We start from the raw sequence: 57,671 nt of genomic DNA, 5'->3' as shown, positions 1-57,671 counted from the left end.
CAACGTTCACAAAAACCTGATCATGCTTTTTATCCAAAACAAAGTGGTTCACTCTCTCACCGGTTTTGGCAACATAGATGGACACATTCTCCTCTCCCTTTGCTATGATCTTATTGCCACAAGCCATCAAATCAACATGTTCATGAGGACCATCCCATCGTGCCTTTATGGAACCTGTTTTGATCTTGGAGCCTTTAAAAACATACTTGTTGAACCAAAAATCTTCATTCAACCTTCCCCCTATATAACCCAATATCTCCAGTACCATACTTTTGTCCTCGAAAGAGAGCATGTCACTTGAGGCACCATCAACCTGCATTTCCATGATTTCATAATCCTCCAATTCATCATCCCCGTCTAGCTTCAGGCCATAATGCCCCGATTGTTCATATCCCTCTTCCTTGAACAATTTTATATCTACCTCTATGATACCGCCCTGGCCCGAAGTAAAAACCACCCTTTGGTCATCCAACCAGCCCAGCACCGGACCACCGATGGTCAGATAGTAGAGCTCGCTCACCTCCCCACTTTCCAGGTTCCACAAAAACCCATTTGACGCTTCACAACCCAAAGCAATATGTTTTTTGTCGGGCGATAGGGCGCCATTCTTTATCGTCAAGTATTTTGAGCTGAAATGTTTTAAAGTTTCGCCAGTGTGAATATCAATCAAAAAACACTCTGACCCCGAATTGACCACCGCCCACTCATCACTTACCAAAAAAGCCTTTTTCATGTGTTGCGGTTGTTTTCCACCTTTATTGGATTGCTTTTGGTCACTTTCCAAATCTATCACCTTAAATGTATCGCCAAATTCAGGGCTGGCCCAATTGTTTGGTAGGCCAAAACCGATATAACTTCCCGATGGGCTCACTCCCAACACCTTAAAGGTTTGGTCCAGTTCAAACGCCTCATCCAAGCTGAATGTTTTTGGTTCTGGTGAATAGGCTGAAAAAACCATTCCCACATGTTTCTTCGCTTCAAGATCAAAACACAGGACACCTGGTTTGTGATATCTTGAGGCCAACCATACCCTCTTGCCGTTTTCTTCTATCTGTATGTTGGTAAGGCCTTTTGCAAAAGAGGCACGGGCCTTTTTATATTCCTCCGATTCTTGGCCACCATCGATAAGGACAGGGTCCACATGGTCTTTAGGTACGGCATCGCAGGGAATGCTATATTGCCGTTCCCCCGTACTCAATCGGAACACTTCTGCCGAAAGCTGATAGTCCCCATCTTCATTTTTCTGAAGGGGGTGGTAGTCCAACCGGACCCCAAGATCCAATGTAGTACTGATGTCTATGACCGGATCGGAGACCAAATTCTCAGGGATCAGTTGTTTGTATTTCAATGGAATGTTTTCAAAGCTCTGTTTTTCAAAATCCACAATGATCAATTGCTGTGTTGCCAACTGGATGTAGAACGCCGCCCTGTTTTCATCCAAAGCGATGGGTCTGCAGCCCCAATCCAACAACTCAGCCTCTATGTCATGCGTCGCCTCCTTTGGGGCATGGACCTTGTTCCCGGAACTGATATCGATTTTCACAAGCTCAACGCCATCATCAGTCACACTCCCCATATAAATGACCTTACCCTTTACATCCGAGTGGGCCAAAACGCAGGACATTTTTGTCTTTCCCTTTTGGACAAGTTCCCCGGTAACCTTATGATAGGCCCATTTACCATCTCCATCGACAGAAATGACATGGCTATCTGCGGTGATCCGCAAATGGACAATGTCCTCTTCGTGATGATGGATGGTACAGATTGATTTTTCCGGTTTGCCTTTGGACTTTTTGTTGACCGAGTACAGGTCAATTCGTCCTTGTTTGTGGCCCAGGGCCACGATGGTCTCGTCTGGCGAGTACGCAATTTGGATTGCATTCATTTGGTTAAGTTTTAAGGATTTAGGTGCTTCCAAAGTATTTAAGGGAGAAAAAAACTTAATGTTATTTAACAATTTTTTTGGTTTTTCGGTATAGATCAATTATTGGCACTTTTGTGGTTTTATTGATGTATTGTTAGACCATCTCCTTCTAAAAACCCTACTTTCGAATAATCCAAAGAGCTTTTCGTCCATCTAAATCCATATCTTTAGGCCATTCACCAAATTGAGGAATGGCCAAGACCAAAACCGCTTTTTTTTGCCAAAACTGTGGCACCCAATATGCCAAATGGATAGGCCAATGTTCCTCCTGCAAGGAATGGAACACCGTTGTGGAAGAGGTGGTCCAGAAGGAAGAAAAAAGGAGTTGGAAAACTGACACGACTTCGGTAAAACAGGCCAGTAAACCCCTTCGCGTTTCGGAAATCACCCATGAGAAGGAGCTTCGATTGGATACGTTGGACCAAGAGTTCAATCGGGTTTTGGGCGGTGGATTGGTTCCCGGATCCCTGACTTTGCTGGGAGGAGAACCTGGAATCGGAAAAAGCACCCTGTTGCTTCAGATTGCCTTAAAACTGCCCTATAAAACATTATATGTTTCGGGCGAGGAAAGCCAACGGCAGATCAAGATGCGAGCGGACCGCATCCTGCCCAATAGCGACAATTGCTACATCCTCACCGAGACCAAGACTCAGAACATCTTTCAACAGATTGCAGCCTTGGAACCTGATCTGGTGGTTATTGACTCTATCCAAACCTTGCACACCGATTATATTGAATCGGCTGCTGGAAGCATTTCACAGATTCGTGAATGCGCCGCCGAATTGATCAAATTTGCCAAAGAAAGCCACACGCCCGTTATTTTGGTGGGACACATTACCAAAGATGGCACCATTGCCGGGCCAAAGATTTTGGAGCATATGGTGGACACGGTACTTCAGTTTGAAGGTGACCGCAACTACGTTTACAGAATCCTTCGTTCGCTAAAAAACCGCTTTGGTTCCACTGCCGAACTGGGCATTTACGAAATGCAGGGCAGTGGGTTAAGGGAAGTGAACAATCCTTCCGAAGTATTAATCTCCAAAAATGAGGATGACCTCAGCGGTACTGCCATTGCGGCCACCGTCGAAGGCATGCGACCGTTGTTGATCGAAATCCAAGCCTTGGTAAGTACCGCGGTTTACGGAACACCGCAGCGCTCCGCAACAGGGTTCAATGCCAAACGCTTGAACATGCTCTTGGCCGTTCTTGAAAAACGGGCAGGATTTAAATTGGCCGCCAAGGATGTCTTTTTGAACATCACCGGGGGCATTTCAGTGGATGATCCTGCCATTGACCTTGCCGTTATGGCCGCCATCTTGTCCAGCAATGCGGACATCTCCATTGAAAAAGGCATCTGTTTTGCTGCGGAAGTGGGCCTTGCAGGGGAAATTCGTCCCGTGCAGCGGGTGGACCAACGCATTCTGGAAGCTGAAAAACTGGGCTTCTCCACCATTTTTGTTTCCAAAAACAACAAGATCGGCTTGAAAAATACAGGTATCCAAATCCGCAAGGTTTCCAAAATCGAGGATGTGGTCCATTTCCTTTTTTAGTCCATTTTTTATCTCCTTCCTTTTTTAAAGGTATATTTAGGAAACCTTCCAATGCGCATGAAACGAATTACACTTTTCCTATTGGTTGCCCTTTTGGCTTCCTGTTCCAATGAAAAAAACACATCTTCAACCAAAGACTACTTTACTACTTGGGAACATTATTTAGGAGATCCCGAGCGCACCCACTACTCCAATCTCGACCAAATCAATACGGCCAACGTTGGCCAATTAAAATTGGCTTGGAGCTATAAAAGTGGTGGGCTTCAAGAAGGAAGGACCACCCAAATCCAGACCAGTCCTTTAATGATCAATGGCGTTCTGTATGGAGTAAATGCCACCATTGAACTTTTTGCCATAGATGCCACTACCGGCAAGGAAATCTGGAAATTCAAACCCGTTACCAAAGACGAATCGGGATTGGGCCTGAACCGTGGACTGAACTATTGGAAATCCAACGGCAATCAGCCCAGCCGTATCTTTTTCAGTTCGGGACCACAACTTTTTGCCATCGATATATCAACTGGCCAACCGATTCCTTCCTTTGGAAATAATGGCAGTATCGACCTACGGGATGGTCTGGACCGGAATCTCAAAAAACAATCCGTGGTGTCCAATACCCCTGGGGCCATTTTTGAAAATATATTGATCCAGGGCACCCGTGTTGGCGAAGGGCCTGGCGCTTCCCCTGGGCATATTCGCGCCTACGATGTGCTCACGGGTAAGATTGTATGGACCTTCCACACCATTCCACAACCCGGCGAATTTGGGCACGATACTTGGCCTGCCGAAGCCTACAAAACGGTCGGGGGTGCCAATAATTGGCCCGGGATGGCCTTGGACAACGAAAGGGGCATCGTCTATATTCCTACGGGGTCGGCCGCCTTTGATTGGTATGGAGGAGATCGGGAAGGGGCCAATTTGTTTGCCAATTCCCTTTTGGCTCTCAATGCCAAAACCGGGGAGCGTATCTGGCATTTTCAAATGGTTCACCACGATATTTGGGACCGTGACCCACCAGCCCCGCCCAACTTATTGGAAATCAAAAGAGACGGAAAAACCATTCCTGCTGTGGCACAAGTGACCAAAAGCGGACACGTTTTTGTATTCAATCGGGAAACTGGGGAGCCCCTGTTTCCCATTGAGGAAAAAGCCTATCCAAGTTCCAAACTCATTGGTGAAAAAGCCTATCCCACACAACCGCTTCCCTTGAAACCCGAACCCTTCTCACGTCAAATTTTAACCGAAAATGAGTTGTATGCCCCCAACGAAAAAGCTTTTGTGGATGATTTGGTGAAGGGCAATACAAGTGATGACACGCCAACCGTTTTGGAAAAATTCAAATCCATCACTTCCAATGGGCAATTTGTTCCGATGGACACTACTGGGGTCCTCTTGTATCCGGGAGCAGACGGAGGTGCCGAATGGGGCGGTGCTGCCATCGACCCACGAAACGGCATCATGTATGTGAACGGCAATGAAATGGCCTGGATCATCAGAATGAAGGAAGTGGGCGGAGATGGTGGTTCGAGTATGGGACAGTCCTTGGCCCAGATCCATTGCGCGCGCTGCCATGGCGGAGCGCTGGAGGGGCTTGCCGGAATCCCCGAACTTCAAAAGGTGAAATTGCGTTTGCAGCCCGATTCCATCAAGACCATCATTCAAAAAGGAAGGGGTGCCATGCCCGGCATGCCCAATCTTTCCGAAGCTGAAATTGATGCGATTACCGAGTTTTTGACCGATATGGAAGAAGCAAAGGACCATCGGGTGGAAAAAATCAAAATCGATGTGCCCTATTCTGTGGCCAGTTTTGCCCGTTTCAAGGATGATAGAGGTTATCCTGTGGTCAAACCACCTTGGGGCACCTTGAACGCCATCGACCTGAACACAGGGGAATATCTTTGGAAAGTCCCTTTGGGCCATGAGGAAAGTCTGAACGACCCCAATGTGCCTGTTTCCGGCCTCGAAAATTACGGCGGACCCGTGGTCACCAAAGGTGGGGTGCTTTTTATTGCGGCCACCAAGGACGAAAAAATACGGGCATTCCATATGAAGACCGGTAAAATGCTTTGGGAAGACCTATTGCCCGCAGGAGGATACGCCACACCCATCACCTATGAAATTGATGGGAAGCAATACCTTGTCATTGCCTGCGGTGGTGGCAAAATGGGAACGGCTTCCGGTGATGAATACCGGGCCTATGCCTTAGATTAAGGTGCTGGGTTCGGAATGGCTTTATGGATGGCCTCGATACCTTCTAACACCTCATCCGAAAGGTCCACATCGATACTCTCGATGTTTTCCCGAAGCTGCTCCATGCTGGTGGCCCCGATAATGTTGCTCGTCAAAAAGGGCCTCGTGTTCACAAAGGCCAACGACATCTGTGCCAAGCTCAACCCATGTTCTTGGGCCAATTGGGCATATTTCTCCGTGGCTTGGGTGGCGGTTTCCCCACTGTACCTGTTGTAATTGGGAAATAGGGAGACCCTGGCCTTTCTTGGGGGAATCTCGGTCAAATATTTTCCACTGAGCACTCCAAATGCCATGGGAGAATAAGCCAACAATCCTATTTTTTCACGGGTCGATATTTCGGAAAGTCCTACCTCGAACAGACGGTTCAACAAGTTGTAGGGATTTTGGATGGTCAACATGCGCGGGAGGGTCCGGTGCACTTTGCTCTCCTCTAAAAATCGCATGGTCCCCCAAGGCGTTTCGTTGGAAAGCCCCACGTGCCTAATCTTTCCTTCGGCAATCAGGTCGCGAAGGGTCTCCAACACCTGATGGATATTGTCCTCCCAACCGTCAATGATATGGGCATTGAATCCCCTTTGCCCAAAATAATTGGTGTTCCGTTCGGGCCAGTGCAGTTGGTACAGGTCGATATAATCCGTCTGGAGCCGCTGTAGGCTCCCTTCCACCGCACTTACAATGGATTCCTTGCTGAACCCGGTATTCCTGATGTGCGTAGCGGCATGTCCTTTTCCAGCAATCTTGGATCCCAACACGATTTTATCCCTGTTCCCAGTCTTTTTGAGCCAGTTTCCGATAAATTCCTCGGTCACCGCATAGAGTTCCTTTTTTGCGGGAATGGGATAGAGCTCCGCAGTGTCAAAAAAATTCACGCCTTGGTCCAAGGCATAATCAATCTGTTCGTAGGCCTCTTCCTCGGTGTTCTGCCTGCCCCAGGTCATGGTACCGAGGCATATTTTGCTTACTCGGATGTCGGTATGCGGGATTCTGGTATATTTCATCGTATCAAATTTAGGACGGTCAAAGGTAACTAAACCAAAATATTGACCTTTACGTCAAGGTTATCTTTCCACTTCCAAAAGAATGGGACAATGATCACTGTGCACGGCCTCGGACAGGATCACCGAGCGTTTCAACCTCTTTTCCAAGGGCTCTGCCACCATGCCGTAATCCAACCGCCAACCTTTGTTGTTGGCCCGGGCATTGGCCCTGTAGCTCCACCACGTATAATTGTCGGGCTCTTTGTTGAAATGTCTGAAACTGTCAATAAACCCACTGTTGATAAAGCTCCCGATCCATTCCCGCTCCACGGGCAAAAAGCCGGAAACATTTTTGTTCCGCACGGGATCGTGGATGTCGATGGCCTCGTGACAGATGTTGTAGTCCCCACAAACAATCAGGTTGGGACATTCCTTCCGAAGTTCATCGGCATATTTTTGAAAATCGGCCATGTACATCAGCTTATGGTCCAATCGGTCCAAATTGGTGCCGGAGGGTAGGTACATGCTCATGATGGAAAGGTCTCCAAAATCGGCACGAAGGTTCCGTCCTTCAAAGTCCATATAATCGATTCCCGTACCATATTCCACATGGTCCGGCTGTTCCTTACAAAGTAAGGCCACGCCACTGTATCCCTTCTTTTGGGCACTGAACCAATAATGGTGGGCATATCCCGCTTCTTCAAAAAAAGCAGTGTCCACTTGGTCCACCATGGCCTTGGTTTCCTGTAGGCAGACCACATCCGGATCCACCGCTTGCAACCATTCCATAAAACCTTTGTTGAGTGCGGCCCTGATACCGTTCACGTTGTAGGAGACAATCTTCATCCTTTCAAATTTTTCCTAAAAATAGCCATTGTATGCCTCTTCTTAAAATTGAATTTGACAATGGCACCATTCCAAAAACAGATTACTGTTCCTTTTGTCGTAATTTTAAGTCCAAACACAACCGTATGACGGCACTTGTTCTGATCGACATTCAACTTGGGCTACAGGAAATGGCCTTTTATGGCACAGAGCGCAATAATCCCATGGCCGAGGAAAATTGCCGGAAAATCTTGTTGGCCTTTAGGGAAAAACAATGGCCCGTGTTCCATGTGAAGCACGATTCCACCAACCCCGCTTCCCCATTGCACCCCACCAAAAAGGGGAATACGATACACCCGTTGGTACAGCCCATCAACGGTGAGCCCATTTTTGCCAAAAATGTGAACAGTGCCTTTATCGGTACCAATCTTGAGGCCCAGCTCAGGGCCATGGGCATTTCCGAACTTGTGATGGTTGGGCTAACCGTGGAACACTGTATCTCCACTTCGGTACGGATGGCGGCCAATATGGGTTTTGCTGTTGTTTTGGTCTCGGATGCCACCGCGGCCTTTGACAAAGTGGGGGTGAACGGAAAAGTGTATGGTGCCGACCTCATCTACCACACCGAACTGGCCAACCTGAAGGATGAATTTGCCCAGATCATGGATACGGACACGTTCTTGAAGAGTCTGTAAAATTGATTACCTTTTCCTTTTTATCCATTTTAGAAAAACACATCAAATGAAAACTTGGATTGCGCTGTTAAGAGGCATCAATGTTGGTGGGAAACATAGTGTCCCCATGAAGGAACTTAAACTGTTGATGGAATCCAATGGATTCTCCAATGTCAGGACCTACATCCAAAGTGGGAATGTGGTTTTTGAAAGCGCACAAAGGCCCACACAGGAAATTGGGGAACTCATAGCACAGCAGTTTGGGTTTGTGCCCTACATTTTTGTGCTGGATAGGGACGAACTCATGGGTGCCGTGGCCAATTGCCCCTACGACAGCGACCAAGGGAAGACCATCCATTATTTTTTTCTGGACAAAGAACCCGAGATTTTTGATGAAGCGCTGTTGGATTCCTTAAAAGCTGACAGCGAGCGGTATATCCTAATCGAAAAGGTATTTTACCTCTACGCGCCAGAAGGCATCGGCCGTTCCAAATTGGTGGAAAAAATCGGCAAGGCTTTGCCAGGCGTGACCATGACGGCGAGAAACCTGAATACCATCAACAAGTTGGTGGAGATGGTGGGGGAAGGTTGATTTTAAAATTCTTTTGGTCAACCCTTTAAAAAAATTCAAGTTGTTTTGAAATCTCGTTTAATATTTAGATATTTATCTAAATAACTAATAAAATGAATTCCCTCTTCAAGGCCCTGAACGATGAAACCCGACGGCAGATCGTGGAACTGCTCAAGGAAAGGGACATGAACGCAGGGGAGATTGCCGAACGGTTCAATATTTCCAAGCCCAGCATTTCGCACCACTTGGACATTTTGCGCCAGGCCAACTTGGTGACCAGCGAAAAAAAGGGACAGTTTGTGGAATATTCCCTCAACACCACCATTTTGGAAGATTTGCTCAATTGGATACTAACTTTAAAGAAATGACCATGAAACTAACCAAAGAACTGCCCCTGATCGGCATTGTGTTGCTTCCCTTTCTGTACCTGGCCTATATATGGAACCAACTGCCCGAACAGGTGCCCTTGCACTACAACATCAAAGGAGAGGTGGACCGCTATGGCGACAAATCGGAACTCATCATGATCCCCATCATGATGCCCTTGCTGATCTATGTGATCTTCTTGGTTGTTCCCTACATCGACCCGAAAAAGCAATTGCACAAAATGGGCAACAAGTACTATACGCTAAAGCTTTTGCTGACCGTTTTCATGTCCATACTGGCGCTCATCGTCCTCTACACGGCCAAGAACCAAACTTGGTCCAATCCCAGCTATATCCTGCTGATGATGGGCGTGCTTTTTATCATTCTTGGCAATTATTTCAAGACCTTGAAGGCCAATTATTTTATCGGCATCCGAACTCCATGGACACTGGAGAGCGAGTACGTTTGGAAGGAAACCCACAAAACGGCGGGCAAAATCTGGTTTGTTGGGGGTATTGTGGTGGTACTTTTCAGTTTGATCTTAGATCAAAAAACCAACTTTATCGTGTTCATGTCCATTACCGGAGTCCTGGCATTGGTCCCCATTGTACATTCCTATCTCCTGTATAAAAAACAAAAGGAAAACCAACAATAGTCTCCCCGAGGAAACATTGCAGCTCATAACTTAAAAAGGTCAATTTGAAAAATCAGATTTTCTGCAACCAGTAGTGCATGTCAGTCTGTAAAACTATATTAATGTATTAAATGTACTTTGCAATAACATCATAAAACCTACTTTACAGATTTCAAATAAGACGTTAATCCAATTAATCGGTAAATCATAGATTATTAGTTATTGAAGATATATTTATAGGTTACCTTTCGAGCTAAAATCCAACCCCTATCTACATGAAAAACAGAATTAGTAACATTGATCCGTTACGTGGTTTTTTAGCGCTATGTGTTGTAATTGGTCATATTCCATTGATTTCCAACACCGTAGGGTTGCCAAACTTTTCAGACTCTCCCATCTTTCATAGAGGGTCTGCTGCTGTCCATGTTTTTTTTGCCTTAAGCGGGTATTTGATCATAGGGTTGATCTATGATGAGAAAAAGAAATTTGGCTCGATAAACATTAAGAATTTTTATACCCGAAGAATCCTAAGGTTATACCCTGTTTATTATTTGGTGCTCTTTTTTGGATTTTTCTTCTATCACTATTTGCTACCGGCCCTTAATGTTCCTTATGATACAAATTACAATGTGTTGGAGGGTATGGCATGGTGCATTGGGTTTTTACCGAATGTTTTCAAGTCGCTTTACGGCCCTGGAGCAATCCTCGATGTTCTTTGGTCAATTGGTATTGAGGAACAATTTTATTTGATGGTAGCCCCTTTGCTGAGCATACTACCTATCAAAAGGTATTATAAATATCTTTTGATTTTCACTTTCACCTATTTCATCTTGTTCCACACGCCTCTTTTCTCTTTCCTAAAGTCGTTTCGATTTTTCTATTTCTTTATGTCGGCAGGAGGGGTGGTCGCCATAATGCAAAGAATGAACATTCAAGTACATTTCTCTTCGGCATATTTAAGGTTATGCGTTTACCTTGTCTTTTTTTTATTTTTCACAACAGATCTGTTTTTCTTTCAAAATGACTTGGCTCGCAATGGTTTTGAACTTATCATATTCAACCTCTTCATTGTGAATATTGCCAATGATAGCGTATTTACCATCAAATCGAAAGCTCTAAATTATCTGGGACAGATTTCGTATGGCATTTATATGTACCACATGATCGTTGTTACTTTTGTCTTATTCGTTTTTCTAAGAATTCAAAACATAGTTTCACTAAAAGACTGGCAAACAATTGTTCTTATTAATATCTCCAGCGTTCTCCTGACGATATTGATTTCACACATATCTTTTAGATATTTTGAATCTCACTTTTTAAACCTCAAGGAAAAGTTTAGAGAGAAAAAATCAATCCAGATCAAAGCTTAATTTTGTACAGACTATGTGCCTGTTGTTGATTTAGATTTTCTGCAGCCAGTAGCGCATGTCCACCTCTTTGGAGATGATGTCCTTCACTTCGGACAATTTCACCCGACTTTGCTCCATGGTATCCCGATGGCGGATGGTAACCGTATCATCTTCCAAGGTTTGATGGTCCACAGTGACACAGAATGGCGTTCCTGCTGCATCTTGACGACGGTAACGACGGCCTACGGCGTCCTTTTCATCGTAATCCACATTGAAATCCCATTTCAAATCATCCACCAGTTTTTGGGCGACTTCAGGAAGTCCGTCACGTTTCAGCAAAGGAAGAACGGCCACTTTGTTGGGCGCCAACACGGCGGGAATTTTCAGAACGGTACGAGTGGTACCGTTCTCGAGTTCCTCTTCTTGCAATGAATTGGAGAAAACGGCCAAGAACATACGGTCCAAACCAATGGAGGTTTCAAGGACGTAGGGCACGTAGCTTTCGTTCAACTCTGGATCGAAGTACTGTAATTTTTTTCCGGAATATTTTTCGTGGGCGCCCAAATCGAAATCGGTTCGGGAGTGGATTCCTTCCAACTCCTTGAACCCGAATGGGAACTTGAATTCGATATCTGCAGCGGCATCGGCGTAGTGGGCCAATTTTTCATGGTCGTGGAAACGATAATTGTCGCCTCCCATCCCTAGCGAAAGGTGCCACTTCATCCGTTTTTCCTTCCAAGCCTCGTACCACTCCTTTTGGGTACCCGGTTTGATGAAGAATTGCATTTCCATCTGTTCAAACTCCCTCATCCGGAAAATGAACTGACGGGCCACGATTTCGTTACGGAAGGCTTTCCCCGTTTGGGCAATCCCAAAGGGAATCTTCATACGCCCACTTTTCTGAACGTTCAAAAAGTTGACAAAAATACCTTGTGCGGTCTCTGGCCTAAGGTAAAGGTCCATGGCACTGTCGGCAGAGGCTCCCAATTTGGTTCCGAACATCAGGTTGAACTGTTTTACATCCGTCCAGTTTTTGGAACCGGAAATGGGACAAACGATTTCCAACTCTTCGATCAGGGCCTTCACATCGGCAAGATCTTCTTTTTCCAAGGACCTTGCCATGCGCTTCAGAATGGTATCGGCCTGGGCCTGGTATTCCACGACACGTTGGTTGGTGGACAAAAATTGTTCTTTATCAAAACTGTCACCAAAACATTTTTCGGCCTTGGCCACTTCTTTGTCGATCTTCGCTTCGATCTTGGCCACATGGTCCTCGATCAAAACGTCGGCACGGTATCTTTTTTTGGAATCCTTGTTATCGATCAAGGGGTCGTTGAAGGCATCCACGTGGCCAGAGGCCTTCCAAGTGGTGGGGTGCATAAAAATGGCGGCATCGATGCCCACAATATTCTCGTTGAGCTGCACCATGGCCTTCCACCAATATTCGCGAATGTTTTTCTTTAGCTCGGCACCGTTCTGTCCATAGTCATACACTGCGCTGAGTCCATCATAAATCTCACTGGATTGGAACACGTAGCCGTATTCCTTCGCATGGGAGATTACCTTCTTAAAAATGTCTTCCTGATTTGCCATTGGGCAAAAATAGAATTTTACCCAAAAAGAAATACGCTATTTCAACTGAAATTCAGTGGAGGCAAGCAATCTTTCGTCCTCAAACACATTCAAGGTGTAGATTCCCTCCACCAATGATGCCTCGGGAACGGTTATGGCATCGCAAATACTGATTTCCTTTCCGGTGTACACGATCTCCACTTTCTTGCTGTAGGTGTTCCCGCTCACGGAAATGGTATTGGCATTGTCCTCGATAACGGCCATGCTCGGGTCCATAAATTGGAGATACAGGATCTTGATGTCCCCTTTTTCATTGGCGTCACTCAAAATGGTGACACAGCCCCGCAATTTTTCAATCGTGGAGGCCTTGTTCGTCTTGATGGGCCTACCTGCCCTTAACCTAAAGCCACTCCCTTCGGCGTCCTGCAGTTTCAGGTAGCTTTTGATCTTGAGCTCCCGGGTGAGCTCCTTGTTGGTTTCCCGAAGCAAGGATTCTGTGCGCTCCATGTTGCTGGCCCTTCCCCTCATATCCTCAAGCTGCTTGCGGGTCTCTTCGTAGCGATTGGCCAGAAGACTATTGTTGTACCTAAGAAAATTGTTCTTGAGTTTTAGGCTATCAAATCGGTTCTCCAGTTTGAGAAGTTCTTTTCGGGTTTCCTTCAATTTGGTGATGCTGAAGTTCAATCGGCCCACGGAATCCAACAATTGCTGCACCTTGAACCTTGAGGTCTGCAGTTCGATATCGTTCACCTCATTGAGCCCCGACAAGCGGTCCACTTCGGCCTTCATCAGGGTAAGGTCCTTCACCAAAAGGGATTTCTCCTGCTCCAAAAAGGACATTTGGTTCTTGGATTGTGCATAACTGTAATAGAAGGCTATCAAAATACCCACGATTACCGCAACAAGCGCAGCAAAGATAATCTTGTAGTTGAAATTGTTATCTTGGGGGTTCATGGGTTGACAGACTACTCTAACGCGTATAAGATTTGACACCAAAAAGGTTGGCTAAGATAATAAACGAGATTAACAACATCCTATTGCCGAGGGCATGTTTTGGATGTAATGCCCAATTATTTAGGGGAGAACACATTTTGTGTGCAGTTTGTCGACATGATGTGCCACTCACCGATCATAACTTTCTGGAAGAAAACGCAGTAGATCGTATATTTTATGGTAGAATACCGATAAAAAAGGCTGCTTCGTTCATTTTTTTTCCCAAAAATGGCTTGGTAAAAAACTTGATCCATTGGTTAAAATACAAAAATCAAGAAGAGATTGGAAGCTTTTTGGGGGATTGGTGCGGTTCGCACCTCCAAAATGATGCGGGGCTCGGAAAGATAGATGTGGTGGTCCCGGTTCCATTGCACCCCAAAAAACAAAAAAAGAGGGGCTACAACCAAGTGGCGCTCTTTGCCCAAAAAATAGCGGAGTATCTCCATGCCGAATATAGGGACGATATCCTCCTAAAGGGTGTGAACATAACATCGCAGACCAAAAAAGATAGGCATCTGCGTTGGGAAAGTTCCAAGGAGGCTTTTCAGTTGAACCCCGACTGCAATGCCAATTTCAGGCATGTGCTTCTGGTGGATGACGTAATCACCACGGGTTCTACCATGGAATCCTGCGCAAGGATCCTGCTCCAGATCGAAGAGATGGAAGTTTCCTTATTGAGCATGGCCGTGGTGCAGCAGGGTTAAAATTTGTGAATCCCTTGCCCCAGTTTTCAAATTAGTTGTTTCTTTGTCCCACATTGGTTTTAGGCATGGTGTACTTAAAAAAAGTGTTGGGATTTCTTTTCTTCGCCTTCATGGTTCTGGCGCTTTGGCAATGTGCCAAAAGAGGGTCCCCGAGTGGTGGGCCCAAGGACATAACTCCCCCAAAATTGTTGCGGACGGAGCCCGAAAATTTCAGCATCAATTTCAAGGCCCAGAAAATACGTCTCTATTTTGACGAGCTCATCAAACTGCAGGACGTGCAGAACCAATTGGTGGTCTCCCCTCCTTTTAAGAATCCCGCGGTGATCACCCCCCAAGGTACGCCAAGCAAGTACATTGAACTGACCATAAAGGATACCCTTCGGGAAAACACCACTTATACCATCAACTTTGGGCAGAGCATTGTGGACAACAATGAGGGCAACCCCAACCGATTTTTGACCTATGTTTTCTCCACAGGTGATTATATTGATTCCCTATCCGTTTCAGGTGCCGTAAAGGACGCCTATAACCGAAAGGCGGAAGAGTTCATCAGTGTGATGCTCTATGAAATGGACAGTACCTATACCGATTCCACTATATATAAAAGTCCACCGCTTTACATTTCCAATACCGGGGACAGTCTTCCGTTGTTCGAGCTCAAAAACCTCAAGGCAGGGAAATATGCCCTCATCGCGCTGAAAGATGTGAACAAGAACAACATGTTCGACCAAAAGCAGGACAAGATCGGATATGTCCAAGATACGATCACCTTACCTACGGACTCCACCTATGTGCTGAGCCTTTTTAAGGAAGTTCCGGATTATATCGCCTCCGTTCCCAGTTATGTGGCCAAGAACAAGATCATCTTTGGTTTTCAGGGCGACCACAGGGACATGAGGATAGCCCCTTTGACCGTTTTGCCCGATTCTGTGAGGACCACCATCCAAAAGGAGCGGGGCAAAGACACCCTGAACTATTGGTTGACCCCCACCGATCTGGATTCCATCCTCTTTACCGTGACCAACGATAAGATGAAAATGATCGACACTTTCACCGTAAAGACCAGAAAATTGCCTTTGGATTCCCTAAAAGTGTCCACCACTGCCAGTGGGAAGTTCAATCTGGAAGACACTTTTAGCCTGCTCGCCAATACGCCCATCACCGAAGTGGACACCAGCAAGGTTGGGCTGATGGTCAGTGATTCCATCCCGATTCCCTATACCCATGCCCTGGACACCTTGGAGAACAAAGTAGATTTTGATTTTGAGGTGGAACCCAACCAGAAGTACCGTTTCTCGTTTCTTCCGGGGGCCATAACCGATTTTTTCGGAATGCAGAACGATACGCTGGACTATAGTTTTTCCACCAGTAGCCTAACGGATTATGGTGTACTCCGTATGAACCTCGGCGGTAGCGTGACCTATCCTGTGATTGTACAATTGACCAATGAAAAAGGGGATGTGCTACGCGAGATCATTGCCACGGAACCCCAAGTTTTTGAGTTCAACAGCCTTGAACCGTCCAACTATGTGGCCCGTGTTATTTTTGACGAGAACGGAAACGGGAAATGGGACACGGGAAGTTTCCTCAACAAAATACAGCCCGAACGCATCAGCTACTATCCGGGTTTGATCGAAATTCGGGCCAATTGGGAAAAGGAGGAAAGTTTTATCCTTTCCAACTAAAATTGTCCCTATCCTCTAAAAAGCGAAGTTTTTTTCGGGTAGATTCCATTTGCTCTTTGTCCAATGTGGCATATAGGGTTTCCTCTTCGTGGGAATAGGCTATCTGTTTTCCCAACTCATTATAAACGGCCGAATGTCCGGGATATTCATGCTGTAAATGGTCTTGGCCGATTCGGTTCACCCCAACACAGTACGCCATGTTCTCAATGGCGCGGGCTTTGAGCAGTGTATCCCAAGCCTCTATTCTGGGTTTTGGCCAATTGGCCACATAGATCAGCACATCATACTCTTCCACATTTCTGGCCCAGACCGGAAAGCGAAGATCGTAACAGATCAACGGGCAAATCTTAAAACCTTTGTACTCCACAATCAGTTTTTGTTTCCCAGCCTCATATACCTTGTCCTCCCCTGCCAAGGTGAAGGTGTGTTTTTTATTATATGTACTGGCCTTTCCGTCAGGTTCCACAAAAAAGAGGCGATTGAATTGGTTTCCATTTTCCTGAAATACGATACTCCCCGTTATGGCCGTGTTCTTTTGTTGGGCCAATCGCTGCATCCATTCCACCGTTTTCTTTCCTTCGGAGGGGTCAATATGCACTGGCTGCATGGTAAACCCACTGGTGAACATTTCGGGCAGCACCACCAAATCGACATCCTCAGAAAGGGAATGGATTTTCTCCCCGAACATTTTTCTGTTTTGTTCCGGGTTCTCCCAATGAAGATGGGACTGTATGAGTGCTATACGTAGAATCTGGGTCATTACTTATTTTCCAAAAGTTTGACCAATGGCTGTATGTCCTGTTCCTTGGCATGGTCCAGAGCAGATTTTCCTTTGGCATCCTTGATGGACACATCGGCCCCATGTGCCAAAAGCAGTTCCGCTATATCTTCCCTGTTGAAGGTCACCGCATAGATCAAACAAGTGGCTCCCATGGCATTTTTGTGGTTCACATTCGCCCCTGCATGGATCAATTGCTTTGCAATGTCCACATAGCCCTTGAAACAGACACCCATCAGTGCCGTGTTACCGGACCCGTCCTTGGCATCTACCTTGGCCCCTTTTTTCAATAAGAGGTGTACCAAATCCTTGTGCCCGTAGTAGGCAGCCAACAAGAGCGGGGTAGAACCTCTTTGATCCTGGGTCTCCAAGAGCTTGGGAGTGGTCTCCAACTGGGATTTGATGGCCTCCAAATGGCCATTTCGGATATGGTTGAAAAAATCTTCGGTACTGCTCATAAGGTCTTGAAAGTTATAAAAAAACTGCCACAACCTAAATCGGTCATGGCAGTCTTTTGCAGTTTCTTTTCTTTTTCTATAGACTTAGATCATTTGCCAGAATTAGGCCAAATCGAAACGATCTAGGTTCATTACTTTGGTCCAAGCGGCCACAAAGTCCTTCACAAATTTCGCTTTGCCATCTTCTGAAGCATATACTTCGGCCAAGGCTCGCAAAATGGAGTTGGAACCAAACACCAGGTCCACTCGGGTACCGGTCCATTTAAAATCTCCTGTTTTGCGGTCACGACCTTCATAAAGTGATTTTTCATCACTGGTGGCTTTCCATTCGGTACCCATATCGAGCAAGTTCACAAAGAAATCGTTGCTCAACACCCCGATAGTATCGGTAAGGACACCATGTCTTGAACCATCAAAGTTGGCTCCCAACACACGCAAACCTCCTACCAAAGCAGTCATTTCTGGCGTGGTAAGGGTCAACAATTGGGCCTTGTCCACCAACAAATGCTCAGCAGGAACCTTCACGCCCTCCTTCACATAGTTTCGGAAACCGTCAAACGGAGTGTTCAAATAATCTACGGAATCAATCTCGGTTTGTTCTTGGCGTGCATCGTTTCGTCCTGGAGTAAAGGGTACTTCTGTAGCAACACCTGCGTCACCAGCAGCTTTTTCAACGGCCGCACTTCCAGCCAGAACAATCAAATCTGCCAAAGAGATTTTCTTGCCCCCACTTGCTTTGCTGTTGAATTCATCTTTGATTCCTTCAAGAACCTGAATGGTTTTATTCGTGCCTTTGTTCACTTCCCAACTCTTCATGGGCTCCAAGTTGATACGCGCCCCATTGGCACCTCCACGCTTGTCACCACCACGGAATGTGGCTGCGGACGACCATGCAGTATATACCAAATCAGAAACAGAAAGACCGGACTCCAATACTTTGGCTTTGAGGGCCTTTATGTCAGAAGCATCTACCAAGGTATAATCCACGGCTGGGATAGGATCTTGCCAAATCAATTCTTCTTTGGGCACTTCTGGACCCAAGTAACGGGAAATTGGTCCCATATCTCGGTGGGTCAGCTTGAACCACGCACGGGCGTAAGCATCGGCAAAGGCTTGGGGGTCGTTCAAGAATTTACGGGAAACCTTTTCGTATGCGGGGTCAAAGCGCAAAGACAAGTCGGTCGTCAACATGGTTGGCTTCCTGTTGGGGCCTCCAAACGGATCGGGGATGATGGCCTCGGCATCCTTGGCCACCCATTGGTGTGCCCCTGCCGGACTTTTGGTCAATTCCCATTCGTACCTGAACAAGAATTTGAAGAAATCATTGCTCCATTGAACCGGGGTTGAGGTCCAGATCACTTCCAAACCGGAGGTAAAGGCATCGGAACCTTTTCCCGAACCATTTTTATTTTCCCATCCAAAGCCTTGTGAAGCCAAATCTGCTGCTTCGGGATCTGCATCCATCATTACTTTATCGCCAACTCCATTACCGTGTGTTTTTCCGATGGTGTGACCTCCAGCAATCAATGCTACGGTTTCTTCATCGTTCATCGCCATACGCTCAAAAGTTTCACGGATGTCATGTGCAGCAGCTACTGGATCGGGGTTACCGTCCGGTCCTTCTGGGTTCACGTAGATCAATCCCATTTGAACAGCTGCCAATGGGTTTTCTATCTCTCGTTCTTCTTTGTTATGTTGATAACGGCTGTTTGGTGTATCGCTAGTTGCCAACCATTCGGTCTCATTACCCCAGTATACATCTTGGTCTGGTTCCCAAACGTCCTCGCGACCTCCAGCAAAACCAAAAGTGCGGAAACCTGTAGATTCCAAGGCCACGTTACCAGCCAAGATCATAAGGTCTGCCCACGAAATTTTCTGACCATATTTTTGTTTGATGGGCCACAATAGACGACGGGCCTTGTCCAAGCTCACGTTATCCGGCCAAGAGTTAAGGGGTGCAAAACGCTGTTGCCCACGACCACCTCCACCACGACCATCTTGCACGCGATAGGTACCGGCACTGTGCCATGCCATACGGATGAACAGACCGGCATAGCTGCCAAAATCGGCTGGCCACCAATCCTGTGAATCGGTCATGACGTCCAAAAGGTCTTTCTTAAGCGCAGTGTAGTCCAATTTCTTGAACTCTTCGGCATAGTTGAATTTCTCCCCTAGCGGATTTGATTTTTCCGAATGTTGGTTCAAAAGTTCCAACTTCAGTTGGTTGGGCCACCAATCTTTGTTGGTCGTACCTCCACCAGCTACCTGGCTCAGTTCACCGTTTAAAAATGGGCACATTCCTTCGTCAGCCCCATTTGCCAATTCTTTACTCATGATTGTATGTTGTTTTAATTAGATTTTTCGCCTCCATAAAATTACAAAAATGCCGTTCTTCAGCATAGACAATTCATATTAAAATATTATAAAATCATAGATTAAACCTATTTCAATACATGGTTTCATAGATTTTTTCATTTTGGATGGATGAACCCCTCAATTTGGCGCATTTGACCCTCTTAGGGGTGTATATTTACCATATCTTTATATTGGATTACATTGAGCAATCCAAAAACACAATCACAACAATCTAAAACACTGTAGAAATGAAAAAAATGATGCTACCCATGTTGGCGTTGGTCCTCTTCGGCTTTAGCAGAGATACGGGAAAGCTTACAGAGGAAGAGCGCAAGATGGCAAACCAACATTTGGCCGAAACCCGGGACCACATGTTGACCGTTTTGGACGGCCTTACCGATGAACAACTGAACTTTAAACCAGGTGATGGCTCCTGGTCCATTGCAGAAGGAGTGGAACACCTTGCCATTCTGGAAACCACCTTTGGGGATTTGGTGCACAAGTCCGTGGCCGATGGCCCCAAACCAGAGCTAAAAGATTCGTTGGTATTCAAGGATGAGCAGATCATGCCCATGGTAACGGACAGGAGCAGCAAAGTGAAAACCTCCGAAGCTTTTGAGCCCAGTGGTAAATTTGGTTCCCACGAGGAAACATTGCAAGCTTTTTTGGATAAGCGAAGTGAACTCATGGATTATGTAAAAACCACTGATGACGACCTGAGAAACCGCTTCAACAGCGATTTCCCATTTGGTACGGTGGATGCATTGCAACTCATTATATTCACTGCTGCCCACACCGAGCGCCATGTGCTGCAAATGGAAGAGGTCATGGCCCATGCCGACTACCCATCGAACTAAGCACAACAATAGCTTTTCCTTAACACTTATTGGCAAACCCTTTCCAAAATGGAAGGGGTTCGTTTTTTACCTTTGGTAAAACACTAAAAGACACGTATTATGAAAATCGCAAAATCAATTGCACTGGCTATGACGCTGCTATTTGGAGTTAGTGTCATGGCACAGAGCAAAAAAGATCAAAAAATAATCGACGATGCCCAAAAGGCAAAGCAGACCCTTTTGAATGCCCAACCGGGGCTGGAAGATTTTTTTGAGGATTCGGCAGGTTATGCCCTCTTCCCCAATGTGGGCAAGGGAGGCTTCATCATTGGCGGGGCCTCTGGGAACGGGGTCGTTTATGAGGGTGGCAGTGCCGTGGGCATGGCCGACCTAAAAAAATTGAACGTGGGGCTACAGGCCGGTGGACAGGCCATCATCGAGGTCATCTTTTTTGAGACCGATGTGGACCTGGAACGCTTTAAGGGCGGTGAGTTCCAATTTGCCGCGGAAACCTCTGCCGTGGCCCTGAAATCTGGCGTGGCCTTCAATGCCAAATATAAGGATGGCGTGGCCGTGTTTGCCCTGCCTAAGGCCGGCTTGATGGCCGATGCCTCGGTAGGCGGACAAAAGTTTGGGTATAAAGCGTTTTAAGGAACCCTCATTGATAAAGAACAAAGCCCCATTTTATGGGGCTTTTCTTTTTTAGCTTAGCATCACTCACGTATGCCAGGCGTAAAATCTTGTGGAGCATTTTGGGGCTGTTTGATGGTCCCCGCGTCACCGGTATCATTAAATATGGTCCATTCCGAGAAGGTATAGACCGTATTTCCTTCGGTAATGTTACTGTTCCGTACAGCGCGGCCATCCTCAAACTCATGGTCCGTGCCGGAACCATCCTCGCCTATCCTTCCAAAGACATCTATCACAGTACCGAAAGGGTCCACCAATTCCAGATTGTCATCCCCGTTGGAGTCTGCCGGGCTGTTGGTGGAGACGCCAAGATCTTGAAGGAAGCCATAGACCAGTTCAAACTCTGGGGCATTGGGGGAAATCACGAGCGTACTTTGGGCACCAATGATCAAACCAGACAAGTCGATGGTGGAACTGATCTCCGTATTCTCGTTGGTGTACCGCCGAAGTGTCCACAGGTTCAGATCCAAGGGCTCCGAGGCCGAATTGTAAAGTTCCACAAAACGCGCGCCTGCATTATTGTCCGGGTCGGCGAGTTCTGAAATGAAAATTTGGGTGGACGTAAATTCGGTGATGATCTCGGGGCAACGTTCATTTATCAACTCAAGATCCGTCACGTCCCTTATGACCAATTGAGGTGTTTTGCCATCCTTGATCAGCACTCCGGTGACAGTCCCGTTTCCTTCGGGAAGCAAATTGGCCTGGAAATCAGCGTACCCACTATTGAGGAAAACCAGTTCATTTTCAACACAATCCTGAAGATGCCGTTCCGTTTCCTCTGCCGAAATTGCATAGGTTTCCCCAAGCTCCCTGTCCACCACCTCCAATCCCTCCAAACGCACCAAGGTGTTCACGGGTATGCTGCCCAATTCTGAAATGGTGGTAAGCATAGGTTCCAGATTTACCTCCTCACAGGAACGGAACAGGTGTTCCATGACCTTCAGGCTGGGCAATCTGCCCACAGACAAATTACCAAAAGAGGTGAAGGCACTTCCCAACTTCATCGTTCCTCCCGTTTTCCCCAAGTAAAGTCCCTTCAACTTCACCAAAACCTTACTGTTCGGTGGAAAAAACAGGTGGGAATCCCTCAAATCTATTTGGAGCAGTACCCCTTGGGACGGATTTGTTGGAGTGTCTTGTACATATATTTCCCCGAAAAAGTTCCCTGACCTGTCCGAAGAAATGACAATGCCTTCCAACACAAGGTCCTCATGAATCTGGATCACTTCATCCCTTAAAAGCGAATCCAATCCAGCAAAGCTGATGTTTGCCTTCAGATTGGGATTACAATTTTCCTTTGGTGGTCCAAAATCTGTTCCGTCCACACAGGACATGGCCAGTATTAAAATAAAAATTGTATATCCGTAATTGTACCAGTGGTTCTGGAGGTTTGTGCCGATGCTTTGTTTTTGTCCTCTTGAGCGCAGTCGAAAGGCAGACAAAAACATCTCGACTGCGCTCGATGTGACATTTGGATTGATCACTTGTACAATTGTGTATAATTCAAAAATAAAAAGTGATATATGTCTAAAAAGTATATTTTTCATGGTCAATGGATTAAAAGCTTATCGCCAAATTCAAAAAATAGGTTCTTCCATAGCTATACCAATACTTTGGTCCAAAGGAGGGCGAACCACTCTGGTTGTCCTTCTGCCATTGCCCAAAATTTCCATTTCGGCTTTGTTCATAACCGCCTGTCCTGAATATGGAATCAAAGAGGTTGCCCACACTTGCAAAGGCACTGATGTACTTTTTGCCCACGATCCACGATTTCCCGCCCACCAAATTGAGGAGGTAGATGTCGTCCATATTCCGTTGCTTTAGCAATTTTTCCAAATTCTCTGGAGTGGCTTCCGGAAATGGCTCCCCGGTTTCCGGATCAAACAAAAAACTTTGGGTCCTGGTGATGGTCGAAATGCCGATGTAGTTGTTGGTAAGATAGTTGGCGGTGGCCCCGGCCCACCAATATTTTGGCGATCGGTATTCCACTCCCAAAGCAAAGGCCTTCTGCGGACCTTGAGCCAATTTCAACCCCTTTAAGGAAGCGATGCCCAAATCGATGGTGCCTTCGGGATCGATCAGGTCTTCCTCAGGTCCGGCGGTGTCAAAATTGATGCGCACATTGGGGTCACTGGCATACACATACTGCCCCACATTGCCCACAGCAGTCACTTTTACGTTGGAAGAAGGTTCGTATTGCAAACCAAATTCAATTCCTTTGTGTAGTTTGTCCAGATCCGTAATGACCTCTTGCACGAAATCGGACCCCAGACCTGAGTCCACAAAGAAGAAATTGATGTCCGTTGTGTTCTGGAATCGGGTGTAGAAGGCACTTATCCGTCCGGTCAATTGGGGCAACCGGACAAAATAATTGAGGTCCACGGAGGTAATGGTCTCCTTTTGAAGTGCTGGGACCACTTCGTTGTTTTCCCTGGGGTTGATGAAACTGTTCTGCAAGGTCGGTGGCCTTTCCATTTTTGTCCCATTTGCCGTGAACCAATGTCTACCTGTCAGAAAATAGCCGACACCACCCTTGAGGCCCAAACTTGAAAATGTTACTTTCTCGCCAGGACCGAAGGAATTTTCCAAAAACCGTTCATTTTTGAACAGCCCGTTTCGCTGTGCATTGAAGCTGGCGTACGAAACAGAGGCAAAACCGGTCCATTTATTTCCAGTGTAAGATCCTTGCGCAAAGGTTTCCACTTGCGAAGCATCCAATTGATAGTGGTAACTGGAACGGTCCCCGGCCATCTTTTCCAGACTTCCATCCACATCGTTCAAAGTCTGGGAAAAAGCATCCATATCCTCATAAAATTCCGCCCCCAACAAATCGGTGATCTGGGCATAGTTCTCCGATACCGTGGACTTGAAATTTCCACCAAAATTGAGTTGAAAACGATCGTTCGGGCTATAATTCAAGTTGCTGGATGTTGTAATCGTTCCATCATCCGACACATCATCATAAAGAATATAGGCCGCCTTCCCATCATTTTCACCATTGGCGATATATAGTTGCTCCCAAACCGTTTGCGGGTCTGTCAAGAATGCTTCCTTTGCCAAATTTGCATTGATAAAATCGGCCCCAATGGAACTGTTGATGTGGTAACTGGGCAGATAACGGTAGTAAGTAGGGTCTGGGTTCGGGGCATTGAAATAGCCCAATCGGCTCCTTGCATGGGTACCGAATTGGTAGGCGACTCCCGTGTTCCACTGAAGTTTGTCCATTTGCAGGGTATGGTTGAACAAGAACAGGGGTTCGAAAAGGTCGCGTTCCCTTGAATTTCGAATCTTGCCATCCTGCTCTCCCCAATAGGGATTGTACTGATGGCCCACCAGTTCAAAAACTTCTTCGGTAAGTGCTGCAGAGCGTCCCCTTCTGTTCTTTGCCAAAATGGAGGTGAAGGTGATGCTGTTCTGTGGATTGAATTGGTATTCCAAAGCCCCAAAAAAGGAGTAGGCCTCATAAAGGGTGCCATCCACAAACCCTTCCTTGGCCCATCTGCGTGAGGCAGAGACGGTATAGGCCAGGCCATTCTTGCCCAAACCAGAACTGTACGTGCCCATCAATCTGCCCCGATAGGTGCGGTTGGAGGCGGAACTGGACAAACGGACTCCGGGCCTCATCCCTGAAGGCCGGGTATCGATTTGGGTATTGCCCAAAATGCCCCCAAAAGTATAGGGATTGAAGGAGAGGGTGTTGGTATATTCTTGGTTTCGCAACACATCGTTGAGCCCGCCCCAGTTGTTCCACTGGGGCCTTCCATCAAAAAACTTGTTCATCGGGATGCCATTGATGAGCACGTTCCCGTTTTGTGAATCGTAGCCCCGCACCTTAAAAAAGGCCTGACCAAAATCAAAGGCGGCCCGGGTCAGAAAAACATCCCTTGTGGATTGCAGAAGCCCCAATGCCCCTGAAACGGTTTCCTCATCATCCAACAATTCCCCATCCGTCAACGTGATCAGGTTATCCGTTTTTTCCTGGACAATGTCCCTTTCCAGATAAAGGATGCCCAAATCAATAGGGATTCCTTCCAGATAGAGGGAAAACCGTTTCTCTATAAAATCTTGGGCATATATCCGAAGGATATATGCCCTTGTTTGCTCCACATCGATTTTGAAATGGCCGTTCTGATCTGAACTGAATTTATTTGAAGTGCCCTCCAACAAAAGGGAGGCGTTCTGAACGGGCAAATCTGTCCCCTTTTCTTGCAGATGCCCTGTAATGACAGTACGTTGTTGTCCATATTGGGACATGGAACAACAGAGTACCGCCACGAGTATAGCTGTTCTCATAGCGTATAAGTAGGTTAACAAAAAAGAGGTTGTAATTGCTTTACGAGGTATAAAAAGCAAACAATCTTACTTATTTTAGACAAAAAATCAAAACATAATGCGATCATTAATATGCCTACTTGTATTAATATCGACCTCACTCCATGGACAAAAGTCCAAAACATACACCTTAAGGACCATTGCGTTCTATAACCTTGAAAATCTTTTTGATACACAGAACGACACGCTGACCTTTGATGAGGACCATACGCCGGAGGGCCGCTATCATTGGACACCTGAGCTGTACCAAAAAAAGATCGGGAACATGACCCGGGTGCTTTCCCAGATCGGCCAAGACGTTTCCAAGACTTCTCCAGATGTTATCGGTCTGTGCGAAGTGGAGAACCGAAGGGTTTTGGAAGATTTGATAGCCCATCCTTCCCTTCGGGACAAGGATTATGGCATTGTGCATTTTGATTCCCCGGATATGCGGGGCATTGATGTGGCGCTGCTGTACAAGAAGGCTTCTTTTTTACCATCCTCCTTTAAAAGCCATAGGCTTTTGCTTTTCGATGATCTGGGGGAGCGGACCTATACCCGTGACCAACTGGTGGTGGGAGGCAGCATGGACCAAGAAGAAGTACATTTTATTGTGAACCACTGGCCTTCCCGAAGGGGCGGCGCCTCTAAAAGTCAACCCAACAGGATCAAAGCGGCCCTTTTGAACAAGCGCATCATTGATTCCATCCAAGAACTGGACCCTGACGCCAAGATCATTGCGATGGGCGACCTGAACGATGACCCTATCGACGACAGCTTGAAATCCATATTGAGGACCAAGGGCGAGGTGCAACAACTGGACAGCCTAAGTCTTTACAATCCCATGGAAAAAATGTTCCGAAAAGGGGTGGGTTCCTTGGCGTATCAGGACAAGTGGAGCCTATTTGACCAATTTTTCATGACCCCAAACCTTGTGAACGAGAACAAGGAAGGGCTTTCCTTTTGGAAAGCGGGCATCTATTCCCCGTCATTTCTTAAGACAAGCAAGGGAAAGTACAAGGGATATCCACTACGAACGCATTCCGGCGGAAGTTACACAGGAGGTTACAGCGACCATTTCCCTGCCTATATTTTTTTGGTCAAGGAGGTTGAATAAATACTTGTACCTTTTTTAATCATTTATCAAGTCTTATAATCACGAATATTTTCAAGTGCATGAAAATCTTATGTTTATATTTTATGGTATTGGTTTTAATACTTAAATAAATCTTTAAACTTAAAAAATATCCTTTCAGACACACTAAGATTTTCGGTAATGATCTCCGCATTGCCCAATAGCTCCTGTTCAAAAGGCAATTTTCTGTTATAGGACGTTTTTGTTCCTTGGGGAAGTGAAATATAGATGAAATAATTTCCCTCCGAGTTAGGGGATACCGATATGTTTTCCACTTTGCCCACTAACATGCCATATTGTTGGTATGGAAAATTGTCCAGTTTCACCAACACTTTCTGACCTTGGACCACTTTGCCTGCATTCTGAGAGGGAAGGACTAGTTTTCCCACCAACTTTTCCGTGTCTGTCGGAAGGATGGAAAAGACCACTTCACCTGAACCAATATACTGGTTCTCACCCCAAAATTCTTGGAAACCCACCACTCCTTCTATCGATGAGGACAGCACATAATTATGCTCCCATTCTCTAAGTGCCCTGTTCAATGCGTTGAACGATTGTGACAGATTTGCCAACAGGCGTATATCATCCTCTTGCTTAGTGATCCTTGTTGTCTTAAGTGTCTGGTCGGCGGACGCAATGGCCTCCCGCAACTGGGAAATGGAAATGGCCATGGCACTGAGATTTTTTTCCATTTGAAGAAACTCCTGCGTTTTGGATTCAAATTCCTGTTGGGAAATGACGCCTTTTTCATATAGGCGTCCATTACGTTCATAATCCCTCTTTTCCAGTTCATATTCCTGTTCCAACACCCTTTTTTGCGCCATCTGGCTTGTGAGCCTTAGTTTGATTTCTTCCAAGGATCGGCGATTGCCCAAAAGCTGGGTGGTGTATGGGTCCAGGTCTTTCAATAATTGGTATTCCACATAACTTTTCTCAAAATTGATATAGGCTGTTTCTATGTCCCCCAGTACAAATTGCGAAACGGATTCCACAGGGAACAAAAGCTCTGAGGAACTTTTCTGTGCTGTGTCCAAAATGCTCTTTAGTCTGTACACATCCTCCACATTGGCCGTATTCCGAAAAACAGCCAAACGCTGGCCCGATGTCACAGTGTCCCCATTCGCAATGTAGATTTCCTCCAAGGCACCTGAATAACGGGACACAATCTGCTCCATTGGCCTTTCCGTGGTCACAATGACCTTAGCGGTCACAAAATCAGGGTATTTGATCAGGAAGGATAACATTAGGACAATCACAGTTAACACAAAAATCAATGTAATGCCCCAACGCACTAACCATGAGGGAGGATTGGCTAGGATTTCCTGTACTTCCTCCGACCTCAACTCCAATTTTTCTATATCCTTATTCTCCGGCATATCTTAATTGTTCAGTCTTTCAAGCTCCAATTGATTGCTTACCAAATTATAGTATGCCCCATTGAGTTGTAACAGCTCTTGATGCGTCCCTGACTCCTTTATCCTTCCCTCTTCCATTACCACAATCTGGTCTGCATGTTTCACTGTACTCAACCTGTGGGCAATGATGATGACCGTCCTGTTTTTGAAAAAGTTATCCAGATTTTCCATGATGACCCGTTCATTTTTGGCATCCAACGCAGAGGTCGCCTCATCAAAGCACAATAGTTGTGGGTCTTTGTAAACCGCACGGGCTATAAAAAGTCGTTGCTTCTGCCCTGTACTTATACCGACACCTTCGTTCCCTATCTTGGTGTTGAAGCCCAAGGGGAGAGATTGGATAAAATCATGGATGTTGGCAATTTTTGTGGCTCTGATCAAGCGTTCCTGATTGATGGTATCCTCGCCCACGGCAATATTATAGGCGATGGTGTCATTGAAAACATATCCTTCTTGCATCACTGTCCCGCAATGGTCCCGCCATGCCTTATGCGAGACACTTTCCAGATAGTGTTCCCCGTACCGGATATTCCCTTTGTTGGGCACATAAAACTTCAGCAACAGTTTCATCAAGGTGGTCTTGCCACTACCACTGGCCCCCACTATCGCCGTCACTTTGTTGGCCGGAATGGTCATGTTCAGATCCTCGATTACATTTTCATCACTGCCCAGATAACGGAAGGATACTTTTTTCAGTTTGATGTCCTGGTTGGGCTTGATCGTTTTGATCAATTGTTTTTCCCTGTCCTCCTCGTCTTTCTTTTCGTGGATCTCGGCCAAGCGTTCCATACTAATCTTCGCATCTTGATAGGAACGGATAAACCCAACCATTTGTCCGATAGGGGAGTTGAGCTGTCCAATGATGTACTGGATGGAGAGCATCATCCCCAAGGTGATGTTCCCTTCAATGACCAAAACTGCTGAGGTAAAAGTGATGATGATGTTCTTGAGTTCGTTGATGACCGAGGAGCCCACACCCTGGGTCTGTTCCAATTTCAAGCTTTGGATGGAAACCTTGAACAAGCGGGCCTGTACAAACTCCCATTTCCAGCGCTTTTGTCTTTCCGCATTGTGCATCTTTATTTCCTGCATGCCGTTGACAAGCTCTATGACCGTGCTCTGTTCCTGGCTCAATTGGGAAAACCGCTTATAGTCCAGTTCCTTTCGTCTTTTCAGGAAGTAGGTGATCCAAAGAATGTACAGTATACTGCCAACGGCAAATATTCCAAAGATGGAAGGACTGTAATAGATCAACACCGCCCCGAAGACCACTAAGTTGAACATGGAGAACAACGTACTCAGTGTAGAGCCCGTCAAAAGGCTCTCTATCCGGTTATGGTCATTGATGCGTTGCATGATGTCCCCTGTCATGCGGGTGTCAAAATAGGCGATGGGCAGCGCCATCAACTTGATAAAGAAATCGGAGACAAGGGATATGTTGATACGGGTACTAAGGTGCAGCAGGATCCAACTACGGAAAACCTCAACACTGGTCCTGCCCAAAAAGAGCATCACCTGTGCGGCCAGTACCACATAGATAAAATTGACGTCCCGGTTCTGGATCCCGACATCCACAATGCTCTGTGTCAGGAAGGGGAAGATGAGCTGTAACAGGCTCCCAACAAAAAGTCCAATACACAATTGGGCCAACAGACTCTTGTACTTGAACAGATATTGGAACAGGAAACGCAACGATTTTTTGTCCGTACTCTCCCAATGCAGTTTATGGAACTTTGGGGTGACCTCCAACAGCAGGGCAATGCCCTCTTTGGTCTGTTCTGTGGCATTGTTGCCGATCCAACGGGACAGAAACTCTTCTTTGGTGTAGGTGATAAGTCCATAGGAGGGATCTGAAATATAGATGATATCCCTTTTAATGGCATAGACCACTACAAAATGGTTCTTGTTCCAGTGTACGATACAGGGTAACGGAACTTCCGTTAACTGGTCATAGTCAATCTTTACACCAATGGATTTGAACCCAACGGCCTCAGCGGCATCACTGAGCTTGAGCAAGTTACTTCCCTCCCTTGTGGTCTCAGAGATTTCCCTGATCTCCTGCAATGAAATCAGCTTGCCATAATGTTTGGCAATAATGCGCAGACAAGTAGGGCCACAGTCTTTTGCATCCGGCTGTTTATAGAATGGAAAAGACTTTTCACTTTTTAAATTATAAGACACGGTGAATTGGGAAAAGCGAACCTCGACAAATTAACAATCGAGGTTCATCATTAATGAAAAAAATGGCTCCATAAATCAAGAATAGTAAAATCTTAATTATATGATACACAATAGTTCCCCTCACAAACAGAATATGAACCATCATCAGGAGCTTCAGTCGTAGGGTCCATACATTCATCATTTGAAGTACAGCAAGTATGCCAATATTGATTACACGGTTCATCATACGGCCCTCCTCCATAAATTGATTTCTGTTGACCCCGACTTAAAATCATCCCAATGTTTAAATTTAGTTTATTCATAGTAAAAGTGATATTTTAGAATTAATCTTTACCTTGAACATTTAAAGACCGTCAAGGATTCAGCCCATCCTCCGCGAAAGCAGTATCATTTATGGTCCTGAGTCTCTTACTTGGACTTCTTCATTCAAGTACTGCATTAGAATCCTCAACTAAGCATTCTTTGACCAATATATTTCTGTTCAAAAAAATGACCAGTGATATTTAGAACTATAAACCAAAGAATAAAGGGTTGATGTCGCAATCAGCCCTTTATCTAAAATTCCTAATTATTACAACGTTCTTCGATGTAAGAATCAATAAAACATAATCCCACATCAAAACAGCAACCTTGTCCGGCAGGACAATCATAGTGTTCGTCACATGGTATGTGGGCACCACCTTTCACCGTCTTCAATTGTTCCCTGCCAAGAAGTTGATCCGATTCAAAACTCAATTTTCTCATAGTAAAAAAATCATTAGAATTAACTTTGCCCCTGAACGTTTAGAGACCGTCAAGGTTTCGGTCCATGCTTCGCGAAAGCAATTTTTTCATCTTCCTCTTATTGTTGCCAATAAAGGTTAATTGTCCAACTATAAATAACCCAAGGAGCATAGCTCCTTGGGTTATTTTATTTCTACATAATGCAAACCCCGTTGTTGCACATGGCTCCTGGTGGAGTAAATCCGCAAACCGAGGTCCAATTTGGGTGACAACATAACGGAATAGCCCAGATTTCCTCACAGGTATATTTGCCACCGGCACCACCCAAGACTGTCTTGAGTTGCTCTCTTTGAAGCAAATCACTAGCATCCAAATTCAGCAATGTCAAACTTGTTTTTTTCATAAAAACACAAATTAAAATTAACTTTGCCTTGAACATTTAGGGACCATCAAGGTTTTGGTCCATGCTCCGCGAAAGCAATTTTGTTCATGGCCCAAGAAGCAATTTCTTGGGCCTTTTTCAACCAAGAATTCCTTTAATGTCTTCAACACTGTATTCCTTGGGCAACTCGTATCCATTGATGAAGATGGTAGGGGTATGTGTTATTTTTTCTGCTATGCACCATTCGTTCATGGCCGATACTTTATGGTCTTGCTGTTGGAGTTCTCCGTTCATTTTATACGCTTTGGCAAATTGCTCGTAATTCTTGTCCTTGGCCAGGTACCAGCTATCCATAGCTTTGTGGGCCAGTTCTTTATCCATTTCATTCAAGGCCAAGAAATGTTTTACAGGCTTGTTCCTTCTATCGGCTTCATCAATGGAAGCCGTAAAAAGGACCTGTAAGTTGATCTTGCCTTCCCGCAACAAATCATCCAGCAGAGGGTGTACATTCGCGCAAGGTCCGCAATAGGGGTTACATACTTTGACTACATCGTATCTTGCAGCATCATTTTTTAAGGTAATCCCCAACCCTTCAATACTGGTCTTTATTTTTCGGCTTTTTTGCAACAATCCCAAGAATACATCTGGATTGTTCTTTATCTTCTGGAGTCCCCGTTTATACAGATTGGCCTCTTTTTCTTTTTCGAGCAATGGTTTGAGCCAGTTCCATATGGGGATGGGCATAGTGAGCAAAACCATCAATAAGAGCATAGATGTAGGTTCCAACCCGATTAAATGAAATCCACCCAAGAAAACGATTGAAGCCTCCAAAAGCAATACCGCTTGCACAACGATACAGAACCTACACCACTGCTTGATGACCACACCTTGATAATACGCGGAGAGAACCACCATTGGAAGGACGGCAAAACTCAGATAAGCCAAAGGTGCCAAAGATGCAATCTGAAAACCACTAACGAATAATAAGGCCAGGGTGCCAAAGAAATAGGAAAAACCGATTAGACCAAGGCTCAAATTTGCATTGCGTATTTTTGCATATTTGGAATTCAGGACTGAATCACAATTTATCTTCTTTCCTCCAGAACAGAAACTTTGAAGTGTGGGATTGTATTTGTCCACTTCATACCAGAGCAACATTGTTCCCATGGCAAGTCCCAATAATTTAAGTAATGTATATGCCCCGACCAAAAATGGATTCACTTCTGGTGTACGTTGGGAATTAAAAAAGCTGAAAACTGCCCAAATCAACATAAACAACACTCCAACTCCATTAAAAATGGTCTTTGCTTTTCTTTCGTCCAACTTCTCTGTGATACCAGGTTCTCCAGAATCCCCTGTTGTTTCGGCCAAAAGACAAACTCCAGTCCATTTAGACAAAAATTCCTTGTTGGGAATGACCACTTTTTTCCCTTTATCATTCAAAAAAATGGATTCGTACGTGGAATGATGTGTCAAAACATGAAACATACCACCATGGTCAGACAGCTGTACAATGCAAGGTAGTGGAAGTTCCTTAAGTTTTGGGCCATCCACTTTGACAGGAAGATTTTCTATACGATACTTTGCCAAAGTATCCGAAACCGCCAACAAACTGGGGTGTTCCGGGTGCGAAAGAATATTTTCTTCTAGATATCGAGTCGTGTAATCTAATTGAAGTTTATCCAATAAATTCTTGGTAACGGATGTACAATTGTCCATTGAAGCCTATATGTTTTAAAATTAGGGGGAGATACGGTAATATAAGAATAATCTTTCAAAAAATATGTGTTTACATAAATTTTTTAATAGGTGTTATCTTACAATTAAGTATGCAAGCGCATTATACAAGTAGAATCGATTAGAATTCTAAATCTTCTATTCTAATTCTTAGTGCTTTCATTATTCCAAAAAAGCTATAACTTGCTATAATTTCCTTTTCCCTATGCGATTCAAACCCATCAATAAAATTTGTCAGGGTTTGTATCGACTCTTCCATTGAAGCATCAATAGTATTATTTGGTTTATTTTTGGAAAATGAAACTGCAGTATTATCCAACCAATCCTTAAACTTTATTGAATCTACTTCTAGATTAGTTTGAGACAATGAAATTACAGACTTAAGGACTACACCGGCTCGAATTGTGCCATTAATACCCTCCCCTAAACCACTGCCGTGAAATAGCTTGAAAATAAAGATGAGGGCATTTTTTCTTTCGTTTAGTTTACTTGGAAAGAAAAGTTTGGATACAGTAGTGAGGATTTGAATATAAAAATCATGTTGTTCTATAGATAGACATGGAACGATGTTGCTAATACCAGTATGCTTAAATGTTCTTTTATTAGAATACTTTGACCATTCCTCTCCGGGCAAAAACAATATTGTTTTTTCAGAAACTATGCTATCATAACCAAAATAAAAGCTTTTAATATTACCTGAAACAATCTCTTTCTTAAGTTCCAGAGAATATTCAAGACCATAGTACTCACATTCCAATATAGGCACAAAACGGTTGAAGAATTTTGTTGCCAAAAAATGACCATGTGAAGACCCTTTTATTTCTTCCAAAAATCTGTCAAATCCTTCGATGTTTTGTCTGAAAATTTTGCCCCTATACTTACCTTCTATTCGGAAAGGATAAACTAGGGAAGCTACATAATCCAATAAATGATTGGAAAACCGCTGATGAGCGAAATGTGAATCTATATCATTTTCCCCAGCAATGTCATCCAAATTAACTTTAATGTTATGTAAAAAAATACTGTTCGCAATAAAATTGGGCAAGCTTGAATTAGTGAATATTTTATATAGTTTATTAACATTAGAAGCAAATACATCTCCTTTCCCATCATTGTCATCAATAATCTGGAAAGCATTCATAGAAGAAAACACCTTGCCCGCAGTTTTATTTCCATGAAAAGCTGAGATCAACAAACCAATAATATCATCCTTTATTATTGAAATATCATATCTCAGACCATTATCGACATTGCTTATTTGACCAGTCAATGAGTTGTTCAAAATTAGTATGTCGACATCCGACTGCTTACCCTTAAAAGACTTCAAATTTGATTGCGTGCTACTTCCTACCAAAAAAATAGTTTTGGTTTCTATTGCTTCATCTATCGTTCTTCCTAAAATTTCTCCTATTGTATCTTTTAGCTGTAAAACCATAGAAAATACTGAACATAGTTTGATTTGTTACCTTAAGTAATTTAAATAGCGGGACCTATTGAAAGACCCGCTATTATCAAATAAAAAGACTAGCTATCCCTACAGCTCCAATAACCAGGCCTTTCTTCCCAACAACCACCTGAAGCAGGAAGTGGTTGATTGCCGTAATGAGGTCCAGGAGGAAGATCAGTACCTCCTCCTCCATTTTGGCAATCAACTGCACAATCCTCATAATTGGTGTAATATCCTCCCTTGATTTCTTTTTGCTGATTGGAAGTGAGCACAGCATTGGACTTAAGAGTCTCCGTAAATAATTTCAAATTCTTCATATTAATAAGAACAATAAGATTAACTTGCCCTGAACATTTAACGACCGTCAAGGTTTCAGTCCATGCTTCGCGAAAGCAAAAACATTTATATCGCATCCAATATGGATACCATACAGGTGACAAATAGTGTTGATGTGTGAGTTCTTTTTTCAGATACTAATTATGTTTATCACCACTTTTTCTTCCATATTTAAGTCCCTCAATATTGTATGGTCGGCAATGAAGGTTTTGTGGTTTTTTCCAGTCCACCTCAATTATATAGAGCTCCTGTGCCTACCTTTATTCGTATTGTGTGTTTTCAAATAATTTTAATTGGCCTAAAAGAATGAACGTATACTATTTATAGCATAGTAAAAACAAAATTGGTTGTTTCTTTCTTTGTAATTCTCATTTCTATTAACCATTTAAATTTCCGAAAAACTGTTCAACAGATAGGACACTTACCAGAGTCTAAAAAAATGATAGAAAAAGCTATCTAACATGTTCAATCGGCGGCTTTGGGAATAAATTCCTTGTAACAGATTTGCCGTTATCCCTTTGTCCTTTTAATTGTCTTATTTAGATAGGCATAGACTAAGCTACTATTTTAGCGTATTAAGCTTTAGTTTTATGTATTAAAATAATGTTAATAATGTAGCCTTATGCTTACAAATTTGATTTTTTAAACAAAAAACATGGAAATGCGTTAAACCATTCACTTAATACAACATTATTGTAAAACAGAAAACAATAATAGAATATTGATAAAAGTATGGTGACCCTGTCTTGAATTAAATGTGGACTGAATGGTCGATTTATTTCGGAACAGACTCACTGTTCTTCGGTTGGTCATATTGGACTCACAAATGGAAATGAAGCCAGTTGTTTATATAGAGGGAGCTGTTCGCTAATTAGCATGATAGGAGTATATCCATTGATGGATTGTTCCCCAAGAGAGCCTTGAAAAGAGAAGCTACAAAAAAACGAAGATTCAATAATCCAAACTTAACAAGCTATTTGTATGGTCACAAATAGGTTAAGAATATCTTTCTATTCATTTTCCATTAATCATTTGGGATTAATTAAAGGTCAAGTCCAAAAAGAAAAAGAATTATTACTCTAAGAGTCAATCTAGTTAAACCACTGCCCCCAAGGGATACGGCTGAGGATCAACAAAAGGCCAAGTCCGTAGAAAATGGAAATGGTCTTGAACTTTCTATCGCTCTCCATAAACTTTTTGTGTCTGGACCATCCGATGGTGATCAAAGCCAAGGCAATGATGTTGATGAAAGGGTGCTCCAAGGCCAAGAGACGTGCAGGGGCATTCAGTCCGCCCATACCCAAGGTTTGGATGGCCTTCAGGCCATTGGCCGAAACAAAATACAGCAATAGGCCCACCAATAGTTGGATGTGGCTCAGGATCAATGCAAAGAGACTGATGCGCAAATCCTTGTGCATGGTAAAGTCTTTTTTGCCCAACCAGCCCATCAGGGCGTTGACGACTGCAAAAACGAGTACGGCCAGTACAACGTAGGCCATGTAAGAGTGAAGGTTCTTGATAACTTCCATCGGTGTAGTTTGTGTGGCCTAAAAATACGGAATTTATGTATAAAAAAACCCTGCCGATGGGCAGGGTTTTCTGTTGTATGATGTTTTATTAAAACTTTAGACGAATGCTCATATTCCAAGTCCTACCAAACCCAAAATACGCTTGATTCGCTACATTGACCCCTTTATAAGTCACATCGCCTGCCTCTGCATGGATATTGGTCAAGGATTCAGAAATATACTCTTCATCTAGAACATTATTTACATTTAGTCTCAAAACCAATTTATAGTTCTGATTTACGTTCCAGTCATAGGTTAGGCCTGCATCCAATAACCCATAAGATGGCAACTTCACAGATCCTCGGTTATCAGGAACGGTGAATTCGTCATCTGTTGGAAGGAATCCCGCATACAATTCGTCATAATGGTTGTAATCGGCATCTATACTTAACCCTTTTAAGAATTCGTAACGTCCTCCTACACCAATAGTAAATTGTGCTCCATCACCTACTTTTACTCCATCCAAATAAAGTGGATCGCCTTCAGCTATTACGTTTTGGTTATCATCATATACAGTTTGGGTAGCATTGCCATCATATTCCCATTTTCCAATAGAAGTATATCCATTAAACCTTAGGTTCTGCATAGGCCTTAGAGCAAAATCAACTTCGACCCCTTTATGCAACTGCTTTACCCCTTGAAATTGATAAAAGCCTTCACCAGTACTCAATGAGCCACTCACAACCCTATCATCCCAAGTAGTTTGGTAAAGGTTCACATTTGCTGAGAAAATAGAACTTCTGAAACCATAGCCAGCTTCAAATCCAGTTATTTTTTCATTTGTCAACAAAGGGTTAACATCGTTCCTGAAATTGAGGAACATATTATCTTGATAAGGTTGACGAGAGTAATGCCCAGCATTTACAAACACATTATGATATTCATTAAGATTATAATTGGCACCAGCTTTAATATTAAAGCCTTCGTTGGTTACTTTTTCGGATTTCTCATCCCCAACTGCATAATTAAAATAGTCAAAACGCTGGTTGGACTGTGTTGAAACAGCCCCTTGAACAAAGGCTGACAATTTATCCTTAGCATATTCTAATTGCCCAAAAACACCCAAATATCTAATATTTTCAGGGTTGTCATATCCTATGCGTTGATTCCTTGGAGTATCATGGAAAGTTGCCTTCCATGAATTGACACTATACGCCTCGGTCACTACATAATCTGATCCCAACTGTACGTTATTCGTATCATCATCCCAACCATCTAGACCTAAAAAGTCTACTACTCTTCTATAGTGCTCACCGTGGTACGACCTTCCATCAAAACCTACGTTAAAGTTCAATTGGTCATTTATCTTGTGATTAAAATTACTTACAACCCCGAACCACCTATGCTCGTTAACACTGGAACGGAGTATATCAGCACTACGGCTATTGTCATTTCTCCGTGCAATGATAAGGCCATCTTCATTAGGTGCTAATGATCTGTTATAATTATATTGTCCAGTTAAATCAAAATTGTCCTCTCCTTGAGAAGCAAAAGTCCTTAAACCAACTGACCCTCCTCGTCCATAGGAAGCATAAATCACTGTTGAAAGTTGCGATTTATTGCTAATGTTCCAATCCCAAGAAAGATTGGCAATAGGCTTATGATAGTAGTTACCTGAGACATTCATAAATTTCCCATTCAAAATACCCCATTGATCATTATAGGTCAACCCTTTTTCCAAAAGGGTAGCAATGGTATAACGATTTCGTTGATTATGATTCTGCGGAGCCCCAGTAATCAAAAAATTGAAGGTATGGTTTTCATTTGGAGAATATCCAACAGAAAAGAAATAGGTCTGACCACTTCCCGACATATAATCATTGTACCCATCGCCTTGCCAATGTCCTAAAAGCGTTGTGAATGCCCAACCCTTTTCACTTATTCCTGAGGAGTATGACGCTGTGGTCTTTAAATAGTTGTTGTTACCTACCATCGCTTGAACAAAACCACCTTCTTGAGAGTCTATGGTCTTTGTTACTATATTAACCGTACCTCCAACAGAGGATATGGCCAATTTGGAAGACCCAAGACCTCTTTGTATTTGAATTGCACTTGCGACATCAGTTACCCCTTGCCAGTTGGACCAGTACATATTACCATCCTCCATTCCATTAATGGGCTGTCCATTTATAAGAAAGGCCGTATTCGATTGGTCAAAACCACGAACCTGAATCCGGGCATCTCCAAAACCTCCACCACTTTTAGAAGTATAAACTGAAGGCGTTGATTTTAACAACTCAGGAAATTCCTGATTGCCACCTTTCAATGCAATCTCAGAAGCTTTTACTGTCGATACAGCTATGGGAGTCTGCCTGTCTTTGGCCAAATCGATAATCCCTGTCCCAACTATTACAACACCTTCCAATTCCTCTGCATCTGGTTGTAGGGCAATAGTGCCAACACTACCTGTAGTGGTAAAAGGAACGCTCTTGCTCACAAATCCAATGTAGGAAATGAGCAGTGTTCCGGAACTTTGGTTTACTTCCAAAGTAAAGTTTCCATCAAAATCAGTTGATGTACCTGTGCTGGTTCCCCTCACCATCACAGTTGCTCCTGGAAGCGGACCGCCCAGTTCCCCGTCTGTGACCGTACCAGTAAGAGTTCCTTGTGAAAATGCCATTGCGGACATCAAAACAGCCGCAAAAGCCAAGTAGATTCTTTTCATTTAATTTTAGTGTTTTAAGTAATTAATTAGCCCTGCAAATGTGATCCATTTTTGACACACCGCGATTAAGCCAAGGTTAAAAAAGAACGTTTTGATTAACACAAAATTAACAAACAAAGTTAGCTGACAAACAATTGTTTAGGGTTTTTATTCACAAATAGAAACCTCGCAGCCTACTCCTTAAAAAATTGCAGAAGATGTAGCGTTGAGCTATCGTGCTTGCCGATTTCTGAATTTCCCATCTCGGAAAGAATGGTATTGGCCAATTGCTTGCCCAATTCCACGCCCCATTGGTCATAGCTGAAGATGTTCCACACGATTCCCTGAACGAATATTTTATGCTCGTAAAGGGCAATCAGGGCGCCCAGGCTCTTGGGGGTCAGTTTTTGGATCAAGATGGTATTGGTGGGCTTGTTGCCCTCAAATACTTTAAAGGGGAAAAGGGCCTTGAGCTGCTCTTCGGGAAGCTTTTTCAATTCTGCCTTGGCCTCTTCCGCCGTCTTTCCGTTCATCAAGGCCTCGGTCTGGGCAAAAAAGTTGGCCATCAGTTTGTCGTGGTGGTCCTTATCGCCATAAAGGGATTCCTTGAAACCGATAAAATCCGTGGGAATCAGTTTGGTCCCTTGGTGGATCAGTTGGAAGAAGGCATGTTGTGAATTGGTACCGGGCTCTCCCCAAATAATGGTCCCGGTCTGATGGGAAACCCTGTTCCCGTTCCGGTCCACGCTCTTACCGTTACTTTCCATGATGCCCTGTTGCAAATAGGCCGAAAAGCGGTGGAGGTATTGTGTATAAGGAATGATGGCCTCCGTTTCGGCGCCAAAAAAGTTATTGTACCAAACGCTGATGAGCGCCAAAACAACGGGTATGTTCTCCTGAAATGGGGTTTCCCTGAAATGAAGGTCCATTTCGTGCGCCCCTTCCAATAGTTCTTCAAAATTTTTGTGCCCCACGGAAAGCGCTATGGAAAGCCCAACGGCACTCCAAAGGGAAAAACGCCCTCCTACCCAATCCCACATCGGGAACACATTTTCATCGGCTATGCCAAATTCCCCGATTTTTTCCAGATTGGTGGAAACCGCAGCAAAATGAAGGGCCACATCTTTCTCGGCAGCACTCTTCAAAAACCACTTCTTAATGGTCAGTGCATTGCTGAGTGTCTCTTGTGTGGTGAACGTTTTGGAGACGATCACAAAAAGTGTGGTCTCTGGGTCAAGTTCCTTCAGCACTTCATGTACGTGGTCTCCGTCCACATTGCTCACAAAGTGCATCTTCAAATGGTTCTTGTAAAATTTTAGGGCCTCGGTGACCATTACCGGTCCAAGGTCGGACCCCCCGATGCCAATATTGACCACATCGGTAAAGGCCTTGCCCGTAAAGCCCTTTCTTTTTCCAGAAATGACCTCTTCGGAAAAGGATTTGATCTTTTCCCTCACTTCGAAGACCTCATCCACGATGTTCTCCCCGGCCACAAAAATTTTATCTCCCTTTTTTGCCCTAAGTGCCGTATGCAGAACAGCCCTACCCTCGGTCTGGTTGATAAGGTCTCCTTCAAAATAGCTTTTGATGGCCCCTTTCAGTCCAACCTCTTCGGCAAGTCCAAAAAGCAATGACAGGGCATCCTCAGTGATCCTATTCTTTGAATAGTCCACCAAAAAATCGTTCCAGACCAACTTAAAATTTGTTCCACGGTCCTCATCCGAAGCAAACAGTTCTTTTATCTGCGTGTTCTTCTGTTGCTCGTAATGTGCTAAAAGTTGGTTCCAGGCTTTGGTGGTTGTGGGGTCTATGTTGGGAAGTGCCATTATGGGTTATAGGTTATTAAAGTTTCTTCAGGTTCCGGGGCTGGTTCCATAAATTCGATACAGTCCAATTGCGTCCTGAGAGGGTCAATATGATCCATGTATTGGATACGGAGGGAATCCACGATCGGTTCTGCTGATGGCAGCTCTTCCCGCAGGGGATCCACTTGCTTACCATTTTTCCAAAAACGGTAGCACACGTGGGGTCCGCCGGTGTTCCCCGTCATCCCTATCCAACCAATAACGTCCCCTTGACGTACAAAATCGCCTCTTTTCACATTCTGGGCCTTCATGTGGAGGTATTGGGTACTGTAGATGCTGTTGTGTTTGATCTTTACATATTTTCCATTGCCGCCCCTTCGGGTAGATTCCTCAACAGTTCCATCCGCTGTGGCAATGATGGGTGTGCCGATCGGAGCTGCATAGTCCGTTCCTTTGTGGGGACGCACTTTGTATCCGTAATAGGCTATCCTTCGGGTTAGGTTGTATCTGGAGGACAGCCTGTAACCAAACTTGATGGGAGCCCTAAGGAAAGTGCTCCTCAGGTTGTTGGCATCCTGATCATAGTAGTCCAAAATATTGTTCACGGAATCGGTCACGTATGGAAACGCGTAGATGGGCCGTCCCTTGTGCTCAAAATAAGCTGCCTTTATGCGGCCACGACCTGCATAGATACTGTCGTTGATGTAGCGTTCATCAAAGATGACCTTGAACTTGTCGCCCTTTTCCAGTTTGAAAAAGTCGATGGTCCAGGCATAGATTTCGGAAAGGCCAATGGTGACGCTGTAATCCACCCCCAAATTGTCCATGGTCACGGAAAGATTGTTGTCGATGATGCCGCCCACTTCCCTTTCCACCAGTTTTACCTTGCGCTTGCTCTTATAGGCGACCACACTGTCCCTTAAATCAACAACCGTATAATTGATCTTGTCATTTTGGTAGATAAAGACTTTGGCCACGTCGGAGGTGTCCTTGGTCTTGAGGATAAGGTAGGGGTTGCCTATTTTGATTTTGCGCACATCGAAGGTATCCCGAAAGTTTTCGGAGATGGCAGCGATCTTGGGGTAGTCCACTTTGTTTCGAAGCATGAGTTCGCCAAAGCTGTCGCCCGACCGTACGGTATCGTGGACCACGTTGAACTCTTCCAAATTGAACCCATAATGAAGGACGGGAGGTTTTTCTATCGTTTCCACAATTGCCACTTCATCGACCGGTTCCTTGGCCTGTTTGCACGACACCAATACCATCAGTGTCAAGATTGCCCCAATAAATTTTTGCATCACTATCCTAATATTCCTTGTATTCTTTGTTTGCCGGGTTAAAAATATGATCCACCCATTGTTTTCCCCATGTCTCCAGTTCCTCTTCGGAATACAAATTTGGGAAAAATATTACTTTCTGAAAACTGGGCGGCAAAAACTCCTTCCAATTGGTGCCTCCAGTGGCCTCCACATCCTTGCCCTCCCTCGCCAAATATCGGTATGCCGAGCCCATGTGCATCAGCGGCCAGTTTACGTTTGCGTTCTGGTCCAATTCCTTTAACGCATTTATCAACGCTTCATTGTTCTTGGAAGCATCGGGGAGCTGGAGGTATTTGTGGTATATGGTGCTGTCCTTCACCTGGTTGGCTATCCGAAGAAGTCTTGGGGTGTATCGGATTTCGAACTGTTTCAGGGTCAATGTTTTTTGTCCTGTGGCCAGATCGGTCGCCCCCTTTTTCCAATAGATCTGCTCAAAGAGTTCCTCAATGCCATCCTCGGAAGAAAAGGAATCCCTTACCGAGTGGTGCACCAAGTGTTCCAATGGGGTAGCGTAGAGTTCGATCATCCTGTATTGGGCAGATTGAAAACCACTGGCCGGGAGCAGTGCCATGCGGTAACGCAGGAACTGTTCGCGTTCCATGCCCTTGATCATGATACTGAACGAGGAGATCAACGCCTTGAAATAGTTGTTGGTCCTGTTCACTTTTTCTATAAAAAACTGGACATCCTGTGATTTGTCCTCAACGATCTGCTTTTGTTCGTGGAGAATGAGCTTGAAATAGAGCTCCGTGATCTGGTGGTACATGATGAAGATCTCCTCGTCCGGAAAATGGGTTCGGGGCACTTGGATGCTCAAAAGGGTGTCCAAGTGGATATAGTCCCAATAGGTAAGGTATCGTTGGTAGAGGAGCCCGTCCAGATAGGAGCTCAGGTCCTGGCCCGAGTTTTTGTACTTTTCTTCAAGTTTGTTGATCTGGGACTGGATTTTCTCACCATTCTTCATCAATGCTGATCTACTAATTCATTATAATTTTAAACTGGTTCCTCAGTCCATTGTATGCTTCCAAGTCCGCCTTTAGCGACCCAACGGCCAAATCTGCCTTGATGCGGATGGGAATCTTGTTCAAATCGTTGGATACCCAAAGGGTAAGACTCTCCTTTTCCTTGAAAACACGACCTGATTGAACATAAGGCCTAAATTTAAGACATTCCACTTTTCCAAACTTGGTTCTGATGACTTCTTTTCCCAAATATTTCAACTTGAACTGAAACACCCCGTCATCATCAAAGAGCATGTCCAGGTTTATGGTCTGTCCTTCCTCAAATTCCTCAAGGTTATAGTTGCTCCTCAAATAGTAGGAAGCGGAAATCAGATCTTGGACCTGATCGTGCACGGGAATGTCCATCTGGGTGCCGTTCTTGTAGTCGTTCAATACGGCTTTCTTTTCATCGTAATGAAAATTGATCTCGATGTCCTTGGTGTAGCCGCCCTCGTCTATCTTACGGACAAACTTATAGGGCTTTCCGTTCCTTCTGCCAAAATAGCTCTCGTAAGTATCGTCCACTTTGAAGAATATGCTGGCGAAGCCTGTCGTTTTCCCACTGCCCACCACATGGTACACAGGAATACTGTCCAGGGTCTCGGAGCTCAGGTGCAATGTGGCATAACTGGCATTGAGCAATCCATAGTGTATCCTGAACTTCAACCATTCACCCGACTTGAAAGCGGGTTGGGACTTTTGAGCCATAACAGGTACGGCCAGAAGTAGGAAAAGTAAGGGCAGTATCTTTTTCATATGTGCTTTTTACTGGTATAAAATTAACAAAATCGGTGTTCGGGGCACTTGGTTTACATATACTTAAACAAAACTTGTTCCAAAATAGTATGCAAAAAAAAAGCCCAGTCTTAAAACTGGGCTTTTCCTAAATAACCAACCAAACTTTAAATTATGAAAAACCAATACTTAAAGTTATAAGGGAACCACCCCTTATGTGGGACAAATATACGCCAAGGTTTTGTAGGAAAATGAGTTTTTAACGGACTTTAACTATACTTCCTTTTTTTTCATAGCCCCAGAATGGTTTTTTGGCAAATTATTAAGAATATTGGGGGTTTTGGTATATTCTTCACATTAGAACCAATACCCTACACTGAAGAAAATACTGTCATTTTTTATCTCCGGCGACCACGAGTAATAAATCTGTACCGGGCCCAAGAACGACTCAAACCCGTAACCCACCCCGTAGCCTGAATAATTGGGCTGGGTGAACCAGTCGCCTGTCCTGAACAGGTCATCGTCCACATTGGCAAAGTTGGCCGTGAAAAGGACATGGTTCTTTGGGGCAAAGTTGTAGTCCAACCTGCCATATGCCTTCACAAAACTGTTCCCTGGAATACTGAGGAAATCATATCCGAAAAAAGGCACAAAATTGTTCACAAAATCATTCCCGAAACCTCCCATGACAAAATCAAACGAAGTCACCTCCGAAGTACCCAACTTTACCCCGCCCGAAGCTTCCAAATTTAGACTCAGTCTGTTCACCAAGGGAATCACAGTGCCCAAGCGGCCCTTGGCAACGGAAAATTCCCTGAAATTGTCGTTAAAGTCCGAAGAGAACAGGTAAACGTGGTAATCACTATCGAAAAGGAGACCCTTTGTCGGGAAATATTTATCATCATAGGTGTCCAAAGTAATCTTTCCAAAACCACTGAAATAATTGGAATTCTCAAAAAAGGTCCGTTCCGAAGTGGGCAGTGCCTCAAGGTCCTCTCCCAACTGGCTGAGTGTTCGTGTACTGTACTTCAACAATTTATGTTCGGCGCCAATGGTGAAGGCAAATTCTTCCCGGAGCACGGTCTGCAAATAGATCTGGTTGGTGAGATCGGTCACATCCAGACTGATCCTTCGGATGTTGGGATCAATGGGCGTGTTGAAATTCCCCTGGATCAGCGAAAAATCAACTTCAGAATTGAAATCCGTGAACTTGGAATTCACCCCAAAACTCCAATAGTAGCCTTTATCCAGATAGTACTGCAAGTTGTATCTGATGTTATCGCCAAGGATAAAATCGAAAGAAGCCACATCGTCCTTCATCAAGAAGTTCTTTTTCGTAAGGTTGATGAGTGCCGCACTTTTGTAAAGGTCATCATAGTGGGCGGACATCTTGATGAACATTTTGGTCGGGTTCTCCTTCAATTTTAAGATCAGGTCCGTTCCCAACCCATTGGATATCAGTTCGTACCTGATGGCCCTGAAGTTTCCGGTGGCGGAGAGGTTATTGATTCCCTGTTTCAAATCGTCAAATGCGATTTTCTCGGCCAAGTTGAACCTTAATTTCCCTTTGATGTAGCCTCTCGTGTATTGGTCGTTTCCCTTGATGATCATTCGGTTGATCACCAAGCTGTCCATGCCCTGGATTCGTTTCCTTCGATCTGGGGCGTATTTTTGCGCCTCTGCAACTTTCTTCAGCTCTTCCATTTTGGTCTTTGCCGCTTCCTCACCACTTTTGACGATGTCCTTGCTCCGTCCAAAATCGATCACGGAAAATTCATCAATGGCCGGCCGGATATAGATGTCCGTCTCCTCCGATTTTTTCTTCATGTCGTTCACCGTACGATAGTTGTTGATCTGCAGCAATATCTCCGTGGCCGAGGAGAGGGATTCCCTTGTGGCGAGATCGTGTTGCACATCCACCCCAATGATGATGTCCGCACCCATGTTCCTCACCCTTTCTATGGGATAATTGTTCACCACCCCACCATCGATCAAAATGGCCTCTTCTATTTCCGATGGTTCAAAAAGGGACGGGAAGGTACCACTAGCCACAATGGCCTCGGGAAGATAGCCATGGTCCAACAATACCTGTTCGCCGGTCTCCACGTTGGTGGCCATGCAAAGAAACGGAATGGGCAGTTTATTGAACTCGTGCACATCCTTGACATGGAAAAGCAAGCGCACCAGTTCATTATAAATGTTTTGCCCCCCGGAAATGGCCTGGGGAAAGCTCACCTTAAAATTCGTAAAAGGCAAGGTCAGTGCATATTTCTCCGAATTTTCCTTTTCGTAGAAGGTCTTGGCGCCCCTAGGCACATTGTCCTGGATAAGTTTTGTAAAGTCCGTCACCCTAAAAATGGAGTCCAGCTCTTTGGCCGAATATCCCGATGCATAGAGCGCCCCGACAATGGCCCCCATACTGGTCCCTCCAATATAATCCACTTTCACCCCGGCTTCCTCAATGACCTTCAGTGCACCGATATGGGCCAACCCTTTAGCCCCGCCCCCACTTAGTACAAGTCCTACTTTGGGAGGTGGGTCACCGTTCTGGTCTTGGGCCAATCCAAGAACGCCAAACAAAACAAACACCAATGTGGTCATTATACTTTTACTGTGCATGGTTCACTAATGAAAGGATTTATAAATTTTTTTTGCCTTCGCCATCCCCACGGATTCCGCAAGGCTCTCCACGGAAGCTTCCTTGATGCGCTTTACGGACTTGAAGCTCTTCAACAGTTGCTCCGCCGTTTTCTCCCCAATGCCCTCAATACCTACCAGCTCCGTGCCTATGGCTCCCTTGCTCCGCTTGTTCCTGTGGTGCGTGATGCCAAACCTATGGGCCTCGTTCCGCAATTGCTGGATGATCTTCAATGATTCCGACCTCTTGTCCAGATATAAAGGTACGGGGTCTTCTGGGAAATAGATTTCCTCCAGTCTTTTGGCGATACCGATGATGGCTATCTTCCCACGAAGGTCCAAGGCTTCCAAACTCTTCAGGGCCGACGACAACTGCCCTTTGCCTCCATCGATCACGATCAGTTGGGGCAGGGGCTCATCTTCGTTCAGCAACCTTTTGTATCTTCTGAAAACCACTTCTTCCATACTTGCAAAATCGTCAGGACCCTCCACGGTCTTAATGTTGAAGTGCCTATAGTCCTTCTTGGACGGCTTTCCGTCCTTAAAGACAACACAGGCGGCAACAGGGTTGCTTCCCTGGATGTTGGAGTTGTCAAAACATTCAATATGGGTGGGTTCCACCGAAAGTCGGAGGTCGGCCTTCATCTGGGCCATGATCCTTTTGGTATGCCTGTCCGGATCGGTGATCTTGATCTGTTTCATCTTGTCCTGCCTGTAAAAACGCGCATTGCGCTCCGACAGTTCCAAAATCCTACGCTTATCGCCCAATTTGGGCAGAGTGACCTTTATATCTTCCTCTACTGTGACAGGGAACGGCAGGTAGATTTCCTTCGTACGGGAATGGAATCGTTGCCTTATCTCCGTGATGGCCAATTGGAGGAGTTCCTCATCGGTCTCTTCCAGTTTCTTTTTGATCTCCAAGGTGTGCGACCTAATGATGGCCCCATGCGACAACTGCAAGAAATTCACATAGGCATGGGTCTCATCCGAAATGATGGAAAAGACATCCACATTGTTGATCTTGGGGTTCACCACCGTGGACTTCGCCTGGTAGTTTTCCAGAATGTCTATTTTGTCCTTTACCCGCTGCGCCTTTTCAAATTCCATTTTGTCGGCCAGTTCCATCATCTGCTGCCGGAACGATTGCAGGGAACTTTTCAGATTCCCCTTTATGATCTGCCGGATGTCCTCTATCTGTGCGCTATATTCTTTCTCCTCCTGAAGCCCTTCACATGGGCCCAAACAGTTGCCCAGATGATATTCCAGACACACCTTGTACTTACCAGCATCAATTTTTTCCTCGGAAAGGTCATAGTTGCAGGTCCGGAGGGGGTAAAGGCTCTTCACGAGCTCCAAAAGGGTCCGTACCGTTTTCATGCTGGTGTAGGGGCCATAATATTCCGAACCGTCCTTGATGAGTTTCCGCGTTGGGAAAATCCTTGGGAAACGTTCATTCTTTATGCAGATCCACGGGTAGGATTTGTCATCCTTGAGCAGCACATTGTAGCGTGGCAACAATTTTTTGATCAAGTTGTTCTCCAACAAAAGGGCATCCGACTCCGTGGAGACCACAATATGTTTTATGGTATGGATTTTCTTCACCAATACTCGGGTCTTCCCATATTCCTGTTTCTTGTTGAAATAGGACGACACCCTCTTTTTAAGGTTCTTGGCCTTTCCCACATATAAAATTTTCCCTGCAGCATCATAAAACTGATACACCCCGGGGTTATCGGGCAAGGTACTTATCTGTACATTGATGGATGGTGGGTTGGACATACGGTTTTTGGAAAAATTACCCTATTCGACTTTACAACAAAGTTATATTTTAATTACAGTGTTTTCTGTTAAACTTGATTGTTTGCCCTTTTGCATTGATATCTGCCCGGTTTGGATCCATGGAAGTGGTAACCACATCAATTCCAATTCCTTTCCATTTTGGAAACGCAACTTCAAAACTGGGGTTTTCCTATAAAAAAACTGTGGAAAAACCATAGTTGAAAATCAAAAAATGTTAAACTGTTGCAAAAAATGGTGTATTTCACCGATAAAAAGTGCATTTCGTGGTGGGTTTTAAAATTCTTTTACCTACATTTAACAGTATAAATACAATCCTATGGAAAACTATGTAATCGTTTTGGGAATGTACTTGATCTTGATGCTTTTCTTCAAGATATTCTTCTCCGTTTCAGCAAGTAAGGGAGAATAAGACCAATGTGCCCCCAGAATAACCCCTAAATCTTCAACACTTAGATGTTGAAACATGAACTAAGAAAAAAATACAGAAATCTGAGAGCGGGAATCAGTCCATCACAAGCTTCAGATTTCAGTTTGATTTTAGCAAATCATGTACTCCAAATCCCAATCTGGGATTTTTTTTATTACCATATCTTTTTGAGCATAGAGGAGCAGAACGAAGTGGACACCCTCCCCATCATCACACTGCTACAAGGGAAGGACAAACACGTTGTTGTCCCCAAGGTGAGCGGTGATAGTTCCATGGACAATTATCTATTGACCGATGGGACTGCCTTCAAAAAAAACAAATGGGGCATTCCAGAACCCGTGGACGGCATAGTGGTGCCCGAAGATAAAATAGATGTGGTCTTTATCCCCCTCTTGGCATTTGATGAAATGGGCAACCGAGTGGGCTATGGAAAAGGGTTTTATGACATTTTCTTGGGCAAATGCGGGGAAGACACCCTCAAAATTGGACTATCTTTTTTTGGGGCCGAAGCAGAGCCTATAACCGATGTGGATGAAAATGATGTGAAACTGGATTACTGCATTACCCAAGAAAAGGTCTATGCATTCTGATCGACGACCTCTTCCTTTTTTTCCGCTTGCTTCGGGAAAGCCTTCTTGTTGAAAACAATCAAAATACCCACTCCTGTACTGATGGCCGTATCCGCAATATTGAACACAGGTTCAAAGAACCGGAAACGATTGCCCCCCACTGAAGGGACCCAATCGGGCCATGTAGTATCTATCAAGGGGAAATAGAGCATGTCCACCACTTTGCCATGGAACAGGCTGCCATAAGGATTATCGGAAAAAAGAGTGGCTACTTGTCCATTGCTATGATCAAAGATCAACCCGTAAAAAACTGAGTCGATGATATTGCCCACCGCACCGGCAAAAATCAGTGAAACGGCCAAGATCAAGGTTTTTGGGGATTGCTTTTTCACAATGTCCCAAAGCCAATAGCCAATGCCCAGCACGGCAAAAATCCTAAAAATGGTCAGCACCAGTTTTCCTGCAGGTTCCGAAATGGGCAGAAGGTCGCTCAACTTGGTCCCCCAAGCCGCACCTTCATTCTCTATGAAAAGTATCTTGAACCAACCGAAGACATCATGGGACTCCCCCAAAATAAAACTGGTCTTGATATAGACTTTGCTTATCTGGTCAACGAGCAAAATCAGAACAATGATCAACAGGGATTTCTTTAAACTCATGCTTTTACTAAAGAGGTTGCAAAAATATGGATATTATTTTGTTTTCTTGAGATGGATTTGCCCTTCCACCGTCTTCAGTATAAATTGGTTGTCCCCGAAGGGGATGGTTTCCTGGTCCACCTTCCCGTAGGTACTTTCGGCCAGAATGTGCCCGCTGGGCGCAGAGAGCCATATATCCCCCTTTTGGGTGGCCACCTCAACCGTTTCGGAAACGTTCTCCAAAGTACATATCCCATCGGAAAGGGTGATGTGCAGGTTTTCATACTTGCCAGAAGCATTCACATTGCTGTTCGTTCCAAAAATGGAGACCTCCTTGTATTCTGGCACACTGATCTGCAACGCTATGGAAACCACTTTGTGGGCACTGAGCTTGTCGTTGGGGTTGATGAAAATAGGCTGGAACCCTGCGCTGACCAACACTGTTGTACCTTCTTCCTCAATGGACACCAACAGATCTTTGGCATACTCGCCCTCGATGCTCGCGGATACCTGCACCTCATCGGTCGGCGAAGTGGCAAGGTCTATCCGATAGCAATATTGGGCATCTATCTGGATGGACTCGGTCCTGGGTCCGATGAATGCTTTTTTTACCAATTTTTGTCCGTGTAGGTGTACAAGGAAAAAGAGGGCCGGTAAAAACAACAAGGTCTTCATAAACAAAAAACGCCCTAGGGCGCTTTTATTATTTTTGCATATTCTTCGCCTCGATGCTCAATGTGGCATGTGGGACCAGCTTCAACCGTTCCTTGTTGATGAGCTTTCCGGTAACACGGCAGATACCATAGGTCTTGTTCTCGATACGCATAAGTGCGTTCTTCAGGTCGCGGATAAATTTCTCCTGACGGATGGCCAACTGTGTATTGGCTTCCTTGGACATGGTCTCCGAACCTTCCTCAAAAGCCTTGAAGGTTGGTGACGTATCATCCGTACCGTTGTTACCATCGTTCATATAGGAACTCTTCAAAAGTTCCAGGTGGCTTTTTGCCTTTTCCATTTTTTCCTCGATCAAGGTCCTGAATTCCTCCAGGTCCTTGTCGGAGTATCTTACTTTTAAATCTTCTGCCATGTCTAATGCTTTTGAATAAACAATTTTGTATTCACTTCGTCGAAGGCAATCGCTATACCTTCATCCAATTTTTCCTCAAAGTTGAGCACTGCGGTCAAGGTCTCCGTCTTGATGTATTCCTCATTACTGGAAACCGCATTTTCCACAAGGCCGTCCTTCAATATTTTAATGTCGATCTTGTCGGTCACTTCAAATCCGGAATCCTTTCGGATGTTCTGGATCCTGTTGACCAATTCCCTTGCGATCCCTTCTTTTTTAAGGGCCTCATCGATCGTAACATCCAGTGCCACTGTAAGCGGGCCTGAACTGGCCACCAGCCACCCTTCGATATCCTGGGAGCTGATCTCTACATCGGCTAACTGTAAATTAACGGTTTTATTTTGCAATTGGAGTGTTAATTCTCCTTCTTGTTCCATTTTTTGGATATCCTCTTGGCCCAATTCGTTCACTGCCCCCGCGATGGCCTTCATATCCTTGCCAAATTTCGGGCCCAAAACCTTGAAATTGGGTTTTATCTGCTTTACCAAGATGCCCGATGCATCGTCCAACAATTGGATTTCCTTTACGTTCACCTCGGATTTGATCAACCCGGACACCGCCTCGATGTCCTTTTTCTGTTCTGCGTTCAAGATTGGGATCATGATCTTTTGCAGGGGTTGGCGCACTTTTATCTTTTCCTTCTGACGGATGGAAAGCACCAAAGAGGATATTTTTTGTGCCAACTGCATCTTGCGCTCCAATTTTTCGTTCACCATGGAAGCATCATAAGTTGGGAACCCTGCCAAATGCACACTTTCAAAACCATCCTTGCCAGTGACGGCATCCAGATCTTTGTACAATCGATCCATAAAGAAAGGCGCCACTGGTGCGGAAAGCTTGGCCACGGTCACCAAACAGGTATACAGGGTCTGGTACGCAGAAATCTTGTCCTGTCCATAATCGCCTTTCCAGAACCTTCTCCTGCACAGACGCACATACCAGTTGCTCAGGTTTTCCTGCACAAAATCCGAAATCATCCGTGAAGCCCTGGTCGCTTCATAATCTTCATAGGCCTCATCCACATTTTGGATCAAGGTGTGCAGCTCGGACAAGATCCATTGGTCTATTTCCGGTCTGTCCTTCAAGGGGATATCCGCCTCAGCATAGCTGAACCCATCAATATTGGCATAGAGCGCCATAAAGGAATAGGTGTTGTAGAGCGTTCCGAAGAACTTTCGCTTTACCTCGACCACGCCTTCAATATCAAATTTAAGGTTGTCCCAAGGGTTGGCATTGGAGATCATGTACCAGCGGGTGGCATCGGGTCCGTGCTCTGGCAAGACCTCAAAGGGATCTACTGCATTGCCCAAACGCTTGGACATTTTTTTACCTTCCTTGTCGAGCACCAATCCGTTGGAGACCACATTTTGATAAGCGATGCCATCAAACACCATAGTGGCAATGGCATGGAGGGTATAGAACCATCCGCGGGTCTGGTCCACTCCTTCGGCGATGAAATTGGCCGGAAAGGCAACCCCATCATCGATCAATTCTTTGTTTTCAAAAGGATAGTGCCATTGCGCATAGGGCATGGAACCACTATCGAACCAAACATCGATAAGGTCCGACTCCCTTTTCATGGGCTGGCCACTTGGCGATACCAAGGTGATGCCATCCACAATATTTTTGTGCAGGTCGATCTTGTCGTAATTGTCCTCGCTCATGTCGCCCACCACAAATTCGGCAAACACATCTTTTTCCAGGACCCCCGCTTCAACGGCCTTGGCCATTTCGGCCTTCAGCTCTTCCACAGAACCAATGATCAGTTCTTCCTTCCCATCGTCCGTTCTCCAGATGGGCAATGGAATCCCCCAATACCTGGATCGGGAAAGGTTCCAATCGTTGGCATTGGCCAACCAGTTGCCAAAACGACCTTCGCCGGTTGCCTTTGGCTTCCAGTTGATGGTCTGGTTGAGCTCGAACATCCGATCCTTCACATCGGTCACCTTGATGAACCATGAATTCAGCGGATAGTACAATATGGGTTTATCGGTTCGCCAGCAGTTTGGATAACTGTGGACATATTTTTCCACCTTGAAGGCCTTGTTCTCTTCCTTTAGTTTGATGGCAATCTCGACATCCACCGATTTTTCGGGGGCCTGGCCATCGTCATAATATTCGTTTTTGACATATTTCCCTGCCAATTCGCCCATTTCCGGACGGAACCGTCCCTGTAGGTCCACCAAGGGCACCAAGTTGTCGTTCTCATCTTTTACAAGCATGGGCGGGACCTCTGGCTCGGCCTGTTTGGCCACCAGGGCATCGTCCGCACCAAAGGTGGGAGCCGTGTGCACGATTCCGGTACCATCTTCCGTGGTCACAAAATCCCCAGCAATGACCCTAAAGGCATTTTCGGGGTTGTCGTTGGGCAACACATATGGAAGAAGCTGCTCATAGCGGATTCCGACCAAATCTTTTCCCAAACAGCTCTGGCCTACCCAATATGGGATTTTTTTGCCCCCTTCTTTAAAATTGGACAATTCTTCTGCGGTCTCGACCTTGGCAAACTTTCCCGAAAAATTATAGCTGACCAGATTCTTGGCCAGTATCACTTGAATGGGTTCGAAGGTATATTGGTTGAAGGTTTTCACCAATACGTATTCAATTTTTGGCCCAACGGTCAAGGCGGTGTTGGAAGGAAGAGTCCAAGGGGTGGTCGTCCACGCCAAGAAATGGACATCACCCTCAACATTTTTCAGAAAATCGGGAAGCGATTCTTTTTTGGCTTTGAACTGTGCCGTTACCGTGGTATCCGTCACATCTTGATAGGTGCCTGGTTGGTTTAGCTCGTGCGAGCTCAACCCTGTGCCCGCCTTAGGCGAGTATGGCTGTATGGTGTATCCTTTATATAGAAGTCCTTTATCGTAGATCTGCTTCAGCAACCACCAAACGGATTCCATGTACTTGGGCTTGTAGGTGATGTACGGATCATCCATATCCACCCAGTAGCCAATTTTTTCGGTCATTTCGTTCCAAACATCCGTGTAGCGCATCACCGCTTTTTTACAAGCGGCATTGTACTCCTCTACCGATATTTTCTTGCCGATATCTTCCTTGGTGATGCCGAGTTCCTTCTCCACACCTATCTCTATCGGTAGTCCATGGGTGTCCCAACCGGCCTTTCGCTTCACCTGAAAGCCCTTCATGGTCTTGTATCTTGGGAAAATATCCTTGATGGTCCGGGCCATCACGTGGTGGATACCGGGCATGCCATTTGCAGATGGGGGACCTTCATAGAAGACGTAGCTTTCCTTGCCCTCCCTAGTGGAAATACTCTTTTCAAAAATCTGTTTATCCTTCCAAAAGTCCAGAACTTCTTCCGATACTTTGGGCAAATCCAACCCCTTATACTCCGCAAACTTCATAAACTGCTACTTCTTCTAGAATTCAAGTTTGCAAAATTATAAATTTAGATGGAATTATGCCCTAACCATTGCCTATTAGAATTTCCTTAATCTCCTTAATGTAAATATGATATGGGGACAATCCTTATTTCAGGTAATTTTTTGTTATCTTGATTTTTCAATAACACTAATCCAATATTGAAATGAAAAAAGTTTATATCGCCCTAATGGCGCTGTCATTGTCCGTGTCCGTACTCACCTCCTGCAAGGATGCCAACGATAAGGCAAAAGAAGCTTCCGAGGAGGCAAGCGAAGCCTTGGAAGAAGCCGGCAAGGACCTGAAAGAGGCCGCCAACGATGCCATAGACACGGCAAAAGAAGTGGGCGAGGATGCCAAGGAAATAGGCGAAAAAGCACTGGACAGTCTTGAAAAAGCCGGCAAAGAGGTGAAAGAGGCCACTAAAAAGGCCCTTGATAGCTTGTAGGGGCCATTAGTATCAAACGAAGACTGTCTAAAAAAGTGTCATTCTGAATGAAATGAAGAATCTTTTAAGATTCAACTATCTGATAGAGATTTTTCGCTTGTCCCTTCGATTGCGCTCAGGGTGACAGCTCAAAAAGACAATTTAATCACTTTTTAAAACAGCCTTATTATCTTTTAAAACACATAACCCACTCCCAAAATTAGATTGGTCCCGGGTGCCACTATACCCGACGAATAGGTCCTGTAGCGCTGGTTGGTCATGTTTTCCAAGGCCATGGTGGCCTTGAGCGCATTGGAAATCTGGTATTGCGACCTCAAATTCAAGGTGTACCACGATGGGGAATACGGGTTTCCGTTGCGGTCACTGGCATACATATAATCCTTGCTGCGTTCCGATAGCGTGAGCTCATCGTTGCTGATTTCCCCATTGTAATTCACGAACACATCCGCCTTTAGTTTTTGGCTCTGCCAGATCAGGTGCACGTCACCAAACGTAGGGGCGGCATGTCGGGCAGAAGTATCCGTCCCGCTGTCATCTTCTTCCGTGCCTTCCGTAAGGGTGAGGTTGGACAACAGCGACCAATGTTCATCAAAGTAGGCTTCCAACCCAAACTCAAAGCCATACACATAGGCCTTGGCCGCATTTTGGATGGCTTGCACATTACTCTGTTCACCATTGTATTCAATCTCGCGTTGCCCATTGAAGGTAAAGTCCCTTCGGACCAAAGCATCCACTAAATAGGTGTAGTACGCAGCCGCTTTGAACACTACAACATCCCCAAAATTCTTCTTGATGCCCAGTTCCCCGTTATAGGCATATTCGGGTTCCAGGTCTGGGTTGGGCACCACCACGGAACCGGGTTCCGAGTCAAAAATCTTCCCGATATCGTCAATATTGGGGGCCCTAAACCCTGTGGAACCGTTCAAAGTGAGCTGGAAATCGGACCATGGGAACCAACTGACCCCCAAACTGCCCGTGAGTGCCCCGGTCACAATATCGGCCTCTTCAAACGGAAAAGGATAAAAGGTGTTTTCAAAACGGGCATCCACCCAAACCTGGCTGTACCGTATTCCCGACAGCACGGTAAGGTTGGGCTTCACTTGATATTCACCATTGATATATCCGGCAAAGGTCTGCCATGTGGCCCCGTCGGGATATCGGGAGGCGGTCAGTTCGCTCTCATCCGTCACAATATCTTTCACACTCCCTTCCGAATGGACCTTGTTGAAAATATATTCTGCTCCATAAAAAAGATTCAGGTTGCCCATTTTCTTGTTCTCAAAATCCAAATTCACGGAAATGGCGTCCACTTTTTCCCTTGTGGAATACAGCTCCACATCTTCAAATCCACGATCATGGCGGCTCTCTTCAAAAAATTGATAGGCCGTGGTCAACTTGACCCCGTCATAAAACTTGTTCTTTCCCTTTTGCGTGACCTGAAAGTTCCCCATGAACCATTTTTGGGGACCGTAGTACCATTCTGCGGAGCGAAGTCCCAAACCATCGCCGGTGGGGCGAATCAACCTATCGTATCTGGAATAGTCAGATGTTTCGGAATAGTACAGCCCCAGATCATAGTTCCACGAAGTGTTGGGCCTGTAGGCGAACTTCTGGAGAAAATTGAACTGATTGTACCCAGAGGTCACTTGCTTTCTGGGATCATCATTTTCCACCAAAACATCGGTGCCGTTCTGCCGCACCACATAATTGTTCCGCAGATAGGAATCGGGGCCTTGCTTTCCCATCTTCAGATCATCAAAATCATTGTAGGTGAAACTGGTGTAGGAGGCCCATTTTCGTTGCCCAAAGTTAACATCCACATGGGCGGTGTTCTCATTGTTTGCCGTGGCGTAGCGATAGTTTGCATGGCCCGAAAAGGCAAGACTGTCGGTATGTGAAAAACGGGGCCTCTCCGTGTAGAAGTTCATGACCCCACCAATGGCATCACTACCATAGATCACGGAACCAGGCCCAAAAGTGATCTCAGTCTTTGCAATGGTAAACGGGTCAATGGATATCACATTTTGGAGGTTGCCACCCCTGAAAATGGCATTGTTCATCCGGACCCCATCTACGGAGAGCAAGAGCCTGTTCGTTGCAAAACCCCGTATCATCGGGCTTCCCCCGCCCAATTGGCTTTTTTGCACAAATACCTTCCCGCTGTTCTGCAAAAGATCGGCAGAGGTTTGGGGCGAGGTAAAATAAATGTCCCTTGCGCCCAGCGTCTCCACTTTCTGGGGAATCCGCTTTTTCTGCTGCTCCCATTTGGAGACGGACATGACCACTTCCTGTAACTCTTCGGCCCTTGGGAGAAGGTATACCCGATTGCCCCTTCTGCCCATCTGTGATTTGGTGGCCGTGTAGGTCTCGTAACCGATGTGCCGAAAGGTAATTTTCTCATCCTCGCCAAAAATGCCCAGATCGGCGCTCCCGCGGGCGTTCGTGATGGTCGTCTTGGATTGGTCCTTATTGAAGAGCGCCACATTGTCCACAGGTGTTCCGCTATCCGCATCCAAAACGGTTATCTGTTGGGCATAAAATGTGAGGGAAAGAAATAAAAATATGAGGGTCGGGGCTAATTTTTGGTTCTGCATTTCAGTTGAATACTTCATTTAATACGGCAAGCGATTTTGGCTCTCTGAATCCGTGCACGTGCAACCGAAAATACAAGATCATCGTTTTCAAGAGTTCCCGCCTGTTGGACTTCGTTAGTTG

General features: G+C 45.0%; 42 protein-coding genes (2 of these 42 only partly in view). 14 read left to right on the top strand and 28 right to left on the bottom strand.

Annotation, left to right across the window (positions count from 1 at the left end):
• A protein-coding gene (locus DB398_RS00945; protein WP_108422524.1) for a WD40 repeat domain-containing protein crosses the window boundary here: on the bottom strand, positions 1-1,885 show its 5' portion. It extends 248 nt beyond the left edge of the window; the window shows 1,885 of its 2,133 coding nt (coding positions 1-1,885); the start codon lies at positions 1,883-1,885; the stop codon falls past the left edge of the window.
• Positions 1,886-2,115: 230 nt separating this feature from the next.
• Here DB398_RS00945 and radA point away from each other — a divergent pair, with 230 nt between their 5' ends.
• Together radA and DB398_RS00935 are read left to right on the top strand one after the other, a co-directional pair.
• Complete coding sequence (radA, locus tag DB398_RS00940) at positions 2,116-3,474, top strand: DNA repair protein RadA (RefSeq protein ID WP_108422523.1); 1,359 nt, start codon at positions 2,116-2,118, stop codon at positions 3,472-3,474.
• A 57-nt stretch (positions 3,475-3,531) separates the two neighbouring features.
• Positions 3,532-5,685: an outer membrane protein assembly factor BamB family protein gene (locus DB398_RS00935; RefSeq protein ID WP_108422522.1), complete on the top strand. Its 2,154-nt coding sequence runs from the start codon at positions 3,532-3,534 to the stop codon at positions 5,683-5,685.
• Here DB398_RS00935 and DB398_RS00930 read toward each other — a convergent pair.
• Complete coding sequence (locus DB398_RS00930) at positions 5,682-6,722, bottom strand: aldo/keto reductase (protein WP_108422521.1); 1,041 nt, start codon at positions 6,720-6,722, stop codon at positions 5,682-5,684. The two genes, DB398_RS00935 and DB398_RS00930, sit on opposite strands and share 4 nt — an antisense overlap.
• A gap of 60 nt (positions 6,723-6,782) precedes the next feature.
• Positions 6,783-7,547, bottom strand: coding sequence for an exodeoxyribonuclease III (locus DB398_RS00925; protein WP_108422520.1), 765 nt, complete (start codon positions 7,545-7,547; stop codon positions 6,783-6,785).
• A 125-nt stretch (positions 7,548-7,672) separates the two neighbouring features.
• Here DB398_RS00925 and DB398_RS00920 point away from each other — a divergent pair, with 125 nt between their 5' ends.
• From DB398_RS00920 to DB398_RS00900, 5 genes are all read left to right on the top strand, one after another.
• Positions 7,673-8,221, top strand: a complete 549-nt coding sequence (locus DB398_RS00920) for a cysteine hydrolase family protein (RefSeq protein WP_108422814.1) — start codon at positions 7,673-7,675, stop codon at positions 8,219-8,221.
• A gap of 46 nt (positions 8,222-8,267) precedes the next feature.
• A complete protein-coding gene (locus DB398_RS00915) occupies positions 8,268-8,792 on the top strand; it encodes a DUF1697 domain-containing protein (RefSeq protein ID WP_108422519.1) in 525 nt (174 codons plus the stop codon).
• A gap of 92 nt (positions 8,793-8,884) precedes the next feature.
• Entirely contained in the window at positions 8,885-9,139 is a 255-nt protein-coding gene (locus DB398_RS00910) for an autorepressor SdpR family transcription factor (protein ID WP_072876099.1), read from the top strand.
• 2 nt (positions 9,140-9,141) lie between these two features.
• The gene (locus DB398_RS00905; RefSeq protein WP_108422813.1) at positions 9,142-9,792 is read left to right on the top strand and encodes an SdpI family protein; all 651 of its coding nucleotides are present in this window, start codon (positions 9,142-9,144) and stop codon (positions 9,790-9,792) included.
• A gap of 254 nt (positions 9,793-10,046) precedes the next feature.
• Positions 10,047-11,141 (top strand): acyltransferase family protein, encoded by a 1,095-nt coding sequence (locus tag DB398_RS00900; protein WP_108422518.1) that lies wholly within the window; start codon positions 10,047-10,049, stop codon positions 11,139-11,141.
• 30 nt (positions 11,142-11,171) lie between these two features.
• Here the strand turns inward: DB398_RS00900 and DB398_RS00895 are convergent, their stop codons facing one another.
• Both DB398_RS00895 and DB398_RS00890 read right to left on the bottom strand, forming a co-directional pair.
• Positions 11,172-12,713, bottom strand: coding sequence for a glycine--tRNA ligase (locus DB398_RS00895; protein ID WP_108422517.1), 1,542 nt, complete (start codon positions 12,711-12,713; stop codon positions 11,172-11,174).
• A 36-nt stretch (positions 12,714-12,749) separates the two neighbouring features.
• Positions 12,750-13,646, bottom strand: coding sequence for a hypothetical protein (locus DB398_RS00890; RefSeq protein WP_108422516.1), 897 nt, complete (start codon positions 13,644-13,646; stop codon positions 12,750-12,752).
• Between the two features lie 284 nt (positions 13,647-13,930).
• On the opposite strand from DB398_RS00890, the gene DB398_RS18500 reads away from it, so the two are divergent.
• Together DB398_RS18500 and DB398_RS00880 are read left to right on the top strand one after the other, a co-directional pair.
• The gene (locus tag DB398_RS18500) at positions 13,931-14,389 is read left to right on the top strand and encodes a ComF family protein (RefSeq protein ID WP_234415974.1); all 459 of its coding nucleotides are present in this window, start codon (positions 13,931-13,933) and stop codon (positions 14,387-14,389) included.
• A gap of 83 nt (positions 14,390-14,472) precedes the next feature.
• A complete protein-coding gene (locus DB398_RS00880; protein ID WP_313777778.1) occupies positions 14,473-16,074 on the top strand; it encodes an Ig-like domain-containing domain in 1,602 nt (533 codons plus the stop codon).
• Here DB398_RS00880 and DB398_RS00875 read toward each other — a convergent pair.
• From DB398_RS00875 to katG, 3 genes are all read right to left on the bottom strand, one after another.
• Positions 16,058-16,834: an amidohydrolase gene (locus DB398_RS00875; protein ID WP_108422513.1), complete on the bottom strand. Its 777-nt coding sequence runs from the start codon at positions 16,832-16,834 to the stop codon at positions 16,058-16,060. The two genes, DB398_RS00880 and DB398_RS00875, sit on opposite strands and share 17 nt — an antisense overlap.
• Complete coding sequence (locus DB398_RS00870; RefSeq protein WP_108422512.1) at positions 16,834-17,310, bottom strand: ankyrin repeat domain-containing protein; 477 nt, start codon at positions 17,308-17,310, stop codon at positions 16,834-16,836. Before DB398_RS00870 ends, DB398_RS00875 begins: the two co-directional genes overlap by 1 nt.
• A 102-nt stretch (positions 17,311-17,412) precedes the next feature.
• Positions 17,413-19,644: a catalase/peroxidase HPI gene (katG, locus tag DB398_RS00865; RefSeq protein ID WP_199913337.1), complete on the bottom strand. Its 2,232-nt coding sequence runs from the start codon at positions 19,642-19,644 to the stop codon at positions 17,413-17,415.
• A 269-nt stretch (positions 19,645-19,913) separates the two neighbouring features.
• On the opposite strand from katG, the gene DB398_RS00860 reads away from it, so the two are divergent.
• Together DB398_RS00860 and DB398_RS00855 are read left to right on the top strand one after the other, a co-directional pair.
• On the top strand, positions 19,914-20,522 hold the full coding sequence (locus DB398_RS00860; protein WP_108422511.1) for a DinB family protein: 609 nt from the start codon (positions 19,914-19,916) through the stop codon (positions 20,520-20,522).
• A 129-nt stretch (positions 20,523-20,651) separates the two neighbouring features.
• On the top strand, positions 20,652-21,152 hold the full coding sequence (locus DB398_RS00855; RefSeq protein WP_313777777.1) for a lipid-binding SYLF domain-containing protein: 501 nt from the start codon (positions 20,652-20,654) through the stop codon (positions 21,150-21,152).
• Positions 21,153-21,214: 62 nt separating this feature from the next.
• Here the strand turns inward: DB398_RS00855 and DB398_RS00850 are convergent, their stop codons facing one another.
• Together DB398_RS00850 and DB398_RS00845 are read right to left on the bottom strand one after the other, a co-directional pair.
• Entirely contained in the window at positions 21,215-22,525 is a 1,311-nt protein-coding gene (locus DB398_RS00850; protein WP_234415973.1) for a DUF5689 domain-containing protein, read from the bottom strand.
• Positions 22,526-22,748: 223 nt separating this feature from the next.
• On the bottom strand, positions 22,749-25,484 hold the full coding sequence (locus tag DB398_RS00845; protein WP_108422509.1) for a peptidase associated domain and porin domain-containing protein: 2,736 nt from the start codon (positions 25,482-25,484) through the stop codon (positions 22,749-22,751).
• 97 nt (positions 25,485-25,581) lie between these two features.
• On the opposite strand from DB398_RS00845, the gene DB398_RS00840 reads away from it, so the two are divergent.
• Positions 25,582-26,619, top strand: coding sequence for an endonuclease/exonuclease/phosphatase family protein (locus tag DB398_RS00840; protein ID WP_108422508.1), 1,038 nt, complete (start codon positions 25,582-25,584; stop codon positions 26,617-26,619).
• 95 nt (positions 26,620-26,714) lie between these two features.
• Here DB398_RS00840 and DB398_RS00835 read toward each other — a convergent pair whose 3' ends face one another.
• From DB398_RS00835 to uvrC, 12 genes are all read right to left on the bottom strand, one after another.
• Entirely contained in the window at positions 26,715-28,013 is a 1,299-nt protein-coding gene (locus DB398_RS00835) for an HlyD family secretion protein (protein WP_108422507.1), read from the bottom strand.
• Positions 28,014-28,016: 3 nt separating this feature from the next.
• Positions 28,017-30,233, bottom strand: coding sequence for a peptidase domain-containing ABC transporter (locus DB398_RS00830; RefSeq protein WP_108422506.1), 2,217 nt, complete (start codon positions 30,231-30,233; stop codon positions 28,017-28,019).
• A 1,243-nt stretch (positions 30,234-31,476) separates the two neighbouring features.
• Positions 31,477-33,057, bottom strand: a complete 1,581-nt coding sequence (locus tag DB398_RS00810; RefSeq protein WP_108422502.1) for a vitamin K epoxide reductase family protein — start codon at positions 33,055-33,057, stop codon at positions 31,477-31,479.
• A 139-nt stretch (positions 33,058-33,196) separates the two neighbouring features.
• Positions 33,197-34,510 carry a hypothetical protein gene (locus tag DB398_RS00805; RefSeq protein ID WP_108422501.1) on the bottom strand — a complete coding sequence of 438 codons (1,314 nt, stop codon included), beginning with the start codon at positions 34,508-34,510 and terminating at the stop codon, positions 33,197-33,199.
• A 1,439-nt stretch (positions 34,511-35,949) separates the two neighbouring features.
• Entirely contained in the window at positions 35,950-36,387 is a 438-nt protein-coding gene (locus DB398_RS00795) for a hypothetical protein (RefSeq protein ID WP_108422499.1), read from the bottom strand.
• 88 nt (positions 36,388-36,475) lie between these two features.
• Positions 36,476-39,091 (bottom strand): TonB-dependent receptor, encoded by a 2,616-nt coding sequence (locus tag DB398_RS00790; protein WP_108422498.1) that lies wholly within the window; start codon positions 39,089-39,091, stop codon positions 36,476-36,478.
• Positions 39,092-39,264: 173 nt separating this feature from the next.
• Positions 39,265-40,896 carry a glucose-6-phosphate isomerase gene (gene pgi, locus DB398_RS00785; RefSeq protein ID WP_108422497.1) on the bottom strand — a complete coding sequence of 544 codons (1,632 nt, stop codon included), beginning with the start codon at positions 40,894-40,896 and terminating at the stop codon, positions 39,265-39,267.
• Positions 40,896-42,173: a M23 family metallopeptidase gene (locus tag DB398_RS00780; protein WP_108422496.1), complete on the bottom strand. Its 1,278-nt coding sequence runs from the start codon at positions 42,171-42,173 to the stop codon at positions 40,896-40,898. The genes pgi and DB398_RS00780 overlap by 1 nt, the downstream gene beginning before the upstream one ends.
• A 7-nt stretch (positions 42,174-42,180) precedes the next feature.
• A complete protein-coding gene (locus DB398_RS00775) occupies positions 42,181-43,158 on the bottom strand; it encodes a tryptophan 2,3-dioxygenase family protein (protein WP_108422495.1) in 978 nt (325 codons plus the stop codon).
• 13 nt (positions 43,159-43,171) lie between these two features.
• Positions 43,172-43,951, bottom strand: a complete 780-nt coding sequence (locus DB398_RS00770; RefSeq protein WP_108422494.1) for a DUF3108 domain-containing protein — start codon at positions 43,949-43,951, stop codon at positions 43,172-43,174.
• Between the two features lie 336 nt (positions 43,952-44,287).
• Positions 44,288-46,549, bottom strand: a complete 2,262-nt coding sequence (locus tag DB398_RS00765) for a patatin-like phospholipase family protein (protein WP_108422493.1) — start codon at positions 46,547-46,549, stop codon at positions 44,288-44,290.
• Between the two features lie 6 nt (positions 46,550-46,555).
• Positions 46,556-48,346: an excinuclease ABC subunit UvrC gene (uvrC, locus tag DB398_RS00760; protein ID WP_108422492.1), complete on the bottom strand. Its 1,791-nt coding sequence runs from the start codon at positions 48,344-48,346 to the stop codon at positions 46,556-46,558.
• A gap of 474 nt (positions 48,347-48,820) precedes the next feature.
• On the opposite strand from uvrC, the gene DB398_RS00755 reads away from it, so the two are divergent.
• Positions 48,821-49,384, top strand: coding sequence for a 5-formyltetrahydrofolate cyclo-ligase (locus tag DB398_RS00755; RefSeq protein ID WP_108422491.1), 564 nt, complete (start codon positions 48,821-48,823; stop codon positions 49,382-49,384).
• Here DB398_RS00755 and DB398_RS00750 read toward each other — a convergent pair.
• From DB398_RS00750 to ileS, 4 genes are read right to left on the bottom strand one after another with little or no spacing between them, the layout of a single operon-like run.
• Positions 49,372-50,022, bottom strand: coding sequence for a lipoprotein signal peptidase (locus tag DB398_RS00750; RefSeq protein ID WP_108422490.1), 651 nt, complete (start codon positions 50,020-50,022; stop codon positions 49,372-49,374). The two genes, DB398_RS00755 and DB398_RS00750, sit on opposite strands and share 13 nt — an antisense overlap.
• A 33-nt stretch (positions 50,023-50,055) precedes the next feature.
• Entirely contained in the window at positions 50,056-50,676 is a 621-nt protein-coding gene (locus DB398_RS00745) for a hypothetical protein (RefSeq protein WP_108422489.1), read from the bottom strand.
• A 28-nt stretch (positions 50,677-50,704) separates the two neighbouring features.
• Entirely contained in the window at positions 50,705-51,088 is a 384-nt protein-coding gene (locus tag DB398_RS00740; protein ID WP_108422488.1) for a TraR/DksA family transcriptional regulator, read from the bottom strand.
• Between the two features lie 2 nt (positions 51,089-51,090).
• Positions 51,091-54,492, bottom strand: a complete 3,402-nt coding sequence (gene ileS / locus DB398_RS00735) for an isoleucine--tRNA ligase (protein WP_108422487.1) — start codon at positions 54,490-54,492, stop codon at positions 51,091-51,093.
• Positions 54,493-54,674: 182 nt separating this feature from the next.
• On the opposite strand from ileS, the gene DB398_RS00730 reads away from it, so the two are divergent.
• A complete protein-coding gene (locus DB398_RS00730) occupies positions 54,675-54,956 on the top strand; it encodes a hypothetical protein (protein WP_108422486.1) in 282 nt (93 codons plus the stop codon).
• A gap of 173 nt (positions 54,957-55,129) precedes the next feature.
• Here the strand turns inward: DB398_RS00730 and DB398_RS00725 are convergent, their stop codons facing one another.
• Both DB398_RS00725 and recO read right to left on the bottom strand, forming a co-directional pair.
• Positions 55,130-57,568, bottom strand: coding sequence for a TonB-dependent receptor (locus DB398_RS00725; RefSeq protein WP_199913336.1), 2,439 nt, complete (start codon positions 57,566-57,568; stop codon positions 55,130-55,132).
• A protein-coding gene (recO, locus tag DB398_RS00720) for a DNA repair protein RecO (protein ID WP_108422484.1) crosses the window boundary here: on the bottom strand, positions 57,552-57,671 show its final stretch. It continues 600 nt past the right edge of the window; only the last 120 of its 720 coding nucleotides appear in the window; its start codon lies off the right edge, out of view — the gene reads right to left on this strand; its stop codon occupies positions 57,552-57,554. Before recO ends, DB398_RS00725 begins: the two co-directional genes overlap by 17 nt.

The organism is Flagellimonas amoyensis (assembly GCF_003058265.1).
Classification (GTDB): Bacteria; Bacteroidota; Bacteroidia; order Flavobacteriales; family Flavobacteriaceae; genus Flagellimonas; species Flagellimonas amoyensis.
The sequence above is the reverse complement of the archived record's forward strand: the minus strand, read 5'-3'. Positions and strand labels throughout refer to the sequence as shown.

Coding starts and splice junctions, on each gene's coding strand:
- DB398_RS00900 (WP_108422518.1), top strand. CDS start 10,047: ATGAAAAACAGAATTAGTAACATTGATCCGTTACGTGGTTTTTTAGCG.
- DB398_RS00740 (WP_108422488.1), bottom strand. CDS start 51,088: ATGGCAGAAGATTTAAAAGTAAGATACTCCGACAAGGACCTGGAGGAA.
- DB398_RS00810 (WP_108422502.1), bottom strand. CDS start 33,057: ATGGACAATTGTACATCCGTTACCAAGAATTTATTGGATAAACTTCAA.
- DB398_RS00840 (WP_108422508.1), top strand. CDS start 25,582: ATGCGATCATTAATATGCCTACTTGTATTAATATCGACCTCACTCCAT.
- DB398_RS00920 (WP_108422814.1), top strand. CDS start 7,673: ATGACGGCACTTGTTCTGATCGACATTCAACTTGGGCTACAGGAAATG.
- DB398_RS00915 (WP_108422519.1), top strand. CDS start 8,268: ATGAAAACTTGGATTGCGCTGTTAAGAGGCATCAATGTTGGTGGGAAA.
- DB398_RS00725 (WP_199913336.1), bottom strand. CDS start 57,568: ATGAAGTATTCAACTGAAATGCAGAACCAAAAATTAGCCCCGACCCTC.
- DB398_RS00850 (WP_234415973.1), bottom strand. CDS start 22,525: ATGTCCTGTGTGGACGGAACAGATTTTGGACCACCAAAGGAAAATTGT.
- DB398_RS00780 (WP_108422496.1), bottom strand. CDS start 42,173: ATGCAAAAATTTATTGGGGCAATCTTGACACTGATGGTATTGGTGTCG.
- DB398_RS00855 (WP_313777777.1), top strand. CDS start 20,652: ATGACGCTGCTATTTGGAGTTAGTGTCATGGCACAGAGCAAAAAAGAT.
- DB398_RS00730 (WP_108422486.1), top strand. CDS start 54,675: ATGAAAAAAGTTTATATCGCCCTAATGGCGCTGTCATTGTCCGTGTCC.
- DB398_RS00770 (WP_108422494.1), bottom strand. CDS start 43,951: ATGAAAAAGATACTGCCCTTACTTTTCCTACTTCTGGCCGTACCTGTT.
- DB398_RS00835 (WP_108422507.1), bottom strand. CDS start 28,013: ATGCCGGAGAATAAGGATATAGAAAAATTGGAGTTGAGGTCGGAGGAA.
- pgi (WP_108422497.1), bottom strand. CDS start 40,896: ATGGCACTTCCCAACATAGACCCCACAACCACCAAAGCCTGGAACCAA.
- DB398_RS00860 (WP_108422511.1), top strand. CDS start 19,914: ATGAAAAAAATGATGCTACCCATGTTGGCGTTGGTCCTCTTCGGCTTT.
- DB398_RS00795 (WP_108422499.1), bottom strand. CDS start 36,387: ATGGAAGTTATCAAGAACCTTCACTCTTACATGGCCTACGTTGTACTG.
- DB398_RS00930 (WP_108422521.1), bottom strand. CDS start 6,722: ATGAAATATACCAGAATCCCGCATACCGACATCCGAGTAAGCAAAATA.
- uvrC (WP_108422492.1), bottom strand. CDS start 48,346: ATGTCCAACCCACCATCCATCAATGTACAGATAAGTACCTTGCCCGAT.
- DB398_RS00910 (WP_072876099.1), top strand. CDS start 8,885: ATGAATTCCCTCTTCAAGGCCCTGAACGATGAAACCCGACGGCAGATC.
- DB398_RS00790 (WP_108422498.1), bottom strand. CDS start 39,091: ATGAAAAGAATCTACTTGGCTTTTGCGGCTGTTTTGATGTCCGCAATG.
- radA (WP_108422523.1), top strand. CDS start 2,116: ATGGCCAAGACCAAAACCGCTTTTTTTTGCCAAAACTGTGGCACCCAA.
- DB398_RS00765 (WP_108422493.1), bottom strand. CDS start 46,549: ATGCACAGTAAAAGTATAATGACCACATTGGTGTTTGTTTTGTTTGGC.
- ileS (WP_108422487.1), bottom strand. CDS start 54,492: ATGAAGTTTGCGGAGTATAAGGGGTTGGATTTGCCCAAAGTATCGGAA.
- DB398_RS00905 (WP_108422813.1), top strand. CDS start 9,142: ATGAAACTAACCAAAGAACTGCCCCTGATCGGCATTGTGTTGCTTCCC.
- DB398_RS00755 (WP_108422491.1), top strand. CDS start 48,821: ATGTTGAAACATGAACTAAGAAAAAAATACAGAAATCTGAGAGCGGGA.
- DB398_RS00870 (WP_108422512.1), bottom strand. CDS start 17,310: ATGAGCAGTACCGAAGATTTTTTCAACCATATCCGAAATGGCCATTTG.
- DB398_RS00875 (WP_108422513.1), bottom strand. CDS start 16,834: ATGACCCAGATTCTACGTATAGCACTCATACAGTCCCATCTTCATTGG.
- DB398_RS00895 (WP_108422517.1), bottom strand. CDS start 12,713: ATGGCAAATCAGGAAGACATTTTTAAGAAGGTAATCTCCCATGCGAAG.
- katG (WP_199913337.1), bottom strand. CDS start 19,644: ATGAGTAAAGAATTGGCAAATGGGGCTGACGAAGGAATGTGCCCATTT.
- DB398_RS00750 (WP_108422490.1), bottom strand. CDS start 50,022: ATGAGTTTAAAGAAATCCCTGTTGATCATTGTTCTGATTTTGCTCGTT.
- DB398_RS00935 (WP_108422522.1), top strand. CDS start 3,532: ATGAAACGAATTACACTTTTCCTATTGGTTGCCCTTTTGGCTTCCTGT.
- DB398_RS00890 (WP_108422516.1), bottom strand. CDS start 13,646: ATGAACCCCCAAGATAACAATTTCAACTACAAGATTATCTTTGCTGCG.
- DB398_RS00805 (WP_108422501.1), bottom strand. CDS start 34,510: ATGGTTTTACAGCTAAAAGATACAATAGGAGAAATTTTAGGAAGAACG.
- DB398_RS00925 (WP_108422520.1), bottom strand. CDS start 7,547: ATGAAGATTGTCTCCTACAACGTGAACGGTATCAGGGCCGCACTCAAC.
- DB398_RS00775 (WP_108422495.1), bottom strand. CDS start 43,158: ATGAAGAATGGTGAGAAAATCCAGTCCCAGATCAACAAACTTGAAGAA.
- DB398_RS00845 (WP_108422509.1), bottom strand. CDS start 25,484: ATGAGAACAGCTATACTCGTGGCGGTACTCTGTTGTTCCATGTCCCAA.
- DB398_RS00745 (WP_108422489.1), bottom strand. CDS start 50,676: ATGAAGACCTTGTTGTTTTTACCGGCCCTCTTTTTCCTTGTACACCTA.